Annotated in this window: 50 protein-coding genes, 5 pseudogenes and 1 riboswitch (2 of these 56 cut by a window edge); of the genes and pseudogenes, 27 read left to right on the top strand and 28 right to left on the bottom strand. The window is 57.8% G+C overall.

Annotated features, from left to right (window positions below; all coding sequences use genetic code 11):
• Together RBB80_RS13505 and mctP are read left to right on the top strand one after the other, a co-directional pair.
• A protein-coding gene (locus RBB80_RS13505; RefSeq protein ID WP_433968725.1) for a hypothetical protein crosses the window boundary here: on the top strand, nucleotides 1–242 show its 3' portion. It extends 328 nt beyond the left edge of the window; the window shows 242 of its 570 coding nt (coding positions 329–570); its start codon lies beyond the left edge, outside the window; its stop codon occupies nucleotides 240–242.
• Nucleotides 243–345: 103 nt separating this feature from the next.
• Nucleotides 346–1,857, top strand: coding sequence for a monocarboxylate uptake permease MctP (mctP, locus tag RBB80_RS13500; RefSeq protein ID WP_433968724.1), 1,512 nt, complete (start codon nucleotides 346–348; stop codon nucleotides 1,855–1,857).
• Between the two features lie 202 nt (nucleotides 1,858–2,059).
• On the opposite strand, the gene guaA is transcribed toward mctP, so the two are convergent.
• The 5 genes from guaA to leuS form a co-directional block, all read right to left on the bottom strand.
• Nucleotides 2,060–3,619: a glutamine-hydrolyzing GMP synthase gene (gene guaA, locus RBB80_RS13495; RefSeq protein WP_433968723.1), complete on the bottom strand. Its 1,560-nt coding sequence runs from the start codon at nucleotides 3,617–3,619 to the stop codon at nucleotides 2,060–2,062.
• Between the two features lie 48 nt (nucleotides 3,620–3,667).
• The gene (locus RBB80_RS13490; RefSeq protein ID WP_433968722.1) at nucleotides 3,668–3,862 is read right to left on the bottom strand and encodes a hypothetical protein; all 195 of its coding nucleotides are present in this window, start codon (nucleotides 3,860–3,862) and stop codon (nucleotides 3,668–3,670) included.
• Between the two features lie 104 nt (nucleotides 3,863–3,966).
• Nucleotides 3,967–4,137 (bottom strand): hypothetical protein, encoded by a 171-nt coding sequence (locus RBB80_RS13485; RefSeq protein ID WP_179585662.1) that lies wholly within the window; start codon nucleotides 4,135–4,137, stop codon nucleotides 3,967–3,969.
• A gap of 276 nt (nucleotides 4,138–4,413) precedes the next feature.
• Nucleotides 4,414–5,343: a hypothetical protein gene (locus tag RBB80_RS13480; RefSeq protein ID WP_433968720.1), complete on the bottom strand. Its 930-nt coding sequence runs from the start codon at nucleotides 5,341–5,343 to the stop codon at nucleotides 4,414–4,416.
• Nucleotides 5,343–7,922: a leucine--tRNA ligase gene (leuS, locus tag RBB80_RS13475; protein ID WP_433968718.1), complete on the bottom strand. Its 2,580-nt coding sequence runs from the start codon at nucleotides 7,920–7,922 to the stop codon at nucleotides 5,343–5,345. Before leuS ends, RBB80_RS13480 begins: the two co-directional genes overlap by 1 nt.
• A gap of 232 nt (nucleotides 7,923–8,154) precedes the next feature.
• Here leuS and RBB80_RS13470 point away from each other — a divergent pair, with 232 nt between their 5' ends.
• The 5 genes from RBB80_RS13470 to RBB80_RS13450 all read left to right on the top strand — a co-directional run bounded on the left by RBB80_RS13470 (nucleotide 8,155) and on the right by RBB80_RS13450 (nucleotide 11,610).
• Nucleotides 8,155–8,490, top strand: a complete 336-nt coding sequence (locus RBB80_RS13470) for an acyltransferase family protein (RefSeq protein WP_433969661.1) — start codon at nucleotides 8,155–8,157, stop codon at nucleotides 8,488–8,490.
• Nucleotides 8,427–9,287, top strand: coding sequence for an acyltransferase family protein (locus RBB80_RS13465; RefSeq protein ID WP_433968716.1), 861 nt, complete (start codon nucleotides 8,427–8,429; stop codon nucleotides 9,285–9,287). The genes RBB80_RS13470 and RBB80_RS13465 overlap by 64 nt, the downstream gene beginning before the upstream one ends.
• Nucleotides 9,288–9,452: 165 nt before the next feature.
• Entirely contained in the window at nucleotides 9,453–10,841 is a 1,389-nt protein-coding gene (locus RBB80_RS13460) for an FAD-binding protein (protein WP_433968714.1), read from the top strand.
• Between the two features lie 59 nt (nucleotides 10,842–10,900).
• A complete protein-coding gene (locus RBB80_RS13455) occupies nucleotides 10,901–11,365 on the top strand; it encodes a hypothetical protein (protein WP_433968712.1) in 465 nt (154 codons plus the stop codon).
• Nucleotides 11,366–11,388: 23 nt separating this feature from the next.
• A complete protein-coding gene (locus RBB80_RS13450; RefSeq protein ID WP_433968711.1) occupies nucleotides 11,389–11,610 on the top strand; it encodes a hypothetical protein in 222 nt (73 codons plus the stop codon).
• Between the two features lie 25 nt (nucleotides 11,611–11,635).
• On the opposite strand, the gene RBB80_RS13445 is transcribed toward RBB80_RS13450, so the two are convergent.
• Complete coding sequence (locus RBB80_RS13445; RefSeq protein ID WP_433968710.1) at nucleotides 11,636–12,520, bottom strand: deoxyribonuclease IV; 885 nt, start codon at nucleotides 12,518–12,520, stop codon at nucleotides 11,636–11,638.
• 167 nt (nucleotides 12,521–12,687) lie between these two features.
• On the opposite strand from RBB80_RS13445, the gene RBB80_RS13440 reads away from it, so the two are divergent.
• Entirely contained in the window at nucleotides 12,688–13,128 is a 441-nt protein-coding gene (locus tag RBB80_RS13440; protein ID WP_433968708.1) for a DUF6526 family protein, read from the top strand.
• Nucleotides 13,129–13,200: 72 nt separating this feature from the next.
• On the opposite strand, the gene RBB80_RS13435 is transcribed toward RBB80_RS13440, so the two are convergent.
• Both RBB80_RS13435 and RBB80_RS13430 read right to left on the bottom strand, forming a co-directional pair.
• On the bottom strand, nucleotides 13,201–13,830 hold the full coding sequence (locus tag RBB80_RS13435; protein ID WP_433968706.1) for an NAD(P)-dependent oxidoreductase: 630 nt from the start codon (nucleotides 13,828–13,830) through the stop codon (nucleotides 13,201–13,203).
• 82 nt (nucleotides 13,831–13,912) lie between these two features.
• Entirely contained in the window at nucleotides 13,913–14,539 is a 627-nt protein-coding gene (locus tag RBB80_RS13430) for an FMN-dependent NADH-azoreductase (RefSeq protein ID WP_433968704.1), read from the bottom strand.
• 118 nt (nucleotides 14,540–14,657) lie between these two features.
• On the opposite strand from RBB80_RS13430, the gene RBB80_RS13425 reads away from it, so the two are divergent.
• From RBB80_RS13425 to RBB80_RS13410, 4 genes are all read left to right on the top strand, one after another.
• Nucleotides 14,658–15,293 (top strand): TetR/AcrR family transcriptional regulator, encoded by a 636-nt coding sequence (locus tag RBB80_RS13425; RefSeq protein WP_433968703.1) that lies wholly within the window; start codon nucleotides 14,658–14,660, stop codon nucleotides 15,291–15,293.
• Nucleotides 15,294–15,778: 485 nt separating this feature from the next.
• On the top strand, nucleotides 15,779–16,177 hold the full coding sequence (locus RBB80_RS13420) for a hypothetical protein (RefSeq protein ID WP_433968702.1): 399 nt from the start codon (nucleotides 15,779–15,781) through the stop codon (nucleotides 16,175–16,177).
• 13 nt (nucleotides 16,178–16,190) lie between these two features.
• Entirely contained in the window at nucleotides 16,191–16,778 is a 588-nt protein-coding gene (locus tag RBB80_RS13415) for a hypothetical protein (RefSeq protein ID WP_433968700.1), read from the top strand.
• A gap of 34 nt (nucleotides 16,779–16,812) precedes the next feature.
• Entirely contained in the window at nucleotides 16,813–17,355 is a 543-nt protein-coding gene (locus RBB80_RS13410; protein ID WP_433968699.1) for a hypothetical protein, read from the top strand.
• Between the two features lie 81 nt (nucleotides 17,356–17,436).
• Here RBB80_RS13410 and RBB80_RS13405 read toward each other — a convergent pair whose 3' ends face one another.
• A complete protein-coding gene (locus tag RBB80_RS13405) occupies nucleotides 17,437–19,149 on the bottom strand; it encodes a VWA domain-containing protein (protein WP_433968697.1) in 1,713 nt (570 codons plus the stop codon).
• Complete coding sequence (locus RBB80_RS13400; RefSeq protein WP_433969660.1) at nucleotides 19,146–22,655, bottom strand: cobaltochelatase subunit CobN; 3,510 nt, start codon at nucleotides 22,653–22,655, stop codon at nucleotides 19,146–19,148. Before RBB80_RS13400 ends, RBB80_RS13405 begins: the two co-directional genes overlap by 4 nt.
• Here RBB80_RS13400 and RBB80_RS13395 point away from each other — a divergent pair.
• Entirely contained in the window at nucleotides 22,626–22,937 is a 312-nt protein-coding gene (locus RBB80_RS13395) for a hypothetical protein (RefSeq protein WP_433970164.1), read from the top strand. The two genes, RBB80_RS13400 and RBB80_RS13395, sit on opposite strands and share 30 nt — an antisense overlap.
• A gap of 89 nt (nucleotides 22,938–23,026) precedes the next feature.
• Here RBB80_RS13395 and RBB80_RS13390 read toward each other — a convergent pair whose 3' ends face one another.
• The 7 genes and pseudogenes from RBB80_RS13390 to ndk form a co-directional block, all read right to left on the bottom strand.
• Nucleotides 23,027–23,503: a hypothetical protein gene (locus RBB80_RS13390; protein ID WP_433968695.1), complete on the bottom strand. Its 477-nt coding sequence runs from the start codon at nucleotides 23,501–23,503 to the stop codon at nucleotides 23,027–23,029.
• A gap of 103 nt (nucleotides 23,504–23,606) precedes the next feature.
• Nucleotides 23,607–23,801, bottom strand: a riboswitch (cobalamin riboswitch).
• A gap of 79 nt (nucleotides 23,802–23,880) precedes the next feature.
• A complete protein-coding gene (locus RBB80_RS13385; protein WP_433968694.1) occupies nucleotides 23,881–24,213 on the bottom strand; it encodes a CoA-transferase in 333 nt (110 codons plus the stop codon).
• Nucleotides 24,101–24,477: pseudogene (locus RBB80_RS13380) on the bottom strand (CoA-transferase). Before RBB80_RS13380 ends, RBB80_RS13385 begins: the two are co-directional and overlap by 113 nt.
• 56 nt (nucleotides 24,478–24,533) lie before the next feature.
• Nucleotides 24,534–25,238 carry a CoA transferase subunit A gene (locus tag RBB80_RS13375; protein ID WP_433968692.1) on the bottom strand — a complete coding sequence of 235 codons (705 nt, stop codon included), beginning with the start codon at nucleotides 25,236–25,238 and terminating at the stop codon, nucleotides 24,534–24,536.
• Nucleotides 25,239–25,289: 51 nt separating this feature from the next.
• The gene (locus RBB80_RS13370; RefSeq protein WP_433968690.1) at nucleotides 25,290–26,393 is read right to left on the bottom strand and encodes an aldose epimerase family protein; all 1,104 of its coding nucleotides are present in this window, start codon (nucleotides 26,391–26,393) and stop codon (nucleotides 25,290–25,292) included.
• A 259-nt stretch (nucleotides 26,394–26,652) separates the two neighbouring features.
• On the bottom strand, nucleotides 26,653–27,291 hold the full coding sequence (locus RBB80_RS13365) for an HAD family hydrolase (protein ID WP_433968688.1): 639 nt from the start codon (nucleotides 27,289–27,291) through the stop codon (nucleotides 26,653–26,655).
• A gap of 95 nt (nucleotides 27,292–27,386) precedes the next feature.
• Entirely contained in the window at nucleotides 27,387–27,803 is a 417-nt protein-coding gene (gene ndk / locus RBB80_RS13360) for a nucleoside-diphosphate kinase (RefSeq protein ID WP_183791874.1), read from the bottom strand.
• Between the two features lie 100 nt (nucleotides 27,804–27,903).
• Between ndk and RBB80_RS13355 the strand changes: the two genes are divergently transcribed.
• Nucleotides 27,904–28,071, top strand: a complete 168-nt coding sequence (locus RBB80_RS13355) for a hypothetical protein (RefSeq protein ID WP_433968687.1) — start codon at nucleotides 27,904–27,906, stop codon at nucleotides 28,069–28,071.
• A gap of 379 nt (nucleotides 28,072–28,450) precedes the next feature.
• Here the strand turns inward: RBB80_RS13355 and RBB80_RS13350 are convergent.
• The 4 genes and pseudogenes from RBB80_RS13350 to RBB80_RS13335 form a co-directional block, all read right to left on the bottom strand.
• Nucleotides 28,451–32,958, bottom strand: a pseudogene (locus tag RBB80_RS13350) (DEAD/DEAH box helicase).
• Between the two features lie 50 nt (nucleotides 32,959–33,008).
• Nucleotides 33,009–33,590, bottom strand: a complete 582-nt coding sequence (locus RBB80_RS13345) for a KdsC family phosphatase (protein WP_433968686.1) — start codon at nucleotides 33,588–33,590, stop codon at nucleotides 33,009–33,011.
• A gap of 94 nt (nucleotides 33,591–33,684) precedes the next feature.
• A complete protein-coding gene (locus RBB80_RS13340) occupies nucleotides 33,685–34,353 on the bottom strand; it encodes a hypothetical protein (RefSeq protein ID WP_433968685.1) in 669 nt (222 codons plus the stop codon).
• Nucleotides 34,354–34,569: 216 nt separating this feature from the next.
• A complete protein-coding gene (locus tag RBB80_RS13335; RefSeq protein WP_020712649.1) occupies nucleotides 34,570–34,773 on the bottom strand; it encodes a cold-shock protein in 204 nt (67 codons plus the stop codon).
• A gap of 681 nt (nucleotides 34,774–35,454) precedes the next feature.
• Here RBB80_RS13335 and RBB80_RS13330 point away from each other — a divergent pair.
• From RBB80_RS13330 to RBB80_RS13320, 3 genes are read left to right on the top strand one after another with little or no spacing between them, the layout of a single operon-like run.
• Nucleotides 35,455–36,813, top strand: coding sequence for a sugar porter family MFS transporter (locus RBB80_RS13330; protein WP_433968683.1), 1,359 nt, complete (start codon nucleotides 35,455–35,457; stop codon nucleotides 36,811–36,813).
• Nucleotides 36,814–36,817: 4 nt separating this feature from the next.
• Nucleotides 36,818–37,186, top strand: a complete 369-nt coding sequence (locus RBB80_RS13325) for a hypothetical protein (protein ID WP_433968682.1) — start codon at nucleotides 36,818–36,820, stop codon at nucleotides 37,184–37,186.
• 55 nt (nucleotides 37,187–37,241) lie between these two features.
• Nucleotides 37,242–38,207 carry a sugar phosphate isomerase/epimerase family protein gene (locus RBB80_RS13320; RefSeq protein WP_433968681.1) on the top strand — a complete coding sequence of 322 codons (966 nt, stop codon included), beginning with the start codon at nucleotides 37,242–37,244 and terminating at the stop codon, nucleotides 38,205–38,207.
• Between the two features lie 196 nt (nucleotides 38,208–38,403).
• Here RBB80_RS13320 and RBB80_RS13315 read toward each other — a convergent pair whose 3' ends face one another.
• From RBB80_RS13315 to RBB80_RS13300, 4 genes are all read right to left on the bottom strand, one after another.
• Nucleotides 38,404–39,651: an MFS transporter gene (locus tag RBB80_RS13315; protein ID WP_433969659.1), complete on the bottom strand. Its 1,248-nt coding sequence runs from the start codon at nucleotides 39,649–39,651 to the stop codon at nucleotides 38,404–38,406.
• 66 nt (nucleotides 39,652–39,717) lie between these two features.
• Entirely contained in the window at nucleotides 39,718–41,571 is a 1,854-nt protein-coding gene (locus RBB80_RS13310) for a c-type cytochrome (RefSeq protein ID WP_433968680.1), read from the bottom strand.
• The gene (locus RBB80_RS13305) at nucleotides 41,568–42,146 is read right to left on the bottom strand and encodes a hypothetical protein (protein WP_433968678.1); all 579 of its coding nucleotides are present in this window, start codon (nucleotides 42,144–42,146) and stop codon (nucleotides 41,568–41,570) included. Before RBB80_RS13305 ends, RBB80_RS13310 begins: the two co-directional genes overlap by 4 nt.
• 207 nt (nucleotides 42,147–42,353) lie before the next feature.
• Nucleotides 42,354–43,745, bottom strand: a complete 1,392-nt coding sequence (locus RBB80_RS13300; protein ID WP_433968676.1) for a multicopper oxidase family protein — start codon at nucleotides 43,743–43,745, stop codon at nucleotides 42,354–42,356.
• A gap of 246 nt (nucleotides 43,746–43,991) precedes the next feature.
• Between RBB80_RS13300 and RBB80_RS13295 the strand changes: the two genes are divergently transcribed.
• Complete coding sequence (locus RBB80_RS13295) at nucleotides 43,992–45,422, top strand: M20/M25/M40 family metallo-hydrolase (RefSeq protein WP_433968674.1); 1,431 nt, start codon at nucleotides 43,992–43,994, stop codon at nucleotides 45,420–45,422.
• Between the two features lie 21 nt (nucleotides 45,423–45,443).
• Here RBB80_RS13295 and RBB80_RS13290 read toward each other — a convergent pair whose 3' ends face one another.
• Nucleotides 45,444–45,926 carry an Lrp/AsnC family transcriptional regulator gene (locus tag RBB80_RS13290; protein WP_433968672.1) on the bottom strand — a complete coding sequence of 161 codons (483 nt, stop codon included), beginning with the start codon at nucleotides 45,924–45,926 and terminating at the stop codon, nucleotides 45,444–45,446.
• Between the two features lie 306 nt (nucleotides 45,927–46,232).
• Between RBB80_RS13290 and hutH the strand changes: the two are divergent.
• The 4 genes and pseudogenes from hutH (at nucleotide 46,233) to RBB80_RS13270 (ending at nucleotide 51,936) form a co-directional block, all read left to right on the top strand.
• Nucleotides 46,233–47,644 (top strand): annotated as a pseudogene (hutH, locus tag RBB80_RS13285) (histidine ammonia-lyase).
• Nucleotides 47,641–49,319 (top strand): annotated as a pseudogene (gene hutU / locus RBB80_RS13280) (urocanate hydratase). Before hutH ends, hutU begins: the two co-directional pseudogenes overlap by 4 nt.
• Nucleotides 49,316–50,539: an imidazolonepropionase gene (hutI, locus tag RBB80_RS13275; protein ID WP_433968671.1), complete on the top strand. Its 1,224-nt coding sequence runs from the start codon at nucleotides 49,316–49,318 to the stop codon at nucleotides 50,537–50,539. Before hutU ends, hutI begins: the two are co-directional and overlap by 4 nt.
• The gene (locus tag RBB80_RS13270) at nucleotides 50,536–51,936 is read left to right on the top strand and encodes a formimidoylglutamate deiminase (protein ID WP_433968669.1); all 1,401 of its coding nucleotides are present in this window, start codon (nucleotides 50,536–50,538) and stop codon (nucleotides 51,934–51,936) included. Before hutI ends, RBB80_RS13270 begins: the two co-directional genes overlap by 4 nt.
• Nucleotides 51,937–52,037: 101 nt before the next feature.
• Here RBB80_RS13270 and RBB80_RS13265 read toward each other — a convergent pair whose 3' ends face one another.
• Nucleotides 52,038–52,163: a hypothetical protein gene (locus tag RBB80_RS13265; RefSeq protein WP_433970162.1), complete on the bottom strand. Its 126-nt coding sequence runs from the start codon at nucleotides 52,161–52,163 to the stop codon at nucleotides 52,038–52,040.
• On the opposite strand from RBB80_RS13265, the gene RBB80_RS13260 reads away from it, so the two are divergent.
• The 3 genes and pseudogenes from RBB80_RS13260 to RBB80_RS13250 all read left to right on the top strand — a co-directional run bounded on the left by RBB80_RS13260 (nucleotide 52,119) and on the right by RBB80_RS13250 (nucleotide 53,070).
• Nucleotides 52,119–52,484, top strand: a complete 366-nt coding sequence (locus RBB80_RS13260) for a M20/M25/M40 family metallo-hydrolase (RefSeq protein WP_433969657.1) — start codon at nucleotides 52,119–52,121, stop codon at nucleotides 52,482–52,484. The genes RBB80_RS13265 and RBB80_RS13260 overlap by 45 nt on opposite strands.
• A pseudogene (locus RBB80_RS13255) lies at nucleotides 52,394–52,630 on the top strand (peptidase dimerization domain-containing protein); the annotation flags it as partial. The gene RBB80_RS13260 and the pseudogene RBB80_RS13255, both read left to right, overlap by 91 nt.
• Nucleotides 52,631–52,680: 50 nt before the next feature.
• Nucleotides 52,681–53,070, top strand: coding sequence for a hypothetical protein (locus RBB80_RS13250; protein ID WP_433970161.1), 390 nt, complete (start codon nucleotides 52,681–52,683; stop codon nucleotides 53,068–53,070).
• Nucleotides 53,071–53,130: 60 nt separating this feature from the next.
• On the opposite strand, the gene RBB80_RS13245 is transcribed toward RBB80_RS13250, so the two are convergent.
• The gene (locus tag RBB80_RS13245) at nucleotides 53,131–54,579 is read right to left on the bottom strand and encodes a glycoside hydrolase family 125 protein (RefSeq protein WP_433968667.1); all 1,449 of its coding nucleotides are present in this window, start codon (nucleotides 54,577–54,579) and stop codon (nucleotides 53,131–53,133) included.
• A gap of 243 nt (nucleotides 54,580–54,822) precedes the next feature.
• Here RBB80_RS13245 and RBB80_RS13240 point away from each other — a divergent pair, with 243 nt between their 5' ends.
• The gene (locus tag RBB80_RS13240; protein ID WP_433968666.1) at nucleotides 54,823–57,171 is read left to right on the top strand and encodes a GH92 family glycosyl hydrolase; all 2,349 of its coding nucleotides are present in this window, start codon (nucleotides 54,823–54,825) and stop codon (nucleotides 57,169–57,171) included.
• 47 nt (nucleotides 57,172–57,218) lie between these two features.
• Nucleotides 57,219–57,671: the 5' portion of a glycosyl hydrolase family 18 protein gene (locus RBB80_RS13235; protein ID WP_433968665.1), read on the top strand. 294 nt of this gene lie beyond the right edge of the window; the window shows 453 of its 747 coding nt (coding positions 1–453); it begins with the start codon at nucleotides 57,219–57,221; its stop codon lies beyond the right edge, outside the window.

Genomic DNA, 57,671 nt, shown 5'->3' with positions numbered 1-57,671 from the left:
TGTTGCGGCCCATCGGCGCGCGTCGCCGCGACCTGAACGTCCGCGTAGTCGACCTTCCTACCGCGCTCAATGCAATCCCTGAAAACTCCTGGCCCTATGGGCGCGTCGTCGCCGTCGAAGAGGCGCACGAGGTCCCCGTCGCCGCACGCCCGGAGGTTCGGCGAAACATGGAGGCCGTCATCAAAACACTCAACGACCTCGGCGTAGTCGTCTATGAGTGGACCGAGAACGGACGGAGTTAACTCAGCCAACTAACCTCACACCGCGCAACTGATCATCCCCTGCCAGTTGCGCTAAGATCCTCTTACCTTTGAGTGCAGCAAATCTTTAGAGCTGGGTGAACGATTGCAACTGCATACGACGGCACTGGTAGTCTTCAGTTTTTTCTTCCTACTTGTAACGCTCGCCGGATTCTGGGCTGCACGATGGCGAAGGCCGAAGACAGGAATGGGCTCGCTCGAAGAGTGGGGCCTCGCGGGCCGGAGCTTCGGCACCTGGATCACATGGTTTCTCATCGGTGGCGACCTCTACACCGCCTACACCGTCATCGCGGTCCCCGCAGCTCTCTACGGCGCAGGCGCAATGGGATTCTTCGCGGTTCCCTACGCAGTCATCACCTATCCCTACATGATGCTCGTCCTGCCGCGCCTCTGGACAGTATGCCATCGTCACGGTTACATAACCTTTGCGGACTTCGTCAGCGGCCGCTACGGCAACCGCTGGCTTACCATCGCGATCGCGCTCACCGGCGTCCTCGCCCTCATGCCCTACATCGCGCTGCAACTAGTCGGCATCCGCGTCGTCATCGGAGCCATGGGCATCCACGGCGAGTGGCCCCTCGCAACCGCATTCGTCATCCTTGCCGCCTACACCTACTCCAGCGGCCTCCGCGCCCCAGCCGTCATCGCCATCGTCAAGGACGTCATGCTCTACGTCATGGTCCTCGCCGCGCTGATCTACATCCCCTACAAACTCGGCGGCTACGCACGAGTCTTCGAACTCGCCAATCAACTCCTCGCACACCACACGCCAACCGCCACCATCTACCTGAGGCAAGGCCAATTTCTCGGCTACTCGACCCTCGCTATCGGCTCTGCCATAGCGCTCATGCTTTATCCGCACACCGCAACTGCAGTCCTCAGTGCGCAGAGCGCCAACGTAGTCCGCCGCAACGCCGCCATGCTCCCCGCCTACAGCTTTCTCCTGGGACTCATCGCGCTGCTCGGCTATCTCGCACTCGCCGCAGGAGTCGTCACCAAAGATCCCAACCAAGCCGTACCGCTTCTCTTCCTCAAGATGTTTCCCGAGTGGTTCGCCGGCTTCTGCCTGGCCGCCGTCGCCATCGGAGCACTCGTCCCCGCTGCCATCATGTCCATCGCCGCCTCCAATCTCTTCACACGCAATCTCTACGGCGCGCTGATCCAGCGAAAGATGCTCCCAGAAGAAGAGTCCCGCATGGCCAAGATCGTGTCGCTGGTCGTAAAGTTCGGCGCACTGATCTTCGTCCTAAAACTGCCCGCACCCTACGCAATCGAGATGCAGTTGCTTGGCGGAATCTGGATGGGCCAGCTCTTCCCGTCGGTTGTGCTCGGGGTCTTCACACGATGGTTCAATCCCTGGGCTCTGCTCGTCGGCTGGGCGGCAGGCATGTTCAGCGGCACAGCCATGGCGGTAGCTCTGGGACTAAAGAGCTCGGTCTACCCGCTACACCTCTTCGGCAGCACCTACCCGATGTACGCAGCCGTACCCGCCCTGCTTCTGAATCTCGCCGTCTCCGCGCTGCTGACCGTATTATTCCGCGCGATGAAGCTGAACGCAGGAACAGACATCACCGACGCTGCAGCCTACGTAGGCTAGCTCTGTCCTGCCGGACGGGCCTCCTGCGCGGAGAGCGGTAACTTCGTGACGCGTATACCGCTCTTGGCGGGACTAACTTTTTAGGGCCTCCCGTTGGTCGGCACGGACTTTAGCTCGCGACCAACGGGAGCACCACGCGAAGCTTTCACAAGTCACGAAGTGACCGCCCTCCGCGCACGAGGCCCGTCCGGCAGGACAAGCGTCACTCCCATTCAATCGTCCCAGGCGGCTTCGAAGTAATGTCATACACCACCCGATTAATCCCCCGCACCTCACTCACAATCCTGCTAGAAATCGTCCTCAACACCTCATACGGCAGCGGAGCCCAGTCCGCCGTCATCCCATCCTCGCTCTCAACCGCCCGCACCGCACACGTATTGGCATACGTCCGCTGATCCCCCATCACCCCCACCGACTTCACCGGCAGCAGCACCGCAAAGCTCTGCCAAACCTTCCGATACAGTCCAGCCTTCTTGATCTCATCCACCACAATCTGATCTGCCTCCTGCAGCATCGCCACCCGCTCCGCCGTCACCTCGCCCAGAATCCTCACCGCCAGCCCAGGCCCAGGGAACGGCTGCCGCTCAATAATCTCCTCCGGCATCCCCAGATCCCGCCCAATCCGCCGCACCTCATCCTTGAACAAGTCCCGCAGCGGCTCAATCAACTTCAGCTTCATATCCGCAGGCAACCCTCCAACATTGTGGTGGCTCTTGATCGTGTGACTAGGCCCATGCACGCTGCTCGACTCAATCACATCCGGATAAAGCGTCCCCTGCACCAGCCACGCGACCTCCTCCCCCGCACTCTTCTCCGTTTCAAAGATCTTCTTTGCCTCATCATCAAACACAGCGATAAACTCGTTCCCAATCACCTTCCGCTTCCGCTCCGGATCGGTCACGCCCGCAAGCTTCTCCAGAAACCGCTGCGAAGAATCCACAGCAACCACATTCAACCTCAACTGCTCGCGCATCGTCGTCTGCACCTTCAGAAACTCATCCTTCCGCAGCACGCCGTTGTTCACAAAGATGCAAGTCAGCCGATCCCCAATCGCCCGTGCCACCAGCACCGCAGCCACACTCGAATCCACGCCTCCGCTCAACCCGCAGATAGCATGGCCCGTTCCCACCTGAGCCCGAACCCGCTCCACCGTCGACTGAATAAAATGTTCCGGCGTCCAATCCTGCTCCGCCCCGCAGATATCCAGGCAGAAGTTCTTCAGCAGTTCCATCCCCTGCCGCGTATGCGCCACCTCAGGATGAAACTGCACCGCCCAGATCCTTCTCGCCTCATCCGCAATCCCCGCCACCGCATTCGAGGTCTTCGCCGTCAGTTGAAATCCCACCGGCAGCGTCTCCGCCTCATCGCCATGCGACATCCACACATCCAGCGTCCCTGGCAGCCCGCGAAACAGCGGCGTCTCCGCCACCACCGTCACCTCGGCGTGCCCATACTCCCGCGCCGCGGCCCCCACCACCTTCCCACCCAGATGATGAACAATAAACTGCAGCCCATAGCAAATCCCCAGCACCGGCGCACCCATCGCCAGCACACCCTCATCTGCATTCGGCGCATCCGCGTCATACACAGAGCACGGCCCGCCCGAAAGAATCACACCCTTCGGGTTCAGCGCCTTCACCTGTTCGAGCGGAGCCGTACAAGGCAGTACGACAGAAAATACATTGAATTCACGAATACGCCGCGCAATCAGCTGCGTATACTGCGACCCAAAATCCAGAATGACGATCGTTGAGGTATCCACCTACCCAGTGTAAACGTGGGGGCGACGCCTCTCCTCAGAGGCCTCTCCTCAGTAGAGGCCGGGCCCGCGTCGGTACTCCGAGTTCCTCAATCGCGCACTCTCCATGCCGCTCACCACGCCAATCCCCAGCATGATCACCGCAATGGCAACAATGTACGACTCAGGAATATGACTCAGATAAGCCAGATAAGACACACCGGCGATCAACAGCAGATACGCGAGTACATACAAGGCAGAGGACATGATCTCTCTCCAAAGGGGGATGAGGGGCCCATGCAAAGATAGGATGCAGTATCTCCCGCCTAAAGGGAAAAAACTTTAGTACCCGGATGTCCGCGGCTGTCTCGCTAGCTGGGGTCTTTATGTCGTGTAGTCTGCACACCCGTCACAACGCCGATTCCCAGCATGATCACCGCAATCGCCACAATGTAGTGTTGAGGAATGTGCATCAAGTGAGCCAGATAAGCCACACCTGCAATCAGAATCAAATAGCCAATCGCATAGATCCCAAATGACATACTCAACCTCCGCTCTATAAGCCGATTCCCGTATGATGCAGAATCTGCGTGCCGTCGAGAGGAAAATCTTCTGAGTAGGTGTCCTGCCGGACGGGCGCCCTGCGCGGGCCGCGGTCACATCGTGACTTGTGTACCGGTCTTGGCAGGACCGACACCTTGGTCCTCCCGTTGGTCGGCACGATTCAACCTGCGACCAACGGGAGCACCACGCGAAGCTATTACAAGTCACGAAGTGACCGCGGCCCGCGCAGGGCGCCCGTCCGGCAGCACAGCTACTCAACCTTCGTAAGCCCGCCAAAGCTGCAGATAAGCCACCTGCCGAGCCACATGGAAGAAGTCAGATCCAAGAAAATAAAGAACTGTAACCCCCACCCACCACCACAGCAAGAACTCCGGAGTCGTCACACTCTCAAACGGCAGCGGAGTCGCCGAAAACACCATCGCCAACACAATCAGCGCAATCTTCACGATCCCCATCACCAGATTGATCTCCACCAGCTTTGACTTCAACGCCCCCAGCCGAAACGCCGCCGCCAGACTCCCCGCCACACCTAACCCACGCAACATCGCCACTAACGGAGCCACAGACAGCGCCCAGCTCACCACCGCCCACAGCGTAAACAGCCCCAACGTCGCCACAATCACCAGCGAAAAATACGCCACCAGGTTCGGCTCTCCACCCAGCGCAATCGGTCCAGTCACCGTCCACGCCGCCACCCGCTCCATGCACCAGAACCACACGGCAAAACTCCCCAGCAGCGCCACCACCCGCACCGCCTGCAACACAATCAGCGTCCCCACGCGGGCATGCAGCCGCCCATCCGCCCGCCGCAACACCACCGTCCGCCCCGCTGACGACACCACCACCCACGCCACCACCAGCAGCGGAGCCAGCCACATCGCAACACCAAGTACCTGCGGCACCAGCAGCGCCAACGCCTTCGCCAGCGTCTGCGCCGACCCCAGCGGATCCACCACCGTCATACTCTTCAGCCCCGCATAGTCCAACGGCGTCGCCTGCAAAATCTTCAACCCCTCATACCGCAGCAACAGCAGCATCGGAATTCCATAGGCCCACCGCCACAACACCTCCAGCGCCGTCAGCGAAGGCCGCCGCCAGCACTCCGAAAGCGTATGCACAAACGACTGCGTCCCCCGCACAGTCCCAGCGGCCACCACTACTCCATCCTGCGGCAACTCGCCCACTACTTCACCACAAGATTCACAAGCTTACCCGGCACCACAATCACCGTCACCACAGTCTTCCCTTGAATTCGCGCGATCACCTTAGGATCAGCCAAAGCCGCAGCCTTCACCACAGCCTCGTCGCTGCCAGCAGGCACCTTCACCACTGTCACCAGCTTGCCGTTCACCTGCACCGGAATCTCAACCTCCTCCTCCCGCGCAAGCTCCTCGTCCACCACCGGCCACGCCGTGCGAAACACCACACCTTCGCCACCAAGCTGCTCCCACATCTCCGCCGCAAAGAACGGCGCAAACGGAGCCAGCAAAAGAATCAACCCGCGAAACACCTCAGCCAAAGCCGCCGGCGAAATCTCGCCAGCATCCATCGCAGCTTCGTTCGCCGTAATCTCGTTCACCAGAATCATGATGGCCGAGATGGAAGTATTGAAGTGCCATCGTCCATCGAAATCCTGGGTGATCTTCGCAACCGTCCGATGCAACCGCCGCAACAACACCTGCTCGTGCGGAGAGCTTGCACTCTCGCGTGAAGCACCGTTGGCCGCGCGTGCAGCATCGGAGTACTTCGTCGTCAGCCTATATACCTTCCCCAAGAACCGCGAGATCCCCGCAACCCCTTCCTCCTGCCACTCAAGATCACGATCCGGCGGAGCCGCAAACAGCGCATACATCCGCGTCGCATCCGCCCCGTACCGCCCAATCATGTCGTCAGGCGACACCACATTGCCCTTCGACTTCGACATCTTCGCGCCGTCTTTGATCACCATCCCCTGCGTAAACAACCTCTCCGCAGGCTCATCGTTCCTGATCAATCCAAGATCCCGCATCACCTTCGTCCAAAACCGCGAGTAGATCAGATGCAGAATCGCATGCTCCACTCCGCCAATGTATTGATCGATCGGGAACCAGTAGTTCGCCTTCTCCGAATCAAACGGCGCCGTCGCATTCTTCGCGTCCGTATACCGGTAGAAATACCAACTCGAATCGACGAACGTATCCATCGTGTCCGTCTCCCGTCGCGCCACTCCACCGCACTTCGGGCACGTCGCATTCACAAACTCCGGCACTCGGCCCAGCGGCGACCCGTTCGTCTGCGTGATATCAATCTGCTCCGGCAGCACAATCGGCAGTTCGCTCTCAGCCACCGGCAAGGGCTCGTCCGGCGAGCACTGGTCGCAGTACACCACTGGAATCGGCGTCCCCCAGTACCTCTGGCGACTCACACCCCAATCCTTCAACCGATACGTAACCGTAGGAGTACCAAATCCATTCGCCTTCGCAAACGCAGCCATCTTCTCCTGCGCCTCAAGGCAGTTCTCTCCAGTCCACTGGCCGGAATCGATGAGCACCGCCTCATCTTCACCGGTATACGGCAGCGATAAATTATTTGAATCAATATTAGGAGCAATTACCCGGCGCACCGTCAGCCCATACTTCTGCGCAAACTCAAAGTCCCGCTCGTCATGTGCCGGCACGCTCATAATCGCGCCCGTCCCATAATCCGCCAGAATATAGTTCGCCACCCAGATCGGCACCCGCTCCCCGTTGAACGGATTCACCGCAAACCGCCCCGTATTCACGCCATGCTTCTCAATCGCACCCAGCGCATCCGTCTCTCGCGCCTTCTGCTGCTCAGCCAGCAACGCCTCAATCTGCACCCGCAGCGCGTCATCCTCCAGCGCAAACGCCTTCGAGACCGCATGCTCCGGCGCAAGCTGTACCGACGTCGCCCCAAAGATCGTATCCACACGCGTCGTGAAGACAGTGATCTTTGCATCACCATCCGCAACAGCAAAATCAACATGGGCTCCTTCACTCCGCCCAATCCAGTTCCGCTGCATCGTCCGGACCTTCTCCGGCCAACCCTCCAGCTTATCGAGCCCGTCCAGCAGCTCATCCGCATACTTCGTAATCCGCAAAAACCACTGCGTCAGATCGCGCAGCTCAACGACCGTATCCTCATGCCGCCAGCAGCGTCCGCCGATCACCTGCTCGTTCGCCAGCACCGTCTGGCAATCCGGACACCAGTTCACCTTGCTCTTCTTACGGTAGGCCAGCCCCTTCTCAAACATCTTCAAGAAGAACCACTGATTCCACCGGTAGTACTCCGGCAGACAGGTCGTCACCTCGGTCGTCCAGTCGAAGCCCATCCCCAACCGCTGAAACTGCTTCTTCATCGCAGCGATGTTCGCAAACGTCCACTCCCGCGGCGGCACGCCATTCTTCAGCGCAGCATTCTCCGCCGGCAAACCAAACGCGTCCCACCCCATCGGGTGCAGCACGTTGTACCCGCGCATCCACATATGCCGAGCCAGCGCATCGCCAATCGCATAGTTGCGCACATGCCCGATGTGCAGCGCGCCGCTCGGGTACGGCAGCATCTCCAGGCAGTAGTACTTCGGCTTGCCCGAGTCATGCGCCTCTGCCGCATACAGCGAAGCATCCGCATCCCACCGGGCCTGCCACTTCGGCTCGATCTCAGCGGGGCTATATCGCTGCGGTTGGTTCCCCTCCGCACCAGAAGAACTATCCTCAATATTCACTATTTTCCCGTCGATTTCGCTCGTTCGTGTCTCAGGCATACTCATTCGATTGTAACCGTCCAGCCCGTCCCAACGTTTCCCGCACCATCCGGCCACCCTTCGACTCACCGAGCGAACGCGTTATGCCAGGCAACCAGACACGCAATCCTTCCCGAGAGCGATTTGTCTTGGTGGCCTCTCCGCAAATAACCGATAATCCAGACATGCCTCCGGCCTCCCCGCGCAGCCCGTCTCTTCCGGCGACCCAGAAAATCCTGGCGGATTTCAGCACATTCCAGCACTCGACGGCATACGAGGCCTCGCCATTCTCCTGGTTCTCTTCTTTCACATCTTCTCGTCCAACCCAGAAACCGGCTCAAAGCTCTTAGACCTTCTCAATCAGTTCCGCGAATCCTGCTACCTCGGCGTCAATCTCTTCTTCGTTCTCTCCGGCTTCCTCATCACCGGCATCCTGCTGGACACACGCACCCGCCCCCATTTCTTCAAAACCTTCTACGCTCGCCGAGCCCTCCGCATCTTCCCCTCTACTACGGCGTCCTGCTTGTGCTATTTCTCCTCACCCGACCTCTACACTTCGTCTGGTCAGGCTGGCCGTTCTACTTTTTGACGTACACCGCCAACATCGTCCCCTGGAACGTTGGCCCTCTCACTCTGCACCCTTTCAACATCAATCACTTCTGGTCCCTCCAGGTAGAGGAGCAGTTCTACCTCGTCTGGCCATTCCTCGTCTATCGCTTCAAGCGCCTCCAGACCCTCATCAACTTCTGCCTCCTCACATGCCTGGCGATCCTCACCCTCCGCATCGTCCTGGTAGCCCTGCGACCCCACCTCAACAATCTCTACCTCGCCTACTCCCCCACCTTCTCCTGCGCCGACAACCTCCTATTCGGATGCAGCCTTTGCATCCTTCTCCGCACCTCCGCTCGCCAGCGCCTACTGGCACTCGCTCCCCGCATACTCGCAATCTGCGCGACAATTCTTCTTCTCACCGGCCTCCGCTATCACGGCCTTGTATGGGAGACGAACTTTTTCGTCCCCACCTTCGGCTTCACTCTCGTCGCCATCTCCTGCGCGGCTCTCATCGCCATGGCCCTGCGTCCCGGCTCAAAGACCCAGCAACTCTTCGCCAATAGGACTCTGCGTTTCTTCGGTAAATACAGCTACGGCATCTACGTCTTTCACTACTCGCTCGATACCATGCTCACCAGTCCTACACGTCTCTACGTCGGCACTCATCTCCACTCCAAAGCCCTCGGGGTTGTCGCCGGAGCCTGTGTCGTCATGGCTGCTACCATCCCCGTCGCGCTTCTCAGCTACCACGTCTACGAATCCCGTTTCCTCGGCCTCAAACGGTACTTCAGCTACAACAAAAAAGAAGCAACCACGCCCCTCCAGGCGACCTGAGCGATCGCTCCTCTCCCGCCGGACCAGACGTTCCAGCATTCCTCCGGTCGAACCCCTTGCATCGCTCCCATCGAATCCCTATAAAGGCCTGACCGACAATCTCGCGGTGGCTGCACGCTCCATCCGGAAACCAGGCGCAGGATTCACTCGAAACGAGTATGCGACATGAATAAACGACAGTTCCTCAAAGGCTCCTGCTCCATCCTCACCGGAACCATGCTCTCGCGCTTCGCCTCGGCAACCGAAGAGCAAACAGGCCTGCAGTCCGCCCTGCAAGCCGCTCACCAGGCCGCCCCGCGGACCAACTGGGCCGGCAACCTCACCTTCCATACCGACACTCTCTATCAACCCAAAACCACCGAAGACGTCCAGCAGATCGTCAAAAGCTGCGACAAACTACGCGCCCTTGGCCGCGGCCACTCCTTCAACGCCATCGCCGACAGCACCCACGCCCAGATCTCCCTCAAGCAGCTCGACTCCATCGACATCGACGCCAAAGCCCGCACCGCCACCGTCGGCGCAGGTGTCACCTACGGCAAGCTCGCCCCCATCATCGACGCGCAGGGCTTCGCCGTCCCCAACCTCGCCTCGCTCCCTCACGTCTCTGTCATTGGAGCCTGCGCCACCGCCACCCACGGCTCCGGCAGCAAGAATGGCAACCTCGCCACCATCGTCTCCGGACTCGAACTCGTCACCGCCGAGGGCAATCTCCACATCCTCTCCCGCGCCAAAGATGGCGACCACTTCCTCGGCCAGGTCGTCAACCTCGGCGGCCTTGGCGTAGTCACCAAAACCACTCTCGACCTCCAGCCTACTTTCCAGGTCGCACAAGTCGTCTACGAAAACCTCTCCTTCTCTCAGCTCGAACATCACCTCGACGAGATCTACCTCAGCGGCTACAGCGTCAGCCTCTTCACCAACTGGCAAAATCACCAGGCCACCGAAGTCTGGGTCAAACGCCGCCTCGACCCCGGCGCTAGCTCTGTAAAATTCGAGCCCGAGCTCTTCGGTGCGAAGCAAGCCAAACAAAAACTCCACCCCGTCGCCGGCCACTCCGCCGAAAGCTGCACCGAACAACTCGGCGTCCCCGGCCCCTGGTACGAGCGCCTCCCCCACTTCAAGCTCAACTTCACCCCCAGCAGCGGAGCCGAGATTCAGACCGAATACTTCGTCCCCCGCGAGCACGCCTACGAGGCCATCCTCGCCGTCGAACAACTCCGCGACCGCATCACCCCGCACCTCTACATCACCGAGCTCCGCACCGTCGCCCCCGACAACCTCTGGCTCAGCATGGCCTACCAGCGCCCATCCCTCGCCATCCACTTCACCTGGAAGCCAGAGAACGACGCCGTCCAGGCCCTCCTCCCACTCATCGAAGAAAAACTAGCCCCCTTCAACGCGCGTCCCCACTGGGCCAAGGTCAACACCATTCCGCCCGCAACCCTCCAGCGTCTCTACCCCAGGATGCCCGACTACAAAGCCCTCCTCAACCAATACGACCCACAAGGAAAGTTCCGCAACCGTTTCCTGGACACCAACATCTTCAGCGCCTGATGACCGCCCCACACGAATCCATGCCGCAGCATCAGCCAGCGTCTTACAAGGAACAACACGTGTCGCAATTTGCCATTCGCGAAGCATTCGCTCCGATAAAAAAATTACTTCCCGCCTGGCTGTCGAACCCCATCCGGAACAGCTTCACCGCGATCCTCACTCCCATTCTTTACAGCGTCCGCACCGGTCACTTTCGTAGCAGCCTGAAGATGGCTGCCGTATCCCGGCATGGCGAACCCATCCCCTGGTACACCTACCCAACCCTGGACTTTCTCAGCGCCCGCAACTACACCAGCAAAACAATCCTCGAGTTCGGAGGCGGACAATCCACATTGTGGTGGTCGTCACGCGCAAAGCATGTCGTTACCTTCGAAGGAAAGAAAGACTGGCACGATCGCATCGCTTCCGGCCTGCCCGCCAACGTCGAGCTGCACTACGTACAAAAAACACCCCCAGCACCGACGCAGCGCAAGTCGCTCAAATCCTCTCCACGAAGACAATCGCCCGCTATGACGTCATCGTAATCGACGGCCTCACCCGCTCTCAAATGATCGACATCGCCTGCGAACGTCTGGCCCCGGACGGAATCATCATCTGCGACAACTCCGAAGGCTACGGCTTCTACGAAGGATTCAAAGACAAGGGCCTCGACCGCGTCGACTTCTTCGGCAACGCCCCAGGCGTCGTCCTTCCCCACTGCACCTCCATCTACTTCAAATCCACATCCTTCGTCTTCAGCCCTTCGATTCCAATCGATCTCCCAAAGTAAAGGTCGCCACCACTACGATACCGTCTCAGCCCGCCGCCAGCGTCCGCAACACCCCAACATTCCTTGCCTCATCCCCCGGAGCGTCCACCGGCGTCTCCGCAATAAACGCCGCATGCGCAAACCGCTCATCGTGCAGCAGACGCCGGAACACCTCCGCCCCAATCGTCCCTTCTCCAATATGCTCGTGCCGGTCCAGCTTCGAGCCCATCGCCGCCTTCGCATCGTTGCAGTGCCACACCTTCACCGCATCGAAGCCCACCGTATCCTTCACCAGCAGCATCGTCTCCAAATAACCATCCGGCGACACCAGGTCATACCCCGCCACATGCACATGGCATGTATCCAGGCACACTCCCACCGGCGCACACGGCTTCAGCGTCTCCACCAGCTCCGCCACCTGCTCCAGCTTTCCTCCCAGTGAAAACTCCGCGCCCGCCGTATTCTCAATCAAAATTTTGAAGTCCTTCCCCTGCCACGGCACCCCATCAATCGCCTTCTCGATCGACTCGGCCGCCAACCGCAACCCCTCCTCGCGCGTCAGCCCCTTCCAGCTCCCCGGATGCAGCACCAGGTACTCCGCCCCCAGCGCCAGCGCACGCTCCACCTCCCCACGAAACGCGCCCACGCTACTGGTCCGCACACTCTCCGTCTGGCTGCAGAGATTGATCAGGTAACTCGCATGGAACGACACCGGCCCCACATCATGCTTCGCCCTCAGCTCGCGCATCTTCTTCGCGTCGTCCGGCTTCACCGTAGCCGCCCGCCACTGTCGCGGACTTGAAGAAAAAATCTGAAACGTATTCGCTCCCGCCGCCACTGCGCGCTCCACCGCAGTCCACGTCCCTCCCGCAGTCCCCACATGCACGCCAATCCGCTTCTTCCCCGTCTTTGCGATAGCTGAACTCTTCATCCCTCAAGGCTACCCCACCCGCCTTGCTCTTGCTGGAGGGTTGCTTGTTCTTTTGTTGTCATCCCGCAGGGATTCTGCTTCTGTCGTTGTTCTCGCTTTCAGGCACCCAAAACACGCAAGGGTGCTATGCTGGCCCCGCCATCATTTCGCGCAAAGAGGACTCGCTCATGCCAGCCCCGCAAAACTTCAAAAATTACACGCGTCGCGACCCGCTCTTCCACTTCATTCTCGCCCCCCTGCTTCTGCTCAACTTCGCATTCTCCATCTACATCACCGTCCACAACTGGCCCTCCTACCAGCACACCCATCTCTGGCAGATCGTCATGTCCGTCGTCTTCCTCCTCATAGCCGAGCGCGCCCGCAGCTATGCCCTAAAAAATCAGGACCGCATCATCCGCCTCGAAGAGCGCCTCCGCCTCCAGGCTCTGCTCCCCGCCGCCGACCGCTCTCACATCGACGAGCTGACCGTCCCCCAGCTCATCGCCCTCCGCTTCGCCTCCGACGCCGAACTCCCCGATCTCGCCCGCCGCGCCCTCACCAAAAACATGGACCCCAAGGCCATCAAGGAAGCCATCGTCAACTGGCGCCCCGACCACCAGCGCCTATAGCTATCGCACCAAAGAAAAGAGGCGGCCACATCAGCCGCCCCTAAAGCTATCTTCCGAGATCGGTATCCGAGCTCAGTATCCAACCGAAAACGATGACCGTTCATGCGCCGGCTTCTCAAGCTCATCCACCAATGCAATCGCATAATCTGCGAAAGAGATCTTGCTCTCTCCCTTCGCATCCGAGACAAGCTCTTTCGTTCCCAGCCGAAATTTACCAGTCCGCGGTCCCGGCACGAAGTACGCCCCAGGACTCAGATACGTCCAGTTGATATCAGACTTCCGCAGCACCTCCAGCGCCTTCTCATGCGAGGTGGCAATCGGCAAATACTCCGCCGGAAGATATCCCGACTTGATCAGAGTGACTCCAGGCGCAACCTCCAGCAAGCCAGCCCCACCAACCACCACCAGCCGCCCTGCTCCCGCCTTCTTCACCGCGGCAATCTGTCGCTCGGTCACGCTAACAATCGCATCCGTATCGTCCTGCGGAGGAGCGTAAGCGCTCACCACGGCATCCGCGCCTTTGACGATCGCCGCTATCGCGTCCACGTTGGAAAGATCGTCCGCTTTGGTCGTCACTCCCTGCTCCGCCTTCAGCGAATCCACCTTACGCGCTACCGCAGTCACTTTGTGTCCACGCGTAATCAGCTCCTTCACAATCTCACTGCCCGAATTTCCTGTCGCTCCGTACACCACAACGTTCATCTCAACCTCCTGAACCTTCCAAATCGTTACTACTCCAGTCTTCAGATGCGGCCCGGCAACAAACCGGACCGCATACTGATGTTTACGCCGCCACGAACTGCGAACGGATCGCCTCAACATGCGGCTGCAGGAACGCAGCCCGATCCAGCCCGTGCATCAACGCAGCAGCGCCGCCAGCCGACAGGAAACTCGTATCCGTCACCCCAAGGAAACCAAACACCGACCGCAGATAAGGCTCAACATGGTTGAACGAAGCCATCGCCGTCCCCGCGTTATAAGCCCCACCGGAGGCCACCAGAAACGCAGCCTTCTTGCCCTGCAGCAGACCCTTCGGCGTTCCGTCCGCATACGAAAACGACTCGCCCACACGGGCAATCTGATCAATCCACAGCTTCAGCACCGAAGGGACCGCGAAGTTGTGCATGGGCACGCCAAAGACATACTCATCGGCCGCTTTCAATTCGCCGAGCAACGTATCCGACAACGCGAGGGCCTGGTTCTGCTCAGGGGTGCGAGCATCCTTGGGCGTATACGCAGCCCCAACCCAGGCAGCATCGATCGTCTTCAGATCGCTCGAGGCGAGGTCGCGAGTGATCACTCTCCCGTTCGGGTTCGCCTGCTTCCAGTTCTGAACGAACTCCTCGGAAAGATGGCGGGAGACCGAGGTCTCGTGAAAGGGGCTGGAATTAACAACTAGCAAAGTGGGCATGGCAAAATCTCCTATACGACATCTGACGTTTAAACAGCTTGTGTCGATTCAGAAAAACACGACAAATGTCGTTTAAGCAAGCAATGTCGTCAAAACCGAGTAAAATAGGCTCAGTCGTATGTCCAGCTCTCCAGCAAAACTCGCCGAGATTCCGGAACTGATGCCGGAGAAGACGATGGATCCGCGCATCCTCAGAACGCGCAAGCTTCTCCAGCAGGCCCTCGTCACCCTCATGAAAAATAAGGAGTTTGACAGCATCTCGGTGCAGGACATCGCCGAAGCCGCCACCATCAACCGCGCCACCTTCTACGACCATTACCCCGACAAGTTCGCCCTGCTCGAGTGCACCGTAGGCACCCGCTTCAACGAACTGCTTTCCGCCCGCGGAGTCACCTTCAACGGCACCTGCGACTCCGCCCTCCGTGCCATCGTCCTGGGTGTCTGCGACTTCATCGCCTCGGCACAGCTCCCCTGTTCCGAACGCCCCGGACAGATGGAGCCCCACATGGAGTCCGCTGTCATCGCTGTCGTCCGCCACATGCTCCTCGAAGGTCTCGAAAAACATCCCTCCGCCGCACCAACCTCGCCTCAGATGATCGCGGCCACCGCCGCATGGGCAATCTACGGCGCCGCCAGAGAGTGGGCCCAAACCCCCAACCGCCGCCCCTCCAGCGAGATCGTCGACACCATCGTCACTCTGGTCCACCCAGTCATGGCCCTGATCGACAACAGCCAACACCCCACCCCAGCCTGAGAACCCGTCCAGAACTTTAGTCGAGCATCTCTGTGCACCCCGCCACCGCCCGTGACCTGCGCAAAACTCTTATTGCACCACCGCCCGAGACCTGCGCAAACTCTTATTGAAGTGTCATCTCGACCGGAGCCGTGCGGTCTTATCGCACGGCGTAGTGGATAGACCCCCGCATTCCTCACCCCGCCACCCGCGCCCGAGACCTGCGCAAACTCTTATTGCACCACCCCCGAGAACTGCGCAAAACTCTTATTGAAGTGTCATCTCGACCGGAGCCGTGCGGTCTTATCGCACGGCGTAGTGGAGAGACCCCCGCATTCCTCACCCCCAACCGCCCGAGACCATCTCGCATCGGTCACTAAGACAGCGCGGATGCGACTTTCGAATCTCTTGCGCCGCCAGCCGGTCCTGGTCAGTAATGGCGCAAAAACGCTGTCAAGCCCCAAATTCACCTAAGTCGCTCATGGCAAAGAGCATTTGGTTGGCGCATGAGTTCTGCTCGCACTTCTATAATGGAATCAGAGCAAAAAGGGTTTGATCTCCGGCCCATGTCTTTTCACCCAAACACAAGTTTTATCGAAAAGGGCCCGCTGGCGGAGGTACGAGCAAACCTGCAAGTTGCACAAAACAAGTATTTTGTGAATAAACCACCTGCAATCAATATTTTGCAGGCACCTGCCGCTTGCAAACTCATGAAAATAAAAGACTTCGCTGCAGGATACCCTGGGGGAGGGGAGGGTCAAAAGAGACTCGGATTTGGAAAGAACGTGAAACAAGAACCGGAACCCACACCACGAAATCGGCACAACGGACCAGCGAAACACCACGAAAAGACCGCAAAAGAACACGTCTTGCAACCATTTTTGCCCCGATGCGTTTTACCATAGAAAAATGACCGTAGTGGAAGATCAAAAAGACCAGCAATCGACCGGACACGCGTCCAAATACACCCGCAACAACCCCTTCCTCTCCACCGTGACCTACAACCGCCTCCTTACCGGCGAGGGTTCGGAGAAGGAGACCCGCCACGTAGAGCTCACCATCGAAGAGGGCATGACCTACACCCCCGGCGACGCCGTCGGAATCATCCCCGAAAACCGCGCCATCGCCGTAGCCGAGGCCCTCGAAGCCCTCCACTTCACCGGTCGCGAGCGCGTCCTCGACCACTACAAGGTCGAAATCAGCCTTGAAGAAGCCCTCCGCACCCGCCTCGGCATCGGCAAGCTCTCCCGCGGCTCCGTAGGCCAGTATGCCAAGCTTGCACCCACCATCGAAGGCCTCAAATGCCTCGTCGGCCCGGAAAACAAGGCCCGCGCCGAGGAGTACTGCTGGGGACGCGAGTTCGTCGACCTCGCCACCGACTTCCCCAGGGTCGTCACCGACCCCCAGCAGCTCTTCAACGTCCTCCAGCGCCTCACCCCCGCATGTACTCCATCGCCTCCAGCCAAGCCATGCACAAGGACAACGTCCAGACCACCGTCCGGGTAGTCCGATACGAGTCCCACGGCCGCGACCGACAGGGGTGGCCTCCGGACACCTGGGAGACCGCGCCGGCGAAGGCACAACAATGCCGATCTTCCTTCACTCCAACAACAACTTCCGCCTACCCGAAGACACCACCATGCCGGTCATCATGATCGGCCCCGGCACCGGTATCGCCCCCTTCCGCGCCTTCCTCGAAGAGCGCCAGGCCACCGGCCAGACCGGCGACAACTGGCTCTTCTTCGGCGAACAGCGCGAAGCCATGGACTTTCTTTATAAAGATCAGTTCCAGTCCATGCACAAGGACGGCGTCCTCACCCGCCTCGACACCGCCTTCTCCCGCGACCAGGCCCGTAAGGTTTATGTCCAGGATCGGATGCAAGAGCGTTGTAAGGAACTCTACGAGTGGCTGGAGCGGGGAGCCTACTTTTACGTCTGCGGCGACGCTACCCGCATGGCCAAGGACGTAGAAACCGCATTGCTCGACGTCATCGCCAGGGGCTCGAACGGCACCCTCGATCATGCCGCCGAGTACCTGGCCACCATGAAAAAACAAAAGCGCTACCAGCGAGACGTCTACTAAAAGCCCCAGGGCGGCGCGGCAGAATTTGCCCGGATACGTCGCGTCGCCTATCCCATCTCCAAAACATAAGAGTTCGCAATTTTATCGACCAACACTGTTTTTGAGCAGAACGGCAAAATCATATCCTGCTTCAAACTCTGACAGGCTAATGCACTCCGCCCGCATAGTGTCAGCAAGTTCTTTCGCTTTACCGAACGCGTTATTGCTCGACTCGGTGTCGACGACTAAGCCGGGACATTGAATCTTAGCCGCCGCCTGCAACGCGTCGTCCCAGGCGTCATTACTGCCGTAAGGAACATTTGCGCGTCCATCGGTGACAAGCAATAAAAGCGTTTCGGGGGTTACAAATTGATTTGCCAGTTCGAGAGCATGAGCAAGCGGGGTACGGCCGCCTGTCGGCAAATACTCCAGAGCAGCGAGGACCGTCGCTACGTCGCTTGTAGGAGCAACTAGAATCTCAGCAGATTCTCCCCGAAATACGATCACTGCTACCTCGTCACGACGCCGCAGAGAACGTTCAATGAGACCGGCCACTGCGCCCTTGACCATCCTCATCCGTTCGTGCGCAGCATGCGATCCGCTCGAATCCACAACAAACAAGAATCGGGATGCGACTAATGGCTCACGCATCTTCTCATATAAGTCCTGCGGACGTGGGCTCGGTTGGCCGGTCTGTATGACAGCTTCCAGTACGGAAAGACGAGAATCCAGTTCGCCAGGCCTCTCGTTCTTTCTCGTTCTGACAACTGGCCCCGGCGCTTGCCCTTTGCGCCCACCCGTTGTTCCGCTTCTACTATCGTCCACGGTCCAACGCAACTCGGGCGTTCTGACTGACAGGGAAGAAAAGCGCTGTTGGGTCATTTCGTCTGTCCCCTCATTCTCCTTACCCGGCGGCGGTGTTTGGGGCAATAGTGACGCGGGCGTCTGGGGAAAGGGTGGCCTGTGAGGCGAACGCGTCATGCGATGAGCCAAGGCGAGCGGCAATACTGCAACAATGTGTTCCGCCGTGACCTCTTCACAACCCAGCATAGCGGCCTGTGCGCAGCTGGCCCGCGCTATGGCGAGATCTGCACGAAGAGATATGACCCCATGCTCGCAAACGATCGTACTGATCTGCTCCAACATAGCAGTAGGACATCGCACAGACGAGAGCATCACCCTCGCAGCTGCGATACGCTGCTGAAGATAGGTCTGCTGCTCCATCCACTGGGCTACGAAATGTGAAGGATCGGTGTCATAAGACATGCGCCGTTCAACGACTTCCCGTCTTTCGGTAGCCGATCCGATGGCAATAATATCGGCAACGAGGGCAAACCTGTCGAGCAACTGCGGCCGCAGCAATCCCTCTTCTGGATTCATGCTTCCCATTAAGACGAATCGTGCTTCCTGAACTGCGCTAAAACCTTCTCGCTCGACGGTGCTTACACCCGTCGCAGCCGCATCCAACAGCGCGTCGGCAAGATGATCAGGCAACAGATTGACCTCGTCGACATAAAGAACACCGCCGTTCGCTTCTGCCACCAGTCCCGGCCGAAGCGCTGGTTCACCCTTCAACGTTCTTCCCAAATCCATTCCGCCAAGAAGACGGTCCTCCGTAATCCCTATTGGAAGATTGACGAAGCGGCCGGGCTTCGGAAGCAATTCGGCGAGGCCTCTCGCTGTCGTGGTCTTTCCCGCGCCTTTGTCTCCACGTAACAGCACTCCCAAGCGCCAATCTACAGCGGCCAGCAGCAACGCCATTTTCATCTGCTCCTGGCCGACAATCGCGGCGAACGGATAAGCTGGACGGGTCATACCGCGCTCCTTCTCATCTCACCGCGTGCCTCCAAAAGCGTTTCGCTGTCGAACAGAACTCCACGTAAGGCGTCGAGTGTCTCCGGTTTTGCGTCTTCCCATAGTCCACGTTCATTCGCTTCGAGCAAACGTTCGGCGATCGCATTCAACGCCCAAGGATTTGATTGTTTCAGAAAATCCTGCGTATCAGCGTCGAGCGCATATTCTTTGGCGAGCCCTTCATAGATAAAGTCTGGGGCTACGTGCGCCGTCGCGTCGAAGCCGAAAATATAGTCGACGGTCGCTGTTAGCTCCAGCCCACCTTTGTAACCGTGGCGCTTGATGCTGTCGATCCATTTCGGGTTGATCACGCGCGAGCGATAGACACGCAGCGCTTCTTCGCGCAGGTCGCGCACGCGGACAGCATCCGGGCGGGAGCTATCACCAAAGTAAGCCTTGGGTTGTACCCCGGTAAGTGCGCGGATTGTCGCCACCATACCGCCGTGGAATTGGAAATAATCATCAGAGTCAAAGATGTCGTGCTCGCGGTTGTCCTGGTTATGCACCGCGACCTGTACGCTTTTCAGCCGTTCCGAAAATATGCCCCGTGCATCCACACCGTTTGCTGTCTTACCATACGCGTAGCCACCCCATTCGAGAAATACTCGCGCAATATCCGCGTCCTCCTTCCAATGACGCGTCTCCATCAACGCCTGAACACCCGTGCCGTAGGTGCCAGGTTTCGCACCAAAGATTCGATATTTTGCGGATGCTTCCGCTTCTTCGACACCCTGATCTCTATTTTTCTCGATGTCACGCAGATAGTGCCTTTTGACGAAATTCATCTCCAACGGCTCATCTTGCTGAATGACGAGCGCTACCGCGTCGTCGATCATGTCAATGAGATGAGGGAACGCGTCACGGAAGAATCCGCTGATTCGAAGCGTGACATCAATGCGCGGACGACCGAGCTTTTCCAGCGGAATTAGGGTGATTCCCTCCGGCCTCCTCGACTGTTTGTTCCATACAGGCTGCACACCAAGTAGCGCCAGAACCTCGCTAACGTCGTCACCATGCGTACGCATCTGCGAAGTACCCCATGCGCTGAGCCCTACTGTCTCGGGGTACTGATCTTCCTCCGCACGGTAGCGCTCTATCGCCTCACGAGCAAGCTGCTGACCCACCCGCCACGAAGCTTCAGAGGGAAGCGCTCGTGGATCGACCGCGTAGAAATTCCTACCAGTGGGAAGAATGTGCGCCATCCCGCGTGTGGGTGCCCCGGCAGGCCCCGCTGGGACGTAGCGGCCTTCCAGAGCATCGAGGACATGTTCAACCTCTTCATTGACCCGCTCAAGATTTGGAACAATCTCCCGACAGGCGAAGGTAAGAGCTTCTGTGACTTCTTCCGAAGCAGAGCCGACAATCGCATGTTGCAGATCTTCGAGCCCATCAACACGAAAACCAAGCTCTTCAAGTCTTTTGTAGAGACCTAACGCCATTTTATCCAGCACTTCGAGTACGTCAGCATTTGTGTAACAAACAGTCTCAGACAGAGCGATTGCAACGTCGAGCTTCTTTCCTGGCTCTTCGAGAAGCGCCAGGTAGTCAAACTGTACGTTGCGGGCGATGGCATCTAAGAGACTGGGCGAACCAACGTTCGCTAATCGCGTCATGGAGAGCAGCATCTCGGGAAGCTCTGGCATATTGCCAAGAATGTGCAGACCATCGCGGATCTGCGCCATGCCAAGCTCGCATAAATACCCATCAATATCTTCAATCAGATGTGCAACTTCGCTTCCGCTCATCTCCGCAAGCGTAACCGGCACTCCTTCCGGCGTGAGTTCGTCCTCCCAATCGTGTTTATGATCGCCATGGTCGCGGGACAGCATATTCTTCAAATCGAGATCGGTCTTGAGATTCGCATCCTGAATCAACTCCCAAATCTGTTGTTGGATGAAAGGCAGCTTCGAGGGGTCCAGCTTCTCAACTGCGTAGTACTCATTCACCAATTGATTCAATGCAGCGAGCGGCCCGTACGTCTCTGCACTAGTCATAGGCGGTGTTAGATGATCCACAATTACCGCATGGCCTCTACGTTTCGACTGACTACCTTCCCCTGGATCATTAATGATGAACGGGTAGATAAGCGGCATGTCTTCGAGTAGTAGATCCGGGAAACAGTCGCCAGACAAACCAACAGATTTTCCCGGCAGCCACTCAAGCGTTCCATGCTTTCCAACATGCACGATCGCATCGGCACCCCATCCACCCTCCTCCACAGAGGTCGCCAGCCATTGGTAGAAGGCTGTGTAATGATGAGTCGGAGGAAGATCGGGAGCGTGATAAATGGCATCGGGATTCAGCCCATACCCGCGCGGCGGCTGGATTGCTATCAGTGCGTTCTCCAGACGCATTGCTGCGAACAGATAGTCATCAGTATCACTAAATGGCTCAAAGTCCATCGCAGCAATCTTAATCGCAACCTCGCTCATCAATTTCTTGTCGATCTTCGAAGACGATCGCAGCGTATAACCATGATCAGCTGGCTGCCCCCACGAATCTTTCAAACGCTTCTGTGGGACGTCAGGAAAGCGTTCGAAACGTCGGCGGTAGACCGCGCGCGAGTACCTGTGGGCGCGTGCCCCGTCGAGAGGATATACATCGTCGTACGTTCCCCGTGAAAGAAGATCGTGAATCAGATCATCGGCCGATTCCGGCAGGTCTCCGATGGAGTAGCGGCGTCCCTTCATGGCGCGCAGCAGATTTAGCAGGCTCGCCGGCGAGTCAAGACCAACCGCATTCCCGACCTGTGCAGCCTTCGTCGAAGAGTTCGTAAGAACAAACGCGACACGCTTATAAGGATTGGCTAGAATCTGGAGTCTCGCGAGCCGGGCAGCAATTCCAGCGACTCGGTCTGCCCGCTCTGGGTGGGGGACATAAAGATCGCCGGATTGGACATTCCCCCGTTCCTTAAACGAGATCGGGACGGAGATGAGGCGGCCATCAAACTCCGGAAGTGCCACATTGATCGCCGTGTCCAACGCATTTAAACCGCGCCGAGAGACCTCCCAGTTTCCCCTTGACATCCCGCTTGGGATCGCCTGAATAACCGGAACTCCCAACCTCTCTAGGATCGAAACATTCTCGCCAGCAAGTGTCACATCACCTGTGTTGATCTCGCCCAGGGCAAAAGACAACGTGGTAACAACCACATTGACGCGTCGTTCAACAAGTCGGAGCGCCGCTGGAAAACCATCATCCAGAGCCTTCATGCTCGATGTAAAGATGCAGAGTACGTTCAAGCCACGAGACTCCATGGCATCAGCAAGAGCGTCAACGAACGCAGTATTCCCGCTAAGAAGGTGAGCGCGGTAGAACAGGATGGCTGCAGTGGGCTTCGCAGGATCTGCGCGTTGGAGCCAGTCTTCGTACTCCGCATGCTCCAGATCTGGCATGTAAATCCCGTGCTCCGCAGGTGTTGAAGGCTTCTCATAGCCGTGCCCCGTCAGCAGGAGACGGTCGGACAAAAACTTCAGGCATTCCAAGATATTCGATGTTCCACCACGCTCGAAATAAGTCGTTACAGACGCGACTACGTCCAGATCGACGGTACCAGCACTGAGAAACTCAGGATTCATCTCCCCGGTTCCGCTCACTACGACGAGGAATCGATTTTGGGTAACGCACATGACACGAAGAAGCGGGAAGCCGACAACCGAATTCAATGGTCCGTGCAAACGCAGTACGATAACGCGAGCACGCGCCAAAGCTCCTTCGAGCAGCGCGGTCATTTGCTCTTCACTTCGTAGGCCGTTCAATGAGTATGGAAATACATCGATGTCTCCAGGCAGGGCAACGCGCGCGTTCTGGAGCGTAACCAGGTCGGTGTCGGCATGCGTCAAGATTGCGATGCCCTGCACTTTTGCTGTGCGATGCTCTCCGCAGAACTCGAAAATGGAGCGACTGGCCGCGCGTCCCAGTCGTAGAAGTTGAAGACATACTCAAGCAACTCGTCGGGCGGCTGTAGAAAACGATCCGCTTCCAACATTGCGTCAATGTACGAAAATATCTGCTTCACCTGCCAGGGACTGTTGACGGAATGAAACCACACCGAGCGTCCGTCAAAGACAAGACTCGCAACATTAGATAAAACACACGGTCCGAGGCATCCGGCCTTCGTAAGATGGACGGTATTGCGCATCTTCCGGCGAGTCCATTCCTCTTTGTAGGTTTCGACTGGGACCTGTGCGTAGCCGCGCTCAGTCCGCCCACAACAGCATCCTGAAAAGCAGTAGGAGAGGTGTGCGCGTCGCTGCACTATATTCACAGGACGCCCATCCGCCCGTACTACGCGCTGCCGATGCATATCAGTCAAGGTTCGCACCTCTTTCTGATGTCACGGCCGCAGGCTCGAGGTAGTAAACCCAAATGAGAAACCGCATGACAGCGATCATGCATCTTCCTGTTCTCCGCAGAAGTCTGCCGGTTACTCTCGGGTAGGTCTCCTGGCTTGGAGGTTGCAGGGTGATCTGCACGCCGCTTCACCTTCCCCGGCCATCGGGCCGAGTGGAACTTCAAAGCAGCTTTCCTCACTTACAGTGGCGGAACCGCGCCGGCTCTTCACCGGACTTCCCTGTTATGCCCTGGTGGGCACCCGAGACAGACTTCGTTATACCACAATGAATTCGCTAGAGTGTCGGGCTCGTGTAAGCGCCAATGGTGTGCCGGTACATCCGACACCAAGCGTGTGAATCATGATTTGACGGTCATCACTCGCAGATCTGGCGAAACTAATAGCCTCGCGTCGGTCCGTGCCTGCACCTCCGCGACGTCCATCCCCTCGGCGACCTCAGTCAACATCAGCCCTTCAACCGTCACGCGAATCCAGCAAAGCTCCGTGACTATATCATGCACTACACTTTGTCCGGTCAGCGGCAGCGTGCATTCTTTCAAAATCCTCGAAGCTCCATCCTTAGTCTGATGCTCCATCGCAACAATTACACGACGCGCCCCCGCCACCAGATCCATCGCGCCCCCATGCCCTTGACCATCTTTCCCGGATCGTCCAGTTCGCAAGGTTTCCATGCTCATCGACCTGCATTGCCCCAAGGATGCTCATGTCCATATGTCCACCGCGAATCATCGCGAATGACTCCTCACTCCCGAAAAATGAACACCCCGGGAGTTCCGTCACCGGCTGTTTCCCCGCGTTGATGAGGTCAGGGTCAGCGTACTCATCGGCAGGGGCGCACCGACACCCAGCATTCCATTTTCCGACTGGAACATTACATCGATACCTGCAGGCACATACCCTGCAATCATGGTCGGCAGCCCGATGCCTAAATTCACATAGAAGCCATCTTGAAACTCCTGCGCTATCCTTCGCGCAATCCGCTCCTTCCCTGTCACGCCGCACCTCCGGACTGAATGAACTTGGACTCAATCGGTTTACGATAAGCCGCGCCGACCACGATGCGATTTACATAGATCCCCGGCGTAATGATGCTGTCCGGATCAAGCTCCCCTGGCTCTACCAGTTCCTCGACTTCGGCAATCGTTAGTTTTGCGGCCGTGGCCATCGCCGGATTGAAGTTTCTCGCCGTCTTCCGATAAACCAGATTCCCTAAACGATCGCCCTTCCACGCTTTGATCAAAGCAACATCCGCGTGCAGTGCGTGCTCCAAAACGTAAGTCCTCTCTCCAATTTTGCGAGTTTCTTTACCGTCCGCCACCACAGTACCTAATCCGGTCGGCACATAAAATGCTGGAATACCCGCGCCGCCCGCGCGAATTCGTTCGGCCAACGTTCCCTGTGGTATGAGCGTTAGATCAAGCTCTTTCTTCAACACCATAGCCTCCAACCGCCGGTTTTCGCCCACATAGCTGCCGACGTGCGAAGCAATCATTCCTGCCTCCAGCATCAGTCCCATCCCAAAGCCGTCGACGCCCATGTTATTGCTGATCGTGTGTAGCCCGGTCACGCGGCGTTCGACCAGCGCAGCAATCAGATTCTCTGGAATCCCACAAAGGCCAAAGCCTCCAAGCATTACCGTCGAACCTGCGCTGATATCCGCAACTGCTTCGTATGCGGTGCGAACAACTTTATTCATCGAAGAAAATCCCCTGTGCGGCGGAAGAAAACACGCCGCGTTTATAGCCTTCTACTTGGTTTGTGTTGAGAAGGTGAAGGTAGTCGTGCTGTGCCGTACTTCGCCCGGCTTCAATTCAGTCGTCGGGAAAGCAGGATGATTCGGCGAATCCGGAAAGTGCTGCGTCTCGAGACAGAGGGCGGTGTTCTTCGCATTGCTCTGCTGCGCGCTGCCATATGCGGCACTATTGAGTGAATTGCCCGTATAGAACTGAACTCCCGGCTCAGTGGTCGTCACGGTCAAGACACGTCCGCTCGCAGGGTCGTAGACTCGGGCCGCTGTCTTTACTTCACCAGTCTTGCCGCGCAGAACCCAGTTGTGATCATAACCACCACCGATCTTCAGCTGTTCATTGTCTTCGTTGATCCGTGCACCAATAACCGTAGACTTACGAAAATCAAATGGTGTGCCCTCTACCGAAACCAACTCTCCCGTAGGAATCTGGCTCGCATTCACCGGTGTGTATTGATCAGCCGGAATCATGATCTGTTCATCAAGAATGGTCTTCTTAGGATCGCCTGAAAGGTTGAAGTACGAGTGATTGGTGAGATTAATCACGGTGTCTTTATCGGTCGAGGAGCTATAGTCGATGCGCAATGCGCCGTGATGAACCGTGTATCGTACGTGTACCGTCAGCGTTCCTGGATATCCCTGGTCGCCGTCCTTGCTCACCAACGTCATCTCCACACCATCTGCAATAGCTCGCCCTGTCCAGACCATGCGATCGAAACCCACCGTACCGCCATGGAGCGAGTTGGCGCCGTTATTGGTTGGGATCTGGTACTGATGGCCATCGAGCGAAAACTTTCCGAACGCGATGCGATTCCCATATCGTCCCACGATCGCACCAAAGTATGTCGACTTATCCGCGAGGTAGCCATCCAACGCGCTGTAGCCCAGGACCACATCGGCGATTTTGCCGTCGCGATCTGGGGTCTTGATCGAAACCACGCGCGCTCCCAGGGTCATGATGCTTGCCTCGATCCCTTCGCTCTTGAGCGTGTAAAGATCCACTGCCGTGCCATCGGGTGTTGTTCCAAATGGGGTCTTCGCCACCGAGCCGTGTGCCGCCATCACAGTTGTCATGCTAAGCAGCATAATCTTTAGCCATCTCATCGTCATTCTCCTTGCCAATTTTTCGAGCTTAGCATTCTTTATGCGGTCTGTTTGCAACGAGATATTGTTCGCTCCAGCGACCTCCGCCACTATACGTGAAGCCCTGCGAAACAGCGACAAGGGGGGCACGAATCCACTGCGGAAGGGAACAGCATCGGTCATCTGGACCGATCACATAAGCTCACGGAGTGGTCCACGAAGCGCCTGGGTCGAGATCATCGATCGATGTGTAACTTCTGCAAAACCCCTTGAGAATTACCTAATCAATGGCCGGGACAACCACCAGAGCGTTCTCACGCTCCCACGGTTGTAATATCTTCACCGAAGCCATGCCAGCGGCCGTCGCCGCCTGAATTCCCATCTCCGTATCCTCGAAAACAAGGCAGTCCTCCGGCTTCACTCCCAACCGCTTTGCCGCAAGCAGAAACGGCTCTGGATCAGGTTTGCTTCGCTCATAGTCTCCGGCACAGACCAGCGTTTCAAATTTAGTCAGAAGCCCCAGCACCTCCAGCGAAGCCGTTACAGAGTCTCGGGTGCTCCCGGATACCACCGCAAACGGGATGTGTCCGTGGCTAAACTCGATATGCTCCAGGACCTCCGGCACCGCGTTGAGCTCGTGAAGAATCTCGAAGTATAGCGCTTCCTTGCGCTTCGCCACTTCCTCCACTGGCATCGTCAAACCGTCGCGTACATTCAGGGTGGTGATAATCTCTGCGACCGGCATTCCACCCCACGCATAAAACGTCTGCTCGCCAAACTCGCAGCTCCATTCCTCCAAGACCCTCTTCCACGCTATATAGTGCAGCGGCATCGAATTGACGATCGTCCCGTCACAATCAAACAGGTAGGCCTTGAAAGTCCCCTTTGGCAACGTCAACTTCGGCAGTTCAACTCCCATCAATCTCTCCTTGTCGGTGTGCATAAAGATCAGCGGCGACGGGCGTGACCAAATTTCTGATCTCACCCGCCGCCGGCTTGCCTGAATCGGACTAACTATTTCAGCTCGTGACCGGCAAAAAAGTAGCCAATCTCAAAGGCCGCGGTATCTTCGGCATCCGAGCCGTGGATCGCGTTCTCTCCAATTGACGAGGCGAACTTCTTGCGAATGGTCCCTTCCTCAGCCTGGGCAGGGTTGGTCGCGCCCATCAGCTTGCGTAGATCGGCGATCGCATTGTCCTTCTCGAGTACCATCGGGAAGATGGGCCCGCTCGACATGAACTCCGTCAGCTCACCGAAGAACGGCCGCGCCGCGTGAACGTGGTAGAAACCCTCGGCCTGAGCCTTGGAGATCGAAAGCCGTTTGATCGAAACGATCTTAAACCCTGCCTTTTCAATCTCGGCGAGGATAGCTGCGGAGTAGCCCTTACGAACTGCGTCCGGCTTGATGATGCTGAAAGTGCGCTGTGACAACGTATTTCTCCTAGGTGAGTCTCTATTACTTAGTGTAGAACAAGGCCAGCGAACCGCGCCTGTTCGACCTTGGCTGCAACTTCTCCCTGGAGCTGGATGCATGCGGATGTTCCAAAAGACAGCTTGGATATGGTTTTTGGGCTTCGCCGCGTGGCTTGCGGACGCACTCCTCAGTCTGCGGCTGCATAACATTCTTCACGCCCGCCTCGCTCTCATGATCGCCATTGTTTTCTTCACCGCCGGGCTTTTTTATCGCCGTCAGACTTGAGGAGAAAGTGGCTCGTTCTATGCGAATTGGGACTTCCTTTGCCAGGAGCTACCCCCTGGGGGTATTTTCCGCGCAAACCATTTTATATCAGCTACTTACGAAAAGATTAAATTTGCAAAATTATCATTCTAAAGGAGTTACAGCTAAATATGTCCAGGGAAAGGGGTTACGTGCTTTCCTGCTTCGAACGCTTCTGTAGGACCCTGAAGACTTCTCGCCGTTTTTCCTGTTTATTCAGTATATCGGATTGACCCTAACTGATACGCCAAGCGGATGTGTTTGATTACAATTGTCTTACGCGAGTAAAGGGGTTGACAACGCCGCGCAAGGGATTCGGCAGGCGGTGTAGTGAAAGGCGTTCCGAGCTGCGGCTGCTGACTCAGAGCAAAGGAGAGAGGGGATAGCCGGGCGGCACATAGGGTGGGACGCCTATGACGAGGTCGACAATCCCGTGATCACAAGTTTCCGAGTGGAGCCTGCCATTGGAATAAAGGACTTGTCTTCCGGGAACAGCGGGAACACGATCCCCTGGGATGACGACGCCGGCGAGGTTCATCGGGTCGGCGGCGGCTACGGCGATGATCGCGCTGCACTCGCGAGTGCGGGAGGTGCGGATGGATTCGACAGCCTCTGGGAGTGCGTATTGCTCGCCGCCAAAGCCGGACAGGAACCGGCCGCCGCGGATCTCACCGCGAGCTTCGAGACGACGAAGGATATTGAGAAGATCTCGCCATCTGGGAGCGTTGGATTCGCCGAGAAGAAGATCCCGGAATAGAACGCCGTAACGATTCAGAAGCTGGCGGGCAGAGGATTCCAGAGCGGCTTCGGTGCGGTGAGCCTGTTCGATCGCTGTGGGCGCGGCGTGGAGCTCTGCGTTGAGCAGCGACCATCTGCCTGCCGAACTGCGTGCAGTGCGCTTGGTTGAGCTTTCGGTGGTGATGGATTTACGGCGGGGATCCATGCAGGCACGGAGCTGGTCGAAGCCGTCTGCGGCCGCGAGGCCTGCGGTGGCGAGTTCCCACAGAGCCTGCTGGGTTTGCTGTCGAGTGAGGTTAGCGATGCGCTGGATATCGTTGGCGAAGCAGGCACCGCGTTGCTGGAGAAGAGTTCGAAGTTGCAGAGCCGCGGGGCTGAGGGCCGCGGCGAGCTTGTCCTCTTGAACGCACTGTTGTGCAAGAGCGTGAGGGAGCCAGTCCGCGGTCTCGCGAAGAAAGAAGGTGATTGGTGCGGCGTTGGTGGGGATGACCCGCCGCGGGGAGGTTCCGTCTCCTGCAGACCATGCTGGATGAGGCGAGATTCGGCCCCAGCCTACTGCTCCAGAGAGACAGAGGGCGTCGAGCCAGCGGGGGTCGTAGTTGGCAACGCGAGAGGGAAGGAGGGTGCGCTCCCACTCGACGGCAGGGGCTTCAAAGCCCTCAAGCTGGCGAAGAGCCTGGAAGACGCCCTCTTCGCCAGAGAGCTGCGTTTGCGGGGCCAGATGCTGCCAGGTAAGGAGCCATCGCATGTAGACCGCGGGCGTAACTGGTTCGACCTGCTTGCGGAGAGTTGCCACGGTTCGGCGGTGGATACGTTGGAGAATGCGGCGCTCGCACCACTCGATATCGTGGTCTTCTGTTTTTGCGGGATACTCGAAAGCACCACGCATTAGCAGGCCTTGCATCTCCATTGTGAGGAAGGCCTGGAAGATGGCGGCAGGGTCGAGGTGGAGCGTGCTTGCGAAGGCGTTGGCTGTAGTGGGGCCGAGAATTTGTAACCATCCTCGAACTAATTTCTGGATGGATTCTTTTTGTGTAACTGGTTTGGTCCCATTTTGCTCCGAGGCGGAGATTTGTTCCGCCTCACACGAAATGCGGGGGTCTCTCCACTCCACAGCAGACGATGAAGCCGTCTGCGGCTCCGGTCGAGATGACGCATACTGGGGAAGTCGAGATTCGTCTCGGAGCGGATTCAGGGCAGCGATGTGGGGGAGGCGTTCGGTGGCGACCCAGCAGGGCGTTCCGCTTAGGTCGAGGGTTTGGGCGCGGCCTCTTTGTGTTAGGCGTTCGTAGAAGACGGGCCAGTGGCGAGATTGTTCGCGGTCGATGACCGTGAGCGGGAGGGCGATGAGGGAGTGGAGGAGGTCGTGGAGCTCGTTTTCGTCGCGAATATCGGGCCATATCTCTTTGCGAATGGCTGCGATGGCGGCGGGGTCCAGCTTGCCGGGTTCGTCTGGGAGGTTTCGGCCGAGTGAGGTAGCGCGGGCGCGGCGCTCTTCGAGACCGGCTTCGTCGAGGTAAGCGTAGGGATTGGCGTTGAGGAGTTCGTGGGCGAACTGAGAGGGGGTGGGCGTGTCAACGGCCAGGCAACGGATTGTGCCTTCCTTTATTCCGCGAAGAACTTCGATAAGCCCCTCAAGGTCCATCGCTTCCTGGAGGACGTCCTGCATGACCTCGTTTACGAGCGGGTGGTTGGGAATCTGGATATCGCCAACGATCGTCTCGAAGCAGGCGGCAGCCTGTGGGAAGACGGAGGCCATGAGATCTTCCGAACGCGTGCGTTGGATCTGGGGGCGATGCGTTTGCCTTTTGAGAAGCGGAGAAGCTGCAGGCTGCGGCCAGCGGCCCAACGCCAGCGATTTTTGAAGATGGGGGAAGCGATGGAGGCTTGCTCCAGAAGTTCCTTCGCTGTGTGTTCGGTGAGGAACTGAAAGACATCGCCGAGGGGGAAGCTGTGTTGCTCGGCGAGGGAGATATTGATGCCGTTGTCTGTGGCCGCGGCTTGCAGCTCGAAGTTGAAGCCCCGGCAGAAGCGTTTGCGCAGGGCCAGCCCCCAGGCTTTGTTGATGCGGCCACCGAAGGGAGCGTGCAGGATGAGCTGCATGCCGCCGCCGTCATCGAAGAACCGCTCGGCGATGATGGTGGTTTTCGAGGGGACCGCTCCAAGGGCGGCGCGGCCGGTGACGATGTAGGCGACGAGCTGCTGGGCACCACTGGCGCAGACGCCGCACTCCTGCATGAGCCAGGCGGATGCGGCGGCGACTTCGGGTTGTGCGGGAGAGAGGTAGCCAGGGGTTAGGTTGGAAGTGAGGGCGGAGATTTGTTCGCGAAGCTCGCCTATGCCGTCGGAGAGGATAGGGGTCCGCTGCGGGGCCTCGCCTTCCCAGAACGGCAGGCTGGGAGGTGCGCCGTGTGCGTCTTCGACGAGGACGCGGCCGGTGGCCTCAACGCGCTGAATGCGCCAGCTTGAGGTGCCGAGTAGAACTACGTCGCCAGGGCTGGAGTCGACGGCGAAGTGCTCATCCAAGGTCGCGATCTGGACACCTTCGGGCTGGAGGATGACGCTGTAGAGAGCCGTGTCGGGGATGGCGCCGCCGTTAGAGATAGCGATCATGCGGGCACCGCGGCGAGGGTGGAGATGATGTTGAACGCCGTCGCGGAGGATGTAGGCGCCGTAACGGCCTCGAGTGGATTCAATGCCCTCGGTCAGGAGGATGAGGAGGTTGTCGAAGGCTTGTCGTGTGAGGTTGCGGTACGGATAGGCGCGGCGGAGTGTGTTGTATAGGGCGTCTTCCTCCCAGGGCTCCGCTCCGCAGGCTGCGACGATCTGCTGCATGAGGACGTCGGCAGGCTGAGGAGGAATTTGTAACTGATCCAGTTCGCCAGAGCGCATCTTTCTGACGAGAGCGGATTGTTCGAGGAGATCGTCACGCGTGGTGGCGAAGAGGCGGCCTTTCGGGATGGCTCCGCGCCAGTGGCCAGCGCGCCCTACACGCTGCATGGCGACGGCGATTGATCGAGTGGTACTGATCTGGCAGACCAGGTCGATGTCGCCGATGTCGATGCCGAGCTCCAGAGATGCAGTGGCTACCAGAATTTTGATTTCGCCGTTCTTGAGACGCTGCTCGGCGTCGAGCCGGAGGGTGCGGGAGAGCGAGCCGTGGTGTGCTGCGACGTGCTCTGGGCCAAGACGAGTGGCGAGCTCAAAGGCGATCTTTTCGACGAGGCGGCGGGTGTTGACGAAGACCAGGGTTGAGCGGTGATTTTGAGCGTGGGCGGCGAGTTTGTCGAAGATCTCTTCCCACATGCCGTTGTTGGTTACGGAGCCGAGTTCGTCGCTGGGAACCTCGATCGCGATGTCGAGTTCGCGGCGCTGACCTACTTGCACGATAGTGGCGGGTTTGCGGTCTTCGTGGATGCCGGTGAGAAAGCTGGCGACAAGTTCTATCGGATTCTGCGTGGCTGAGAGACCGATTCTTTGAGGTGGCGTGGCGAGGCCAGTCAGGAATTGGCCGGGGCTGAGGCGGTTTTCCCCCGTAACGAGAGCGTCGAGGCGTTCGAGCGACAGAGCCAGGTGGGCGCCGCGTTTGTCATCGGCTACCGCGTGAATTTCGTCGACGATGACTGTTTGAACGCGACGCAAGTGTTCCCTGCTTTTGCCGGCGGTGAGGAGGATGTAGAGAGATTCGGGAGTAGTGACGAGAATGTGAGGCGGATTGCGGAGCATGGCAGCGCGTTCTCTTGGAAGCGTGTCGCCTGTCCGGACGCCGGTGCGGATTTCGGGACAAAGATACCCGCGCTGCATTGCCAGTTGTTGAATCTCGGCGAGTGGACCGTCGAGATTTTTCTGAATGTCGTTGGATAGGGCCTTGAGAGGGCTGATGTAGAGAACCTGCGTGCAGGGCGCCAGCTGGCCTGAGATCGATTGCCGGAGAAGCTGATCGATACAGACTAAGAACGCCGCGAGGGTCTTGCCTGAGCCGGTGGGAGCTGAGATGAGGGTTGCATTTCCCTCGAGAATGCCAGGCCAACCATAGGTCTGAGGCTCGGTGGGGCTGCCGAATTTAGAGAGAAACCACTCGGCCGTGATGGGATGTGCCCAAGAGAGCGATGGAGGGATTTCCAGCGACATTCGCTGATTGTAGCGCGGTTCTATTCGTTCTTTATTCGCCCCTTTGTTATCTACATATTGCCGGTGCCGACATCGGAGGCAGAAGCTGCGGTGCTCGATTCATCGAGGTACTGCTCAATCACTTTTTCAAGAGTTCCCTGAGCCGAGAGGATGAAGTCAATGGCGTCGCGGCCGCCTCCAAACCCGCCGGGATTCGGGGTAACGAAGTGAGCCGCGGATTTCACCTGCTGACGAGCATTGGCGGTGGCGATGGCGAGGCCGCACCGGCGCATGACCGGAAGGTCAACGATGTCGTCGCCAACATAGGCAAGCTGCTCGAGTGTGCAGCCGGTCTTCTCGAGGATTTCGTTGATCGCGTTCATCTTGTGGGACTGGCCTTGGTAGACAAACTCCAGCTTAAGGTCACGGGCGCGAATGGCTACGGTCTGAGATTGGCGTTTGGTGATGATTCCGATGCGGAGGCCGCCGAGACGGCCAAGGGAGATTCCGAGCCCGTCGTGGGCAGCAAAGCCTTTTGCTTCGATTCCGTGGCCTTCTGAGTTTGGAATGACGAAGATCTGTCCGTCTGTTAAGACTCCATCTACGTCGAAGATAAGAACCTTGATATTTTTCGCTCGGTCGTCGGCGGTCATGGCTTGATGATAGCTTGACAGTCCACGATCGAGTTAGACACAGACATGCTGGCCAGTTGTTCGTGGGATTCAGCAGGGTCGGTCAGCCTCCGGCTTATTTCATGTTGTAGGGAAATTCGAATACTAGACCGGCGATTGGCAGAACGATATTTACAAGTTGCTCGTGTTTGACACGCTCGAAGTAGACGCGGCCACTAGCAACTTCGTTAGGAGACAAGGACGTTGCCTCGAGAGGATGTTCGCTAGCTTGGTCAGCCGCTCTATTTTTTGCTTCAGCGTCGAATTGGCCGGTGTTCGGATTTTGTGATGAGACGACATCCGAGCCGGTCAATGCGGCAAACTGTCGGGGGAGCAAAGAGGAACCAAGCTGAGGGGCTGGGGAAGAGGAAGGTTGTGGGGTGGGGGCCGGAGGAAGATTCTTCACGTCATTAGGAGAGACGTACAGCAATACCTTGGGCTTTGGGGTGATAACCTCAACGCGAAAATCTTCCGGAGTCACATTCTGGGGCAGGACGGTGTTGTTGGCGATGCTGACGTCAGCACGGGTGTAGGGACCCTCTTGAGAGATGGAGACCATGACCGTGAAGCGCGGGGAGTTGATCACCTTATAGTTACGACCGTGAAGCTTCTTGCTGACACAGTTTGCATTGGGCTGACAGGTGATTACGTTATCGGGAAGGATAGTCTGGGGGACGCTGGCGGCGAAGGTTACGGTTGAAGGGATGAGGGTGAAGAGGAGGGAGATTTGGTGCATTCGAGTCATGGGGAGACCTCCTGCTGGATCGCAGTGGAGGTAACTTAGCAGTTACCAATGAGGTACAGAATCACTCGATAGTTGTATGGCTTACGGCGGGGGTGGAGGGTGAAATGCGTAGGGTTGCAAGGGACGACAGGCGTCCATTGCAACCCTTGTGTAGCTTTTGTTGGGCGCGGGGCTGCTCTGTCTGGTTTTGCAGCTGGCCGCGAGAGATGGTGGGACTTAGGCGGGCTGGATGTTTGCAGCCTGCTTGCCCTTGGGGCCAGTGGTGATGTCAAACGTTACGCGCTGGCCTTCCTGGAGGGACTTGAAGCCGCTGGAGTTAATTGCAGAGTAATGCGCGAAGAGATCCTCTCCACCGTCTTCCGGGGTGATGAAGCCAAAACCTTTTGCGTCGTTGAACCATTTCACTGTTCCGTTTGCCATGATGCGTCCTACTTTCATAAGGCGATATTTCGCCATTAGTTATAAGGGTAGCAGGATGTGAGCGAATTTCAATCAATAAGGTTACAGGTTTCTTCGGGAAGGAGGCTGAAGTGGGTCTCCGACGGTCAATGTGTGGGCTTTCATGACATTTCTCTTGGCGGTTGCAGGGACTCCAGAGACGGGTGTGACTTTGCCAACGGTCTCCACTGGACTTGCGGCTTGGTGGCAGTTTTCGAATTTTTCTGGCTCCTCATCGAGTGATCACTACCCTCCCCTTAGGGGTATTTTGGGAGTAAGTCTAAGGGATGCAATGGTTTAGCGGCATGGTAGGTCGCTAAAATATTGCATCCATGGGAGTTAGGTACAAAATACTTGTTTTGTTGGAGTTAGCGGTACGTGCGGTGAGTTCTCCGTGTTACGGAGCGATGGTATGGCGTGGTGTTTTGCTGGCCTTTCATGGTGAGTTTGCGGTCTGTTGTGGACGTTTAAATGCCAAGGGCTGCGGCAGCTTTTCGCTGCGGCAGCCAGTGGTTTCGATCTCTACCTTAATTGTAGCGATTTGGACATAACTCATACGCCAACTTTGGCGAAGATTTGTTTGGTTATTTTTGGGTCATGAAATTTGGCTGGTCAAGACTTGGTCGATTTTGGGCTCCAGCGGCTAGGATAGGCATTGCCCTTATGACGACTTCAAAGACCAGTTCCGTTCTTCTTCTGGCCAAGAGTGCTGTTACCGGCGCGCTTGGCGGCCTGCTGTTTGGCTTCGACACGGCTGTGATCGCAGGAATTACCCATGCACTGACGGACAAGTATCAACTGTCTCCGGCGAATCTTGGCTTCACGGTTTCGATCGCGCTGTGGGGCACGGTGATAGGGGCGATGGGCAGTGGCGCGCTGGGCCAAAAGCTGGGCAGCCGTAAGGCGCTGCGATGGATGGCGGTGCTGTATGTGATCTCGGCGCTTGGGTGCGCGCTGGCGGGTAGTTGGACCATCTTTTTGTTCTTCCGGTTTCTTGGCGGGTTGGGGATTGGCGGCTCTTCGGTGCTGGGGCCGGTTTATATTGCCGAGCTTTCGCCGGCTAAGTGGCGTGGGCGGATGGTGGGGCTGTTTCAGATCAACGTGGTGGTTGGAATTCTGCTGGCGTATATGTCGAATGCGATTGTGGCTCACTTTGCGCTCGGTGCGATTCAGTGGAGGGTGCAGATTGGAGTGGCGTTTGTTCCAGCGCTGCTCTTCCTGATTATGTTGCTGAGTGTGCCGCAGAGTTCGCGCTGGCTGATTACGCAGAACCGGATTGCCGAGGCTACGCTAACGCTGCAGCAGATGGGATCGCCTGATTCTGAAGCCGAGGTGCAGGAGATTATCGAGTCGATTCGTCAGGAGAGGCTGGAGTCGGCTACGAAGTTATTCTCTCCGCAGAACAGACTGCCGATCTTTCTTGCGATTTCGATTGGGATGTTCAATCAACTGACGGGGATCAATGCGATTCTTTACTACCTGAACGATATCTTTGCGAGTGCCGGGTTCAGCCAAGTATCGAGCGATCTGCAGGCGGTGGCGATTGGTGCGATGAACCTGGTGGCGACGCTGGCGGGAGTTTCGCTGATCGATAAGGTTGGGCGGAAGAAGCTGCTGCTTATTGGGGCCGTGGGTTGTGGCGTGTGCCTTCTGGCAGCGGCAATGATCTTCCAGACTCAGTCGCATCAGCAGTTTCTGCTGGTGGTGTTGATTGCTTATATTGTTTTCTTCGCGTTCTCGCAGGGTGCGGTGATTTGGGTTTATATCAGCGAGGTGTTTCCGACGAGCGTTCGCTCGAAGGGGCAAAGCCTTGGTTCGTCGGCGCATTGGATTACGAATGCTTTGATTGCGAGCATCTTTCCGGTGCTGGCACGTTACTCGAAGTCGATTCCGTTTTTCTTCTTTGCGGTGATGATGGTGGTGCAGTTTTTTGTGGTGCTGTTTGTGTATCCGGAGACGAAGGGGTTTACGCTGGAGTCGATGCAGAAGCATTTGCATGAGAAGGTGAAGCCTGCGGTTTGAGTTAATGAGTACAACCGCAGATCCCCTTCAATATGACAACCAGAGAGGCAACAACAACGGCAAAAGCAAAAACAAATGCGGGGTCTCTCCACTACGTCGCGCGATGAAGCTGCGCGACTTCGGTCGAGATGACGATTCATGGGGAATTGACGGAAGGTTGCTGGGTAGAACAGGCAACAGCAACGGCAACGGCAACTGCAACAGCAACGGCAACTGCAACGACAACGGCAACTGCAACTGCAACTGCAACTGCAACGACAACGACAACGACAACGACAACGACAACTGCAACAGCAACAGCAACAGCAAAGGCGAAATACGGGGTCTCTCCACTACGTCGCGCGATGAGACTGCGCGACTGCGGTCGAGATGACGTTTTATCGGGTACTGCAAAACGTTTGTGACCTTTTGGGTTAAGGAGAGTTTCGATGCGGTTAGGGTTGTTTACGCCGATATTCAATGGGTTGACGCTGGATGCGCTGCTGGTGGAGTTGAAGAAGTATCCACAGATTGAGGCACTGGAGATTGGGACTGGTGGATGGCCGGGGAGCAGCCATCTCGATCTGGATGGTTTGCTTGCGAGTAAAGAGGCGGCGCGGACGTATCGGTCGAAGTTGGAGGACGCGGGGCTTTCGATCAGCGCGCTGTCGTGCCACGGGAATCCGGTGCATCCGAAGAAGGAGATTGCTGAGCGCGACGATCAGCTACTGAGGAAGACGGTGCGGCTGGCGGAGCAGATTAATGTTCCTGTAGTAGTTACATTTTCTGGATGCCCGGGTGGGTCGGCGCAGGATGTGACGCCGAACTGGATTACGGCGGCTTGGCCTCCTGAGTTTTCGGACGCGCTGGCCTGGCAGTGGGAGGAGCGGCTGATTCCCTACTGGAAGGGTGCTGCTCAGTTTGCGAAGAATGCTGGAGTGAAGGTGGCGCTGGAGGCTCATCCGGGGTTTTGCGTGTACAACCCGGAGACTGTTTTGAAGCTGCGTGGGGCTGTGGGGGATTCGGTTGGAATCAATTTGGATCCGAGCCATCTTTGGTGGCAGGGGATCGATATTCCTGCGGCGATTGCTGCGCTGGGGGATGCGATCTTTCACTTTCATGCGAAAGATGTCGCGATAAATTCCGCGATGCGCGACGTGAATGGCGTGCTGGATACGAAGAGTTATCGTGAGATGGCGAAGAGGTCGTGGTTGTTTCGTTCGGTGGGGTGGGGGCATGGTGAGTTGGAGTGGAAGCGGATTGCTTCTGCGCTGCGGCTGGTGGGGTATGACTATGTGATGAGTATCGAACATGAGGATGCTCTAGCTTCTACGCATGAGGGGCTTTCGTCGGCGATTGGGATGCTTTCGCGTGTGCTGCTGAAGGAGCCTCCTGTGGAGGCTTGGTGGGCTTAGAGGCGCGTGTCCTGCCGGACGGGCCCACTACGCGTGGGGCGGGCGTTCGCACGCCTTTTTAGAGCTTCGCGTGGTCCTCCCGTTGGTCGGAATCATCTTTCTTGGCGACCAACGGGAGCGCCGAGCGAAGCGGTATACACGTCACCAAGTGACCGCACCACGCGCAGTGGGCCCGTCCGGCAGGACATTTTTCTGGCTAGAGAGGCGCTTCGATGGGGGTTGCGCCTGCGCTTTCAGCTGCTGTGACCGGTGCGTTTTCCTTGTCGGTGAAGGTAACTAAGAAGAGCACGAGGACTGCCGCTGATGCGGAGGCGGCGACGATCCAGATGGAAGGCCACGAGTGAACCGTTGCCCCGGTTGCGGAGGTTGTTGTGTATCGCTCTACGATTGCGCCTGAGAGCCAGGAGCCTACGAACATGCCCGCGCCGTAGGTGATGAAGGTAATGAGGCCCTGTGCGGCGGCACGTAATGCCGCTGATGCTTTGCGGTCGATGTAGATCTGACCGGTGACGAAGAAGAAGTCGTAGCAGATGCCATGGAGGAGAATGCCAAGCCAGAACATCCAGACTTTGCTGTCGGCGTTGCCGAAAGCGAAGAGGAGATAGCGGAGGACCCAGGCCGACATGCCGGCGACGAGCATGTATTTGACGCCGAGGCGACGGAAGAACCAGGGGATGAGGAGCATGCAGAAGAGCTCGGACATCTGGCCGCCGGTCATCTTGCCTGCGGCGTTGTGGACGCCTGACTCGTTGAGGAAGAGGTTGGTGAAGGCGTAGTAGAACTGCAGCGGGATGCAGATCAGGAAAGATGCGATGGCGAAGACGGCCATGGATCGTTCGCGGAGGAGGGCGATGGCTTCGCGGGGGAAGATGCTGGAGAGGGAGAAGCGGCCTTCGCGGGCGAGTGGTGGTGTGTCGGGGAGGGTGAGGCAGTAGAGGGCCATCAGGATCGAGAGGGCGGCGGCGAGTTGCAGGGGGCGGGAGGTGGCTTCGAGGCGAAGGGTGCCTACGAGGAGGCCGGCGGTGATCCAGCCAGCGGTGCCGAGGACGCGGATGGGGCCGAACTCCAGCTTGGGGTCGGACATTTGACGGAAGGCCAGCGAGTTGGTGAGGGCGAGGGTCGGCATGAAGCAGAGGCAGTAGAGGAGAAGCAGTGGGTAGATGGCGCTGAAGACGATTTGTTGCGAGGCGAGGAAGAGGAGGATGCCGCCGAGGAGATGGAGTCCGGCGAGGACGCGCTGGGTGGCGAAGAGTTTGTCGGCGATGAGGCCGACGAAGAAGGGAGCGATCATGGCGCCGACGGCGGTGGTGCCGGCGGCGAGGCCGATTTGTTGGCCGGTGAAGTGCAGAGAAGAGGCGAGCCAGGTGCCGACGGTGACGTACCAGGCTCCCCAGATGAAGTACTCGAGGAACATCATTGCGCCGAGTCGTACTCTGATCTGCATGTTCACGTTGGTGGCTTCCCTTCTTTGCTGCTTTTCTTGTTGTGAGTGATTCTATGGCACGAAATTTTATGGCAGGGCGAAGGCGACGTAGGCTGCTCCCTGTGGGCCTTTGGGGTTGCGCGCGTTGCTGGTGGCGATGACGACGTACTGGCGGCCGTCGACCATATAGGTGGCGGGGGTGGCGTTGCCGGCGTAGGGCAGGTCGCCTTGCCAGAGGAGCGCGCCGGTGCGGCTGTCGAAGGCGCGGATGGTGTGGTCGAAGTTGGTGGCGGCGATGAAGACGATGCCGCTGGCGGTGACGATGAGGCCGCCGTAGTTTTCGGTGCCGGTGTCTTTGAGGCCTTTGGCGGCTAATTCGGGATAGTTGCCGAGGGGGATCTTCCAAAGGTAGCGGCCAGTGTTGAGGTCGATGGCGTTGAGGGTGCCCCAGGGTGGCTGGACGGCGGGGTAGCCGTCGGGGTCGAGGAACTTGCGGTAGCCGGTGAAGCGGTACTTGGCGAGGCCTCCGGGTGGGGCTAGGGCGGATTCGACTTCCTTCTTAGAGGAGTTGTTGGAGGTGACGGCGGCTTCGATCATGGGCGAGGCGCTGTCGCCGAGGAAGCGGAGGAGGGCGGTAGTGTCGGCGTCGGAGAGCTTGTGGAAGGAGGGCATGCGGCCCTTGCCGTTGTGGACGTTGGCGAGGATCTGCTGGTCGGTGAGGCGGAGGCGGACGCCGAGGAGGCCGGGGTAGTTGGAGGGTGCGCCGAGGAGGTCATCGCCGTGGCAGATGGCGCAGTTTTTGTCGTAGATCTTGGCGCCGGCGATCTCGTTGCGGTTGGCGGATTTGGGTGCGGTGGTTGCGGCTCCGCCAGTGTCGCCGGTTTTTAGATATTCGAGGACGGCGGTGAGGCGGGCGGCTTCGACGTTGGGGAAGGAGGGCATGCGGCCCTTGCCGTTGTGGATGATCTCGGTGACCTGGGCGTCGGAGAGACGCTTTTGTTCGTCGATGAGTGAGGGGAAGGCGGGGGGATTGCCTTTGCGGTCGCCTCCGTGGCAGATGGAGCATTGGCTTTGGTAGACGTTGGAGCCGAGGCTGCCGCCTTGCTTGTTTTCGGTGAGGCCGCCGGTCCAGACGATGTCGTTCGCGTTGATGTAGATGACGCCGGTTTTTGTGTCTACTGCTGAGCCACCCCATTCGGCGCCGCCGTCGAAGCCGGGGAAGACGACGGTTTGCTTGTCGACGGTGAAGGGGACGAAGATGCCGTTGCTGATGAAGGATTTGAACTGCTCGGTTGCCCAGGCGTGAGCTTCGGGGGTGCGGGTGGTCAGCATGTCGGCGGTGAGGAGTTGGCGGGCGTAGGGCGCTGGGATGGATGGGATGGGCTGGGTGGGCGAGGCTTTTTCGCCGGGGGTGGTGGTGGCGGGGAAGGCGTGCTCTTCGATGGGGAAGAGCGGCTTGCCGTTGGTGCGGTCGAAGAGGAAGAGATAACCCTGTTTCGTGGTCTGGGCTATGGCGTCGACTTGTTTGCCGTGCGAGCGGACGGTGACGAGAGATGGAGGCGAGGGGAAGTCGCGGTCCCAGATGTCGTGGTGGACGCCTTGAAAGTGCCAGAGGCGTTGGCCGGTGTTGGCGTCGAGTGCGAGGAGGGTATTGGCGTAGAGGTCGTCGCCGATGCGGTCGAAGCCGTAGAAGTCGTTGACGGCGGAGCCGGTGGGGACGTAGACGATGCCGCGCTTTTCGTCGAGGGCCATGCCGGCCCAGTTGTTGGCGGAGCCGGTGACCTTCCATGCGTCTTTGGGCCAGGTCTCGTAGCCGGGCTCGCCGGGAAGAGGGATGGTGTGGAAGATCCAGCGGAGCTTACCGGTGTGGACGTCGTAGGCGCGGATGTCGCCGTGCAGGGCAGGCTCGGTCTCGGGCGCGCGGAACCCGAGGATGATCATATCTTTGTAGATAAGGCCGGGAGTGGTGAGGGCTGCGAAGGATTGAGTGACGTCTTTTTCGTTGAGATCTTTACGCAGGTCGATCTTGCCTCCGTCTCCGAAGGAGGAGATGAGTTTTCCGGTTGCCGGATCGATTGCGTAGAGGTTGCTGAGGAGGCCAGCGAAGAGGATGCTTTGGGTTCCGTCGGTCCAATAGCTGAGCCCTCGTGTGGGTTGGAGGCCGGGGGTGCCGGTGCTGAAGGTCCAGAGATTTTTCCAGTGGCGGCGTCGAGTGCGATGACTTTTTGTGTGGGGGTGAAGCCGAAGAGCACTCGGCCAACGATGAGCGGATTGGTCTGGAGACCGCCGGGCTCGTTGGTGTCGAAGGTCCACGCTACTTTTAGCTTGTGGACGTTGGTGCGGTCTATCTGACGCAGGGGCGAGTAGTGATCGTCTGCGCTTTGACCGCCGTAGACTGGCCAGTCGGTGTTAGCTGCGGTATGCCGTTTTGCCGCGCCAGCTGCGGCGAGGACGTGTGCCTGGTTTCCGAGAATCGACGAGGCCACGATGAGAACGAGTGGAACGCGGAAGAGCATACCTGTGATTACTCTGCGTGTTCCCGACTGAGAAGCTGTCCAAAAACTCATAGAGGACGGGACGTGAGAGTGAGCAAGGCAACGGCAAAGGCGAATACGGGGGTCTCTCCACTCCGCCGTGCGATAAGGCCGCCCGGCTGCGGTCGAGATGACAATTCTTCTCAAATTTTTGGACATGTCCTTCGCGTTTTTCAGTAATCCCATGGGCTAGTCCGTGTACTTGATGATTTGCATGAAGCCGTAGTCCATGTGGAGTTGCTGATGGCAGTGCAGGAGTGAGTCGCCTGGGTTGTCTGCGACGAAGTCTACGGCAACGGTTTGCAGCGGCATGACGTTGACGGTGTCCTTGATAAGTCCGCTGAGGTGTTGATCTTCGATTCTGGTGACTTCAAAGCTGTGCCGGTGCAAGTGGATGGGATGCTGGTCGCCGCTGGCGTTGCGAAAGAGCATGCGGTAGCGTTTGCCGTGCTTGACCATCAATGGTTTGACGGTGGGCCATGCATCCCCGTTGATGGTCCAGGTGTCGAACTTCGAACCGTTGAGAGCACCGGCATCGCGGAAGGTGAGAGTGAAGGTTTCTTCCGGCTCTGATGCGGCGTCTCCGCCGGCGAAGCGGGTGTAGTCCCATTCGGCAGGTTGTGGGTCGCGCCAGACGGGTTCGCCGGATTTTCCGGAGTACTCGACGACGACTCCAAGGCCGATATCGCGGCTCTCCTTGAGGGTTGAACCAAGAATCCAGACCCCTGGGGTGTTCATCTCGACGATGGCATCGATGCGTTCTGCGACGGCGAGGGAGAGGACTTCGACGGAGTATGGATTGGGGACAGGATTTCCATCCATGGCGATGACTTTGAACGTATGGCCGGGAAGAGCGAGAACTACATTTTCGGTCGCGCTTCCGTTGAGGAGACGGAAGAGAACGCGCTCTCCTTGCTTGACGCGGATAGGCTCACCTGCGCCGAGCATGTGCGCATTGATGGTGGCGTGATCGTAGCCTACGTCGGAGCCGGTGGTCTGTGGCATGTTTTGCGATTCGGCGCGCATGGTTTCGACCATCGGGACGAAGTGAGGGCCCCAATGACGGATTGCGAGGTTGATCTCCTTGTCGTGGCGTCCGGGATCGGGTGCGCCGTCGATGAGTAGAAAACCGAACTGGCCGGTGTAGGCTGCGAGGGAGAGATCGCCCATGGCCATGGCATGGGTGTGATACCAGCGGGTGCCGGACGGGTTGGGAGTGAGGTGGTAGCGCAACGTTGCTCCGGGAGCGATCAACGGAGAGCCTTCTTCCACTGCACCGTCGTTCAAGGGATCGGTGGTGAGGCCGTGCCAATGGACGAGGTCTGAATTCTTCGAAGCGTTCGTGACATCGATCGTCACTGGTTTGCCCTTTTTCAAACGGAGCAGCGGACCCGGGATCTGACTGTTGTAGGCGACGGTGTTGATCTGGACGCCGTGACCGATGTCCAGAGTGCAAGGCTCGATTCGCAGACGCAGATCCGCGTGGGATTCGTGTCCGGAGGCTGCCATTCCCCAACTGTTCGGGATGGCTGCGTGTGCCAGTGCGGTACCTGTTGCGACTAGAAACTTTCTCCGGTTCATCAGAACTCGCTTGGCGATCGGAATAATTCTTACGGTGTCTTAGAGTAATAAGCGTTTGGTGGCAGCGTTGTCTAGAAGGTCGGCGCCTGCTGTGCCCTGGGAGTACTCTCTGATGGAATCTTCCCAACTGTTTTGTAGTGTGGATACGACGACTCTGGTTGCAAGAATTTTGAGGGTTGGGGTTCGGGACGGCGTTCGTGCGAATATAAGTCCATATCTTCCACTTTGACGCACAAGGATAGCTGCATGAGATCGATTGCCGCTTGTTTGATTTCTGTTGTTTTGACGCCTGCGCTTTTTGCTCAGTCCAACCCGTTGCCGGATGTCGATAAGACGCTCGCCCGGGAGATCTTTCAGCAGTTGATTGAGACGAACACGAGCGACTCGGTTGGCAGCACGACCGCCGCGGCGGATGCGATGCGGAGGCGGCTGCTCGACGCTGGCTTTGCGGAGTCGGACGTGGTGGTGTTGGGACCGAATGACAGAAAGGGCAATATGGTGGCGCGATATCGCGGACGCCCTGGTGCGACGCTGAAACCGGTTCTGATCATCGGTCATATTGATGTCGTCGAGGCGAAGCGCTCGGACTGGACTACCGATCCGTTTCAGTTTGTCGAAAAGAATGGTTATTTTTACGGCCGTGGAACGCAGGATATGAAGGACAGCGACGCTGCAGTGGTCGAGAGCTTCATCCGTATGCGACGTGAGGGCTTTGTTCCTGATCGCGACATCATTCTTGCTTTGACCGCCGATGAAGAGGGTGGGAAGTCGAATGGAGTGGATTGGCTGTTGAAGAATCATCGCGATCTGGTTGATAGTGCATTTGCGCTAAATCCGGATGCGGGCGGGCCAGAGTTGGAGAAGGGCAGAGCTGTGAGCATGGGAGTGGAGGCGACCGAGAAGCTCTATGCTGACTACCGCGTGACCGCGACGAATCCGGGAGGACACAGTTCCCTGCCCCGGCCTGACAACGCGATCTACCATGTTGCCGATGCGCTGGGGCGATTGGAGAAGACCACGTTTCCGCTGGAGACGAATGAAGTGACGCGCGTCTATTTTGCCAGCAGTGCGAAGACGGAGAAGGGACAGCTGGCGGAGGATCTCAAGGCTGTGTCGGGGCCTGTGCCGGACGCGGCTGCTGCGCAGCGGTTGTCGAAGGACATGATCTACAACTCGCTGCTGCATACGACCTGCGTTGCGACGATGATGTCTGCTGGTCATGCGCCCAATGCGCTGCCGGGGAGCTCGGTCGCGAACGTGAACTGCCGCATCTTTCCCGGCCATTCGCAGGAAGAGATTCGCCAGGAGCTGATTCGCATCTTTGCCGATCCGACGCTGACGGTGCAGTATGTCACGAACTCTGGCGAGGTGCTGGAGAAGGGGTCGGATCGTAAGTCGATGGCTCCGCCGCCGCTGGAGCCGGTGGTGTTTAAGCCGCTTGATGCGACTGTGAAGTTGATGTGGCCCGGGATACCGGTGATCGCTGAGATGGAGACTGGGGCGTCCGACAGTATTTACACGATGGATGCGGGGATTCCGAGCTATGGGTTCTCGGGTATGGGTGTGGATCGGGATGATGACCGTGCGCATGGCCGCGATGAACGCATTCGCGTTGTCGATTTCTATAGCGGAGTCGAGTTTGAGTATTTGTATCTGAAAGCACTTACTTCGCAATAGACTTTCCGCGTGAGTTCATCTCTATTTTTTCTGGGGCGCGGGGAAGCCTGCGTGCCTGAGCAGCCATGCCTCCTGTTGCCGATAGACGGGAGTCGAGAGGACCATGCTGGTTGTGGGCATTCCATAGGGGAGCAGGCGTTCGATGAGGGGCTCCAGCTGATCGATGGAGGAGAGTCGGACCTTGATGAGGAAGGCTTCTCCTCCGGTGATGTGATGGCACTCCTGTACGGCGTCGATGGTGGGGAGGAACTTGAGGAAGGGACGGTAGTGGGTGTTGTCGCAAGTGAGCCGGATGAAGGCGATGACCGAGTAGCCAAAGGCTTTTTCGTCAAGCATGGCGCGGTATCCGAGGATGACTTTGGCGCTCTCCAGTTGATGGATTCGCTCGGCTACGGCGGAGGGCGAAAGACCTACCTTGCGGCCAAGCTCTGCGTAGGAAGTTCGGGCGTCTTCGGCAAGCATACGCACGATGTTGTAGTCGATGGGATCCAGATCATGAGCCATGGATATCCGCCTCTCCGCTTTTGAAATTCAACGTTAGAATCTGTCGTATCTCTGACGCTTTACTGCCAGTGTATCGTGCGCTGAACGAGCCCTATTTGATTGATTCACTTCTTTCTTATTGTTTCTTCCAATGTTTCCTGTGAGTATTTGGCCATTTTTCGCTGACTTTGCATGGCCTAGCTGAACTTACTCTTCTATGCTGCTTAGTATGGTTGAACTTACTGGAAGATCGTTGACTATTGATGAGGTTGTTCGAGTCGCCCGGGGGCGGAATCCGCTTTGATCGCGGGGACGGCTCTGGACGGTATGAAGATTTCACGCGGCAAGGTGGAGGAAGCACTTCAGAGCCAGACTGCGGTCTATGCGTTGAACACGGGCGTGGGGCTGCTGGCGAATGTTCGGCTTGAAGCCGATGGGATTGAGCAGATGCAGTTGAACCTGGTGCGCTCGCATTGCTGCGGAGTGGGAGAGCCGTTGCCCGAGGATGTGGTGCGGGCGATGATGCTGATCAGAGCAAATATTCTTGCGATGGGCTTGTCCGGGATTCGGCCCGTGGTTGCGGAGCGTTTGTGCGACCTGCTGAATTATGGCATCACTCCGGTTGTGCCGATGCGTGGAAGCGTTGGTGCGAGCGGAGATCTGGCGCCGCTTGCGCATATGGCGCTGGTGCTGATTGGTGAAGGCGAGGCTTTTTTGCTGGAGAGCGGCGCCCGGCGGCGGAGTGCCTGCAACGAGTCGGACTGGAGTCGTTGAAGCTTCAGGCGAAGGAGGGGATCTCGCTGCTTAACGGAACGCAGGCGATGCTGGCGATTGGATGCTTGCAGCTGCATGACCTTGACGAGTTGTTTCAGTCGGCACAGATCGCCGCGGCGCTAACGCTGCAAGCTTTGCGAGGCACGGCGGCGGCGTATGACGAGAGGCTTCATGCGGCACGTCCCCATCCAGGGCAGGTTCATAGCGCGGCGGCTCTACGCGAGTTGCTTGAGGGGTCTACGCGACATCGTTCGAGTACGAGTGTTCAGGATGCTTATTGCCTGCGCTGCGTTCCGCAGGTTCATGGGGCGGTGTGGGACTCGCTGCGTCAGGCGGAGAGGGTGTTCGCGATTGAGTTGAACAGCGCGACGGATAATCCTTTGCTGTTCGAGGATGATTTCGTCTCGGGTGGAAATTTTCATGGAGCGCCACTGGCACTGGTACTGGATCAGCTTGCGATTGCTCTCTGCCAGTTGGCGGGCATCTCTGAACGGCGAACGGAGAGGCTGATGAACCCGAGTTTGAACGAGGGGCTTCCCGCGTTTCTGGCTACGAAGCCGGGGATCGAGTCGGGACTGATGATGGCGCAGGTGACCTCTGCCGCGCTGGTCGCCGAGATGCGGGTTCTGGCTACGCCGGCTTCGGCGTGCTCGATCCCGACGAGTGGGAATCAGGAAGACTTTGTGAGCATGGGGATGACTGCTGCGCTGAAGTTGATGCAGTCTGTAACGCACTGCCGGATGGTGTTGGCGATTGAATGGCTCACGGCGACGCGTGCGCTGGATCTTCGCGGTGATCGATCCGTGTCTCCAATGCTGGACGCAGCTCGCGGGGCGTTTCGAGTCGTGTGTCCAGGGTGGGAGGGAGATACCGTGTTGTCGGGAATTATGGCTGCGGCGGATGGATTTCTCACGAAGACCGATTGGACGTCAACAATGAACACGCGAGAGGTTGTTCACGCATGAGCGCTTACACCCCCATTCGTGCACCGCGCGGAGACACACGCACTGCGCAGGGCTGGATCCAGGAAGCTGCCAAACGCATGTTGATGAACAACCTCGATCCGGAGGTGGCTGAGAAGCCGGAGGAGTTGATCGTCTATGGAGGGCGCGGGAAGGCGGCTCGCAACTGGGAGGCCTACCACACGTTGGTTCACACGCTCGATCGTCTAAAGAACCATGAGACTATGCTGGTGCAGTCGGGAAAGGCTGTCGCGGTGCTGGAGACGCATCCGATGGCTCCGCGCGTGCTGATTGCGAATTCGAACCTGGTGCCACATTGGGCTAACTGGGACGAGTTCGACAAGCTGGATCGTGCGGGTTTGATGATGTATGGGCAGATGACTGCGGGGTCGTGGATCTACATCGGGACGCAGGGGATCCTTCAAGGGACCTACGAGACCTTTCTAGGAGCAGCGCAGAAGTACTTCAATGGTTCGTTGAAGGGGACGATCACGGTGACTGCCGGACTGGGGGGCATGGGGGCGCGCAGCCGCTCGCGGTGAAACTTGCAGGAGGCGTGAGCATTTGTATTGAGGTGGACGAGAGCCGGATTCAGCGTCGCATTGCTACGCGATATCTGGATGAGGTGGCGACGTCGCTGGAAGATGCGATTGCGCGGGCAACGGCGGCTCGCAAAGAGGGTCGCGCGGTTTCGATAGGTTTGCTTGGGAATGCAGCGGCTATCTTGCCGCAGGTTGTGCGATCTGGTTTTGTGCCTGACATTGTTACAGATCAAACGAGCGCTCATGACCCACTCTACGGCTACTGGCCGGTCGCCAAGGAAGATGAAGACTTGACCGCGCAGCGCAGTCGGGAACCGGAGCGATATCTTGAGCGTGTGCGCGCCGATATCGCTCAGCATGTTCAGGCAATTCTGGAGCTGCAGCGCCGGGGCGCCGTATGTTTTGACTACGGCAACAATCTGCGAGCGCAGGCAAAGATTGCCGGGGTAAACGACGCATTCGACTACCCGGGATTCGTTCCTGCGTTTATTCGTGATTCTTTTTGCGAAGGGCGGGGACCGTTCCGATGGGTTGCACTCTCGGGTGATCCGGCTGATATTGCGGCCACCGATGCGGCGCTGCTCAAACTTTTTCCTGATGATGCACGCTTGAATCAGTGGCTTCCCTGGGCAGGAGAGCACGTCGCGTATCAGGGATTGCCTGCGCGAATTTGCTGGTTAGGCTATAGGGAACGCGACAAGGCCGGCCTGCTCTTCAATCAAATGGTGCGAGACGGGCGCCTGAGGGCTCCGATTGTGATTGGTCGTGACCATCTGGATGCTGGGTCGGTCGCGAGTCCGTATCGTGAGACCGAGGCTATGCTCGACGGCTCGGATGCGGTTTCCGATTGGGCGTTGCTAAACTTTGCTACAGGGATCGCGAGCGGAGCGGGGTGGATGAGCTTCCATCATGGGGGTGGTGTCGGTATGGGATACAGTCAGCATGCCGGGTTGGTCGCTGTGGCAGACGGCAGCGAGGAGGCCGATCAGCGGTTGCGACTCTGTCTTACGAACGATCCAGCGATGGGCGTGATTCGCCATGCCGATGCGGGGTATGAGAAGGCACACAGAGTCGCGGCTGAGCGTGGCCTTGATATGCCGAGCGTCCAGACCACAGATTCTGCCGGGGCGAAATGAGCGAGTTGCTTCTCACCGGAATCTCCCAGTTGGTTACTCCGTTTGGGCAAGGAGCGAAGCGCGGGGCGGCGATGGGGCAACTGCGGATCGTTCAACGGGCGCGAGTTGCTATCGATTCGGGTGTGATTTCCTGGATTGGACCGGAGCATGAGTGGCGCGGTGATGCCGAATCGGTGATTGATCTGAACGGTCGCGCAGTCGTTCCTGGACTTATCGATCCTCATACCCATGCGGTGTGGGCAGGTGATCGTCTCATCGACTTTGAAGCGCGAAGTGCAGGGGCGACCTACGAAGAGATTCTTGCGGCAGGCGGCGGGATCTGGCATACGATTCGTGAGACCGCTGCTAAAAGCATCGAGGAGATGGCGGAGCTTGCATTGCCTCGAATTCAAGCTCTCCAACGTTCTGGCGCTACGACAATTGAAGTGAAGTCTGGTTATGGGTACACCCTCGAAGCAGAGTTACGAATGCTGGAGGCTATCCGCTTATTGCAGCAGCGGACACAGAGTCGCTTGATACCCACGTTGCTGGTACACATCTGCCCTGACGGGTTTGCCGAACGGCAAGCTTATCGCGAGATGGTTTGCAGCGAGCTGATACTAGAGGTTGCAAGGCGTGGTCTTGCTTCCGCAGTGGACATCTTTGTTGAGCGTCATGCCTGGAGCGCGGAGGACGCGAGGATCGTGCTCGCTTGCGCGCAGGCAGCTGGTTTGAGCATCAAACTGCACACCGAACAGTTTCAGCAAGTCGGCGGCCTTGAGGTTGGAGTGGCGATGGGAGCCCTGAGTATCGATCATCTTGAGGCCTGCTCGCTTGAACAGTGTGAGTTGGTTGCGAGGTCGAAGACGATTGCAACGATCCTGCCGGGGGTGAGTCTTCACTTAGGCCTTCCCGCTGCACCGGGTCGTGCGCTGATCGATGCCGGAGCTGCGGTGGCCATCGGAACCGACCTGAATCCTGGTTCCAGTCCGCTGTTCTCCGCATCTGCTGCAATGGCTCTGGCGGTACGGCTGAATGGATTGACCGCACCTGAGGCGTTGACCGCGTCCACTGCGAATGCTGCGGCGGCGCTTGGCCTGTTGAATGTTGGACGGCTGGAGGTTGGAATGCATGCAGATTTACTTGTTCTTGAGAGTTCAGACTGGCGGGACCTGCCTTACACGCTTGGGCAAAATATGGTGCGCGAGGTCTGGGTCGCCGGACGAAAGCAGGCTGCATGAGCATGTCTTACCGGCCGGATCTTGTTTATGTTGATGGACGCTTTCGCAGTGGTTATGAACTTGTAACGGACGCCGGAACGATCGTCTCCATTGGGCCAGTGAAGGCGGAGGATGCTGGGGGCGAGGGCGTTTCCGGTGTTCGCCGTTTGCCCGGTCGTGCTCTGTTGCCGGGAATGATTGATATTCATTCGCACTCTTTCCAACGTGCGCTACGTGGCAAGGCGGAGTCGAGACGCAGGAGTGGGCCTGATTTCTGGTCGTGGCGCAACATCATGTATCGCTGTGCGCTTGCGCTGAGGCCGGAGGAGATCTACGACGTCGCCCGCATGGCGTTTCTTGAGATGACGCTTGCGGGCATCACTACAGTTGGGGAGTTTCATTATCTCCATCGCACGCCCGCGGGCGAGGCCTATGCTGATCCGAATTTCCTGGCGAAACAGGTGATTCGCGCTGCAGAAAGTGTTGGCATAAGAATCGTGTTGCTTCGCTGTGCCTATGTTCGTGCAGGCTTCGAGCTTCCGCCGGATTCTGGCCAGATCCGTTTTATCGAACCGGATGTGGAGCGGTTTTTGGGTGATTCGGAGACGTTGCGGAATGAGATTGCAGCGATGGCTTCGAGCGTTAGCTTCGGGCTTGCTCCGCATAGTGTTCGCGCTGTGCCACGTGATTACCTCAAAGCGATTTCGTGCTGGGCGCAAACGCATGGTATGCCTCTGCATATGCACGTTGCGGAACAGCCTGCGGAGATTGAGGCTTGCGTTGCTGAATATGGAGCGACTCCTTTTGAGTTTCTCGATGAGCTTGGGCTGATGACGCCAGACTTTACCGCGATCCATGCGATCCATCTGCAGGCTGGCGAGATGGAGCGGATGGGGCGTGGAAAGATTACGGTGGGGGCTTGTCCTACGACGGAGCGAAATCTCGGCGACGGGATTCTTGATGCGGATGCTTTGATTGATGCGGGCGTGTCGATTGCCTTTGGAACTGATAGTCACACTCAGACAGATGCGCTTGAAAATGCCCGGGAGCTGGAATCTAATTTGCGTCTGCGGCACTTGCAACGGGCGGTTCTCGACGGGCGGCAGGGTGAGTCTTTGCCTGTTTTGCTCTTCGATTTTGCGACACGTGCTGGTGCGCGGTCGCTGCAGGTCGTGGCTGGTTCGCTGGAGGTTGGAAAGGCCGCCGATTTCTTCACGGTCGATCTCTCCGAGGCTTCGATTGCGGGGAGTCTGCCCGATGAGTTGCTGACGAATATTGTCTTTAGCATGTCTCCGAGAGCGATCCGGGATGTTGCCGTCGATGGTCGGGTCATCGTGGCCGATGGGCGTCATGCGATGCAGGATGAGATTGTAGAGGCTTTTCGCAGCTTGCAGATGCGGCTCGGGACAGAGCTATGATTCGTCCGCAGACATTGCTTCAGGAGTTGGTGGCGATCCCGAGCGTATCCAGCATGAGCAACCGCCCGGTGGTGGAATGGATTCAGAGATTTCTTGAACCGCTAGGGTGGCATCATCGTCTGTTTTGCTATGACGATGCGGCGGGCGTGGAGAAGGTGAATCTTGTAGTTTCCCCACACCCGCTGGGAGAGGGGCGGATTGATGCTGAACTTGCAATTGTCTGCCATACCGATACGGTTCCCTTCAGTGCTGAGTGGGCGCAGGCAACGGAGCTACGTGAGCGGGATGGGATGCTTCATGGTTGCGGCGCGTGCGATGTAAAGGGTTTTCTTGCTTGTATGCTTGCCGCGGTATCCTCGATGAATCTTGGTGAGATGAGAGAGCGGTTGTGCCTGGTGTTTACAGCGGATGAAGAGGTGGGTTGCCGGGGGCTCGCTTCCTTCTTGAGTCGGACGCTATTCGTGCGCGGTATGCGATTGTTGGGGAGCCTACGTCGCTTACTCCCGCGCGTGCCGGCAAAGGCTATTGCCTTGCGTCGATCAAGGTAACGGGGCGAGCTGCACACAGTGCCTTTCCTGAGGCTGGCCGATCGGCCATCTTTTCGGCCGCACGGTTGCTGCGAGAGATCGAGATTCTGGCGCAGGAGTTGATGCTGGACCGGAACGATGCCTTTTCTCCGCAGTGGACGACTTTGAACGTTGGTGAGATTCGCGGGGGAACGGCCAAGAATGTTGTTCCCGCTGAGTGTTCTTTTTGTTGGAGTGGAGACCTATTCCAACGCAACGACCGGAGGTTGTTCTTGAGGGGCTGCAGGAAATCATTGGCCGCCTCAGCGCGGAGAATCGCCAGGAGGGACTTGAGATTCAGGTCGAGGTTCTAAGAATGGAGGGAGGGTTTGAGACTCGCGTCGATAGTGCTGTAATCCAGGCCGTTTTGAAAGATTCTGACTCGAAGATCCAGACTATCGCCTTTGGAACTGAGGCGCCATGGCTCGCTCGAATGGGCGCCGAAGCTGTGGTGATCGGGCCGGGATCTATGCTGACAGCGCATAGCCCGCGGGAGTGTGTGCCGATTACAGAACTTGATGAATGCGTGTTGATCCTGCGCAGGGCGATTGAGGAGCTCTGCGGCTAGGCGTGGAGTGCGGTGGTTCGATTGGATTTTTTGTCGACGTTTTAGATACGCTGAGGTGATCTATTGAGCTGCCTGAACTAACGCAGGATTTGTTGTGGCTATGTTGGCCACTAGTTCTCCAAACAACGAGTTGGCCCAAGCGAACCAGCTTCTCGTGAACTTTGTGGCGTCGTTGCGGTTGAAGGTTTCGTGCATGAAGCCTGATCCGGCGCTGGCCTGCTTCAGCATGGCGAGGGCGTGGGCAATCTCTTTGTCCGATTGACTGGTGAGGGCGTAGATGGTGATGGCCATTGGCCAGATCATGTCTTTGCCTTCGTGGGGCCCGCCGATCCCCTCGCCTGCAGTGCCCTGGAAGAACCACGGATTGCGATCACTCCAGACGAAGCTGCGGGTGCGGGCGTAGAGGGCGGCATCAGGTGAGCTGTTGATGTACGGAAGCGCAAGCAGGCTGGGGACGTTGGCGTCGTCCATCAGGAGTTGACTGCCGTAGCCGTCCACCTCGTAGGCCCAGACGGTGCCGTGAGGAGTCTGCGCCACGGCGTGCTGTTGAAGCGCCTTATTCACCTCGCCAGATAATGCGATGGCTTCGTTTGCGAGAGCTGAATCATCCAGGATCTCGTTGGCCATCTGCGCCAGATAGCCGAGCGCTGTGACGGCGAAGAGATTGGACGGGACGAGGGAGGGGAAGGTGCAGGCATCATCCGACGGTCGAAACCCAGATGCGATTAGACCGACAGGCCGGACCGGAGCACCGTATCCGTCTCCAGGCAAGGTTTCGGTGGGCGTCTTTGAGGTGCGTTGAAAGTGGTAGGGTCCAGGGCCTTGCCTGCGCTGCTGAACGCGCATCGTCTCCACCGCTAGCTTCATCGCAGCGCGCCAGGTTTCATCGAAGGGAGAGGTGTCGCCGGTGGCGCGCCAGTACCCGTAGGAGAGACGGATCGGATAACAAAGGGAGTCGAGCTCCCACTTTCGCTCGCCAACGCCGCGCTTCATCTCGGTCGCATCCGTCCTGCTCCACTCAAGCGGCGGGGCGTCGAGATTCGCCATGAAAGCATTGGCGTAGGGGTCGATGAGGATGCATCTGGCCTGTCTGCGGATGATGCCCTCGAGCATCCGGCGCAGCTGCGGGTCTTTCGCAGCCAGAGGGAGATAGGGCCACACCTGGGCTGAGGAGTCGCGCAGCCACATCGCGGGGATATCCCCTGTGATGACTGCTGTATCCGGTTTGCCTTCGAAGGTGCCGAATTCTACGGTCGTATCGAGTGTGTTCGGATAACAGTTTGCAAACAACCACGCCAGTTCGAGATCGCCGATCCTGCTGCTCACGTCCGTGAGGTAGGCCTCAACGGCTGAGCTGCGAAATCTCCTGTCCTGGATCGCGGGGCGTTTGGAGGTAAATGAGGAAGGCGTAGCGCCTGCGAACATGGTCGAAGGTTGCAGCACGGCAACTGTTGCGGCTCCTGCCGCCATTCGGAGCGTCTCTCGGCGGCTGATTTTACCTTGTGTCATCTTTTGATCAAGAGCTCCAGATATGGGGTTTTGAACATCCCCCTTATCCCAAACCTGTATGCTTCCTAACAATATTTCACAGAGATGACTTTTTGATCGCAGATTAGTCAATATTTTGATCGAATTATCTCACTGTTCAGTTTAGTCTACGTCAATAGAGTAGGTGTTACGAAGGCAGAGACCTGTCTGAGTGACCTTCCACTTTGCGATTCAGTGTTCAGACTCAATATTTAGGGAGCATCAGTGATTTCCAGAAGAACATTCCTCGGCCGCGTCTCGGCCGTCTGTGCAGTGGGCGCGACTGAGACCAGTGCGTTCGGCAAAGTTGTCCATGGGTCCTCGAAGACTGATACTACCTTCGATGCCGCATCGCTGGTTGATATCAGGATTGGAACCGGCGGCCATGGGCATACGTTCCCTGGAGCTACGGTACCGTTCGGTGCGGTCCAGCTCAGTCCTGATACCTTCAATGATCAATGGGATTGGTGCTCGGGCTATCACATCTCCGATACGTCGATTATGGGCTTCAGCCATACTCACCTGAGCGGCACGGGATGCGGCGATCTGCTCGATTTTCTGGTGATGCCTGGTACTGGCGAGTCGAAGATTGTTCCTGGTCCGCGCAGTAATCCGGATGCGGGCTATCGCTCGCGCTTCGACCATGCAGACGAACATGCCGAACCGGGTTATTATTCTGTTCTTCTGAAGGACTATGGAGTTCGCGCGGAGTTGACCGCGACGGAGCGTACCGGGCTGCACCGATACAGCTTCCCTACGGGCAAGGATGCTCCGAAGTCTGGTCATATCATCGTCGATCTTGAGCATAGCTACGCCTACAACGGGCAGTCGGCCGTGGTCACGGCTTCGCTCGAACGTACCGCGCCGGACACGCTCGCGGGTGGGCGCACCACCAAGGCCTGGGGCGACGGACGGCAGATCTACTTCACGATGAAGTTCTCTCAGCAGCCGACTCGGGTTGTCTTCTATCAAGAGGGGGCCGAGGTTCCGGTAGGGACGCAGCCGCTGATTGGAAAGTCCTTGAAGTGCGTTTTGTTCTTCGATACGGCGAAGGATCCGGTGATTCTGGTGAAGACCGGGATCTCGGGCGTCAGCGCGGAGTCTGCTGCGAATAATCTGAAGGGTGAGCTGCCGGGATGGGACTTTGAAAAGGTCCGCCGCAGCGCGCGGCAGAAGTGGAATCAGCAGCTCTCGCGCATCAAGATCAAGACTGAGAATGAGACCCATCAGCGAATCTTTTACGCTGCGCTGTACCACGCTTGCGTTGGACCTTCGCTGTTTGATGACGTTGACGGGCGCTATCGCGGAATGGATAAGCAGATTCATCAGCTGCAGGATGGCCAGAGGAACTACACTGCGTTTTCACTGTGGGATACGTATCGTGCGGCTCACCCTCTCTACACGCTGATGTCGGCCGATCGTGTGCCTGACTTTGCAAACGCTCTGATCCGAATGGCGGAGGAGAGCCCGTCTGGTATGCCCGTGTGGCCGCTGCAGGGCTGCGAGACCGGGACAATGACCGGCTATCACTCTGCTGCCGTGATCGCGGAGGCGTGTAACAAAGGCATCGCAGGTGTGGACTACGAGCGCGCCTACAAGGTGATGATGAAACGCGCCATGGTGGATGATTATCGCGGTCTCGGATACTACCGTTCGAAGGGGTACATCCCTTGCGACCTCGAAGAAGAGTCGGTCAGCAAGACGTTTGAATATTGCTATGACGATTGGTCGATCGCACACGTCGCGAAGAAGCTGGGTCACTCGGACGATGCAATGATGCTGGTGGAGCGATCGCGCAACTATCGCAACTACTATGACCGCTCGATGAACTTCGCACGGCCCAAGCTGGCGAATGGTGAATGGGCGGGCCCTTTCGATCCGCTGGAGATGGGTACGTCGAAGAAGTGGCGCGACTTTACCGAATCGAATTCATGGCAGACTACGTTTGGGATTCAGCACGACGCGGCAGGGTTGATTGAGATCCTTGGCGGGCAGAAACAGTTTCTTGAGAAGCTCGATGAGTTGTTCGATCAGCCTTCGACGCTTCCTGCCGATGCTCCGCCGGATATTGCCGGACTGGTGGGTCAGTACGCTCACGGCAACGAGCCGTCGCATCACATCGCCTATCTTTATTCCTACGCGGGCCAGCCGCACAAGACACAGGCGCGCGTGCGCATGCTAATGGAGAAGATGTATGCCGCACTTCCGGATGGGTTGCAGGGTAACGAAGACGTGGGCCAGATGTCGTCCTGGTACATTCTGAGTTCCCTGGGCTTTTATTCTGTTGATCCCGTGAGCGGCAACTACATCTTTGGAACGCCTCTGTTCGATCAGGTCGGTGTGCAACTTGGCAACGGCAAGCAGCTTGAGATTATTGCGCATCGTCACTCGCCGACCGATCAGTATATTCAGTCAGTCACCTTCAATGGAAAGCCGTATACAAAATCCTGGTTCAATCATCGGGATATTGTGAATGGGGCGCGCATCGTCTTCGAGATGGGGGACAAACCGAATCTTGAGTTCGGATCCCAACCAGCAGATGTGCCTCCTTCCTTGACTCTTGAGAGCGCATAAACCGCTCGATTTATCAATCCTGTTCCAGCCCGAACGACGAGGCCTTGATGACGAAATTGCTGCTCTGTCTTCTCCTTGCTGCGCCAACAGTCTTCGCACAGACGAAGACGCTGTTCTATATGACCGATCATCCCGACTCTGTGCGCGACTTCATGGAGCATCAGACCAAGATCGATATCATCGTGCCGACCTGGTATGGCGTGGATTCGAATGGACTGGTGTACGGTGAGCCGGATCCGAGCGTGATGCGCGTCGTGAAACAGCGACACATCTCACTGTTTCCTATCATCGCTATCTTTGATAAGACCGGCGTTCATTCGTTGCTTACCAGCGATAAGGCGCAGACGGCACTGATCGCTTCATTGATCTCTGAGTGCAAACAGAATGGTTATGATGGCTTTCAGCTCGACTTCGAGAATATCTCCTGGACTGACCGTGATGTCCTCTCGGCCACGGTCAAGCGCATCGCCGATGCCATGCACCGAGAACACCTACAGTTG

The organism is Tunturiibacter gelidiferens, assembly GCF_051013345.1.
Lineage (GTDB): Bacteria > Acidobacteriota > Terriglobia > Terriglobales > Acidobacteriaceae > Edaphobacter > Edaphobacter gelidiferens_A.
Note: the sequence above shows the minus strand (reverse complement) of the source record. Positions and strands in the feature narration are given on the sequence as shown.

Bases quoted from the DNA above. Each gene is read 5' to 3' on its own strand.
- RBB80_RS13490 (WP_433968722.1), bottom strand. From the start codon at position 3,862: ATGTCCTCTGCCTTGTATGTACTCGCGTATCTGCTGTTGATCGCCGGT.
- RBB80_RS13485 (WP_179585662.1), bottom strand. From the start codon at position 4,137: ATGTCATTTGGGATCTATGCGATTGGCTATTTGATTCTGATTGCAGGT.
- leuS (WP_433968718.1), bottom strand. From the start codon at position 7,922: ATGCCTGAGACACGAACGAGCGAAATCGACGGGAAAATAGTGAATATT.
- RBB80_RS13460 (WP_433968714.1), top strand. From the start codon at position 9,453: ATGAATAAACGACAGTTCCTCAAAGGCTCCTGCTCCATCCTCACCGGA.
- RBB80_RS13450 (WP_433968711.1), top strand. From the start codon at position 11,389: ATGATCGACATCGCCTGCGAACGTCTGGCCCCGGACGGAATCATCATC.
- RBB80_RS13445 (WP_433968710.1), bottom strand. From the start codon at position 12,520: ATGAAGAGTTCAGCTATCGCAAAGACGGGGAAGAAGCGGATTGGCGTG.
- RBB80_RS13440 (WP_433968708.1), top strand. From the start codon at position 12,688: ATGCCAGCCCCGCAAAACTTCAAAAATTACACGCGTCGCGACCCGCTC.
- RBB80_RS13435 (WP_433968706.1), bottom strand. From the start codon at position 13,830: ATGAACGTTGTGGTGTACGGAGCGACAGGAAATTCGGGCAGTGAGATT.
- RBB80_RS13430 (WP_433968704.1), bottom strand. From the start codon at position 14,539: ATGCCCACTTTGCTAGTTGTTAATTCCAGCCCCTTTCACGAGACCTCG.
- RBB80_RS13425 (WP_433968703.1), top strand. From the start codon at position 14,658: ATGTCCAGCTCTCCAGCAAAACTCGCCGAGATTCCGGAACTGATGCCG.
- RBB80_RS13420 (WP_433968702.1), top strand. From the start codon at position 15,779: ATGAGTTCTGCTCGCACTTCTATAATGGAATCAGAGCAAAAAGGGTTT.
- RBB80_RS13405 (WP_433968697.1), bottom strand. From the start codon at position 19,149: ATGACCCGTCCAGCTTATCCGTTCGCCGCGATTGTCGGCCAGGAGCAG.
- RBB80_RS13385 (WP_433968694.1), bottom strand. From the start codon at position 24,213: ATGGAAACCTTGCGAACTGGACGATCCGGGAAAGATGGTCAAGGGCAT.
- RBB80_RS13375 (WP_433968692.1), bottom strand. From the start codon at position 25,238: ATGAATAAAGTTGTTCGCACCGCATACGAAGCAGTTGCGGATATCAGC.
- RBB80_RS13370 (WP_433968690.1), bottom strand. From the start codon at position 26,393: ATGAGATGGCTAAAGATTATGCTGCTTAGCATGACAACTGTGATGGCG.
- RBB80_RS13365 (WP_433968688.1), bottom strand. From the start codon at position 27,291: ATGGGAGTTGAACTGCCGAAGTTGACGTTGCCAAAGGGGACTTTCAAG.
- RBB80_RS13355 (WP_433968687.1), top strand. From the start codon at position 27,904: ATGCGGATGTTCCAAAAGACAGCTTGGATATGGTTTTTGGGCTTCGCC.
- RBB80_RS13345 (WP_433968686.1), bottom strand. From the start codon at position 33,590: ATGACCGCCGACGACCGAGCGAAAAATATCAAGGTTCTTATCTTCGAC.
- RBB80_RS13340 (WP_433968685.1), bottom strand. From the start codon at position 34,353: ATGACTCGAATGCACCAAATCTCCCTCCTCTTCACCCTCATCCCTTCA.
- RBB80_RS13335 (WP_020712649.1), bottom strand. From the start codon at position 34,773: ATGGCAAACGGAACAGTGAAATGGTTCAACGACGCAAAAGGTTTTGGC.
- RBB80_RS13330 (WP_433968683.1), top strand. From the start codon at position 35,455: ATGACGACTTCAAAGACCAGTTCCGTTCTTCTTCTGGCCAAGAGTGCT.
- RBB80_RS13325 (WP_433968682.1), top strand. From the start codon at position 36,818: ATGAGTACAACCGCAGATCCCCTTCAATATGACAACCAGAGAGGCAAC.
- RBB80_RS13320 (WP_433968681.1), top strand. From the start codon at position 37,242: ATGCGGTTAGGGTTGTTTACGCCGATATTCAATGGGTTGACGCTGGAT.
- RBB80_RS13315 (WP_433969659.1), bottom strand. From the start codon at position 39,651: ATGCAGATCAGAGTACGACTCGGCGCAATGATGTTCCTCGAGTACTTC.
- RBB80_RS13310 (WP_433968680.1), bottom strand. From the start codon at position 41,571: ATGATCATCCTCGGGTTCCGCGCGCCCGAGACCGAGCCTGCCCTGCAC.
- RBB80_RS13305 (WP_433968678.1), bottom strand. From the start codon at position 42,146: ATGCTCTTCCGCGTTCCACTCGTTCTCATCGTGGCCTCGTCGATTCTC.
- RBB80_RS13300 (WP_433968676.1), bottom strand. From the start codon at position 43,745: ATGAACCGGAGAAAGTTTCTAGTCGCAACAGGTACCGCACTGGCACAC.
- RBB80_RS13295 (WP_433968674.1), top strand. From the start codon at position 43,992: ATGAGATCGATTGCCGCTTGTTTGATTTCTGTTGTTTTGACGCCTGCG.
- RBB80_RS13290 (WP_433968672.1), bottom strand. From the start codon at position 45,926: ATGGCTCATGATCTGGATCCCATCGACTACAACATCGTGCGTATGCTT.
- hutI (WP_433968671.1), top strand. From the start codon at position 49,316: ATGAGCGAGTTGCTTCTCACCGGAATCTCCCAGTTGGTTACTCCGTTT.
- RBB80_RS13270 (WP_433968669.1), top strand. From the start codon at position 50,536: ATGAGCATGTCTTACCGGCCGGATCTTGTTTATGTTGATGGACGCTTT.
- RBB80_RS13265 (WP_433970162.1), bottom strand. From the start codon at position 52,163: ATGGCAGACAATTGCAAGTTCAGCATCAATCCGCCCCTCTCCCAGCGG.
- RBB80_RS13245 (WP_433968667.1), bottom strand. From the start codon at position 54,579: ATGACACAAGGTAAAATCAGCCGCCGAGAGACGCTCCGAATGGCGGCA.